Raw genomic sequence first — 57,671 nt, 5'->3', positions numbered from 1 at the left:
CACTTATGGGAGTGGGGCAGGTTTTGGGTGTGGACGAATCCATCTGCGCCGGGGCAATTGTTTCCGGGTGTTATTTCGGAGATAAATTGTCTCCTTTGTCGGATACCACCAATCTCGCTTCTTCCCTTACCGGTGTTCCGATACTGGATCATATTTTTCATATGGCAAAGACTACGATTCCCAGTTTTTTTGCCGCATTAGCTTTGTTCTATGGTGCGAACTTGTTTGTAGTTGTGGGAGGTACCACATCCCACACTACGGATCTGGGATTTTTAGGTTTCGGTTCAGAAGCAGATGGTTTTATCAATCCAAGTTTGATCCCCATCATGCTTGTATTCGGCGCTTCTCTCTTTCGGGTTCCACCCAGATATTCTCTGCTTCTTGGGATTTTTTCGGCCAACTGGATTTCATTTAGTCTAGGGCATAACATCGGATCGGTACTTACCTCGCTCAGTTTCGGGTTCGCATCCAAAACCGGAAACGAAAGCTTGGATATTTTATTAGGTGGGGGAGGAGTGATTGCTGTTTTTCCAACGGAATGTTTGATTCTTTCCGCTGTATGGTTTGGCGGAGCTTTGGAAGGTCTGGGGTATTTGCAGGAACTTTTGCATTATCTGAGAAATTGGATCAGGAAAAAAGCGGATGTTTTACTTGCGACCATGGGCACTTCTTTTCTTTTGAACCTTACAACTGCGGATCAATATCTTTCTCTTGTGATTCCCGCCCGTGCCTACCGGAATCTTGCGGATCATTATGAACTCCCTTCTAAGGATGTCTCTCGTGCTTTGGAAGATTCGGGAACCATATCTTCTCCTCTCATTCCCTGGAATAGTTGCGGTGCTTTTATGGCAACTTCTCTCAAAGTTTCCACTTTCAGTTATTTGCCGTTTGTCTGGTTCAACATCATTCATATAACGTTTGCTATTTTTACTGCATTTTGGAATAGAAAAAAAGAAAAATAGTTCGGCTTTCTGACTTATTTGTTCGGATTTTCGCCTAACGGATAGTTCCCTCGTTTCATTTCTTTCTTTAACAGCTAACATTTTTCGGTATAGTCTTACCTATGTTACCGAAGATATCCAACGAAGAAATGTTAGCTTGTATTCTGCAGGCAAGAAAAGACAAAAAACTTGAAAATTTGATGGTGAAGTTGCCGATTTGGATGGCTGATCGATTGGCTAAAAAGAGAAGAGTGACTGAAGATGAAAAATCTGAAATCCGACTTGTAGTGATTGAGACTATGGATAAAGTCTGGAGCCTTGCTGGCAAATACGATGAAACACAGGTATTGGGCTTTTTCGTTACTTATACATTCAATTTATTTCGTAATTTGCAAAGGAAGAATGGTGAGATTCAAACTCATAATAGATTATTGGAACTTTGGAGGGAAGAACAGCCCAGTTGTATGCATTCTGTGCATTTTTGGGAAACGAATCGGGACCGTTTGTATGTCCAGTTGGACTCTCTTCCTGTTTTGACCTGCCTTGTTGTATGTTTCCAGTATGATCTTCCTATTTTGAACCAACGCAAAACATATTTGGAATGGAGATTGGCAGAAATAGGCAGGGAGTTTTCCTATTTTCAAAGGATTTATGATAAGAAAAAAGAGGGTTGGCTTAGACAGCTTTGTCTGTTTGAAGAAAGGGTCTTAAGATACACTCGACTTCTCTACCAATACCCCGAATCAGACAGAAGAAAATGGTACATTCATAAAAAGAAAGAGTGGATGCGCCATAGAATGAGAGTAATGAATAAAAGTTTTTTCTCAGAAAGAGAAATTGCTCGCATACTGGGTATTACAAGGAAACTTGTCCAAGTACATCAGGCAAAAGGTATATTGTCGCTGCAATTGAAGGCTGGAGATTTATTGTACTGTGCATAAAAATTTGCTTTACAAAGCCGATTTTTAAAAGAATTTTATCGCGTATACCACCTTCCGAAGGGTTATGAAAATCAAAGTTACTAGTAAAAACGACGTGCACATCATTAAAATTGAGGGTGCCATCAAAGCCGGAAATGAATTTGAACTTTCTGAAAAGATCGAACAATATATAAAAAAAGGGCAGGTTCCTAAATTTATTATTGATTTGAAAAAGGTTCCTTTTATTAACTCTGCCGGCTTGGGAACATTTTTAAACATATATAAACATATCGATGGGCTCAATGGAAGACTTGTATTTGCCAATTTGAATTCTGATATTGAAAACTTAATGGAAATTACCAAACTTTCCAGTGTTTTTGAAATTTATAAAACTCTGGAAGAGGCGGAAGACTCTTTCGAATATTAATTCTTAGCGAGGCGATTCTTGGAGTGGGTTCCTTAATTCGGGAAACAATTATCAGGATCGCCGAAAAGAGGTGGTTTCGTCTCCTCTTCTTTTTATTCCTATTCTACAAACTGATATTCAATGTTTTTACGGCGGATTTTGTCGTTCCAAGAGTGGTTTCCCGATTCACAGAATCCACTCTCTCTTGCAATTTCAAAACCTTTTCCTTGTTTTTCGGGATAGAAGCGGAATCAATCGAATTAAAAACCAAAGGCCTGTTTGACGGAGAGGTTTTGTTTCGAACCAAACGTCTTGCCGTTCGTTATAATTTATTATCCTTACTTTTCTTAAAATTAAAAGTCTCCGAAATAGCGATCGAAAATGGAAATTTATTTCTGCATGAGAAAGAAGGGGTTTGGAATTTCAGCACTCTTGTAAAACCGTCCGCCGCAACAACGAAGCCTACCAGAAAAAAATCCGAACCTTTGGAAGAAATCAATACTTACTTACCGTTAGTTGCCGAAGCTCATGTCCATGTGGATTCCTTTCATGCAAAGATTCTGAAAGAATCCGAAAAAAGATTTTCGGGAGAGGTGTCGGATCTTTCCTTTCGATTGGATTTGGAATCCAACAGATTTATCTCCATTCCTTTGTCCGTTTCTCTTTTGGATCAGATTGATTCTTTTTATTTTTCTTTAAATCCGGATCGAGCTCTTCCTATCGAATGGGATTCGGAAGATTTGAAATGGAAACAAACCTTACCGGTGAGTGTTCTTCTGGATTGGAAACGTGCTTCCGATCATCCTGTATTTTTGTCTTCGATGCAAATCGGCTCCGATGATATTAACTTTGAATACAAAAATAAACCGATTCATCTGGGAGCCTCTCTTGGAAATAAGATAGAATATTTCCCTGAAAAAGATCAGGTTCAGATCGAAAGATTTATTTTAAAAGTAATGGGAGATACCTGGCTTTCCATCAAAGGAGAAGTAGGCGATACATTTCAAGACAAACGGTCCGTAAGTCTTACCATTGGGGAATCAAAGATCCAGCTAACATCACTGAATCGAACCATATCCCAATTGCAAGGTCTTGTTCCTGAAATGACTTTGGGCGGAGAACTGTCACTACAAGGAACCTTCGTGCAAGGATTGTGGAATTCTCTCAGCGTATTTTTAAATCTTCAGGCAAAGGATATTTATTTTTCCAAAGCGAATGCGAAGGCGCATAAAGTTCCGAAAGCGGATATAGGCCTACTCGCCAATCTGAATTTTGCCTCCGGAAAAGAAGCGTCCGCCCAGGATCCGATTCCTGTTCTAAAGGATCTGGATATTAAAAATTTCGATCTGATTTATAACGGCATTAAGTTAGTGTTAGGCGGAAGTATCAAAAGCAAAGAATCCGTTTCTTTGAAAGCGCATTTGGAAGATTTGAATTTATCAGATTTTTCGAATGCGATTGCAGGAAAAACAAAGGCGGATATTTCCGTAAATGCCAAAGACTTTGCAAATCTTCCCGTGCATTTGGATGTTGCGATCGACGGATTTCGTTATTCCTTGGATCGTTCCCGTTCTCCTTCTTCCCGATTGGCTTTGAACGGAGATGTGATTGCCCGGTTTTCCAAGCCGTTCGGAATCAGTTCCGTTGAGGTAAGTTCCATTTCATTGAACCAAAAAACTTTAACTTACGGAAAGGCAGTCGAATTGAATCTGACTGGGAACGTAGGCCTCGGGGAAGAGATTCACATTACCGCAAGTCCGCTCGGTTTGAATCTCAACATTCCGAATCTTCTATTGACTTTGCCTTTGGTTTTAAAGGAAAAGATAGCGCCATTGCAAAATATTCTGGGAGCCGATCCTTCCATCAAAACGAAGTTAGACGTGACTCTCGGCTCGAACGTTCAAAAGATAAAGGCGAATTTATTTGCGATATTGCCCGGTCTGGAAATCAAAGATCTGAACCTTGTTACGGATGTGGTGATTCAAAAAGGAAAAGAACAGAAGATTTCCATCAATCAGTTTCAAGTTTCCGCATTTCAAAAAACAATTACGATGAATCTAAAAGGCAGCCTGGAAGAGAGGGTGAATGTTCCGAATCCTCCTTTCGGTTCCTATTTTGCGAGCTTGGATGCGGATGTTAAATTGCATTCATCGGAAAAAAAATATATTTTGAAAGGCATTTCTTTTCAGGGAGATATGGCTTTGGACGCCAAAGTCAGGGACTACGACATTAACGGTAGTTTGGTGTCAAGATCGGCTAGCTTTACATATACGAACAATCTCTGTCCCGGTGTCAATTGTAAGGTGTTCCTTGCGGAAGATATCAATTCTGATATTCCCTTTCATCACAACCTGGCTTGGAAAAAACAAGATAGTCTCATCATCGGAGATAAATCCTTATTTATAAAAACATACGGGAGAACCCCTCCGTCGAATCTTTCCATTTCGCAAATTGTAGGAACCCATCCTTATGTAGCGGACGTTCCCTTTGTTTATATTAAAAACCAATCGGATTCCCCCGGGTTATCCGCCCGTATTGATTACAGGGAAAATTACGCAACAATCGAAGCTTTAAAGGCATACACATTGGATGGAGTGGTACTCGGCAAAAATATAATTTTAAATGTAGGTGCGGGAGAACCCAAGGATATGGAATTTCGGGGAAACATCCAGATTCGGGATATTGATTTAAAACAATTGATGCCTCCTAAAACCCGCGATAAGATTGACGATGGAAAACTGAAAGCGGATTTGAATCTTTCCGGCAGAGATCTGACGGAACCGGTTGCCAATCTTGATTTGTTCTTTTCCATTTTTCAAATCGGGAGTGATTTCGGAAAGAGTGCATTGAATGTGATTTCCACGCAGAACTTCCTGATGGATCGTATAACAGATAGTTATTCGGTCAATAAGATAGAAGTATCTCTTTCCAAGGGTTTGGTATATGCGGACGTATTTTTCAGAAGATCCTTACTTTCCCTTTTTGCAAACCTGGAAGACAGTAAAATCTCCCAACAACGAATGCCCCTTGCCAACTTTTTAAAACGAGCACAATCCGAAATCCAATCCTACCAATGAGGGACACCCAATGATTCGTATCTTACCGGTCTTTACTTTTGTTTTTTTAATTCAATGCCAGGCTTTGATCAATTTGAAGGTCCCTCCCATTACGATTACTAATGCGCAAACCGCTGCCGAAAAACAGATGGTAGGCGAAGATAGGGATTTGGAAAAGGACGGATGGTTGGTCTCGTCAATTCAATCTTCTTCGGGTGGGGCAAACGGAAACAAACAAATCAATACTTCCGGGAATCCCGACTCCGACTTACAAGGGAATTTATTACGCATTCAATATTTAACACCGGAAGTGAAACGTTATAAAATGCACTGGATGATAGGAGAGGGTATCGGTGGGATTTTAAAACTCAATCCGATTGCCAATACTTCTCCCTTTTATTCTCAATATGAAAACCCTGCCAAAAAAAAGAGAATCGAAGATGTCGTTTTACTCATCAATGAATCAAGGAAAACAATCATTGAAAAACAACTGGAAGCGGAAAAGAAAAAAGGTAAAAAAGAAGAAGAGTTATCTGCTTTCAGACTATCTTTGATTGATTCCTATCAAAAATCCGTTCTTGCAGGAGAGTTTTACGAGAGTAAGCCCGGAAAATGGGAGCGAATGTAAATGTATTTTCGCGTTCTTATCGTTTTATTCGTTTGTATTTTTTCCTTTGCTTGTTCTCTTTTTCAGAGATCTGTCAAGATAACACCTGTTAATTTTGATTATAAGGGGATTTCCAAAAACTATTTTTCTCCCTCTCAGTCAAAACCATTCCCGCTCACCGTACAAAGGGGAAATAATCTATATAACTCGACTACCGCCGATGGAAAGTATCTGTTTTATGCGACCGACCAGAATGGTAATTTTGATATTTGGTTCAGGGATCTGGAGAGTTCCGTTGTAGTTCCGGTCACAAATCATCCTTTTTCTGAATCCAAGCCGGCTATATCACCTGATGGACGTTATCTTGTTTTCGTATCGGAAGAATATGATCCGAACGGAGATCTGATTCTTTTAGAAATGAATTTGGAGGAATGGATTGAGGAATTATTGCAAGGAAACAGATTTCCAAGTGAAAGTTTTGTCAACCTTACCAATCCGAACGCGCGGAAAGATACGAATCAACAGAGAGTAGTGGATACGGACCCGATTTGGTCTCCTGACGGAAAATTGATTCTCTACGTGACGGATCGATTTTCGCCTAGTCTTCCCAACCTGGCATTGATTGATCCTAAAAAACCGGAGAAGCAGATCCAACTAACAAAAGAAGGCGGAGTGAACCCTTCCTGGTCCAAAGACGGCACTACGGTTTATTATTTATCCTATAGCGATGTTGCAAGCGGAGAGATTTATTCCTTAAATATCATTACTTCGGAAAGAAAAAGAATCACAATCGACGATTTTTTGGATTATTCTCCTACGGTGGATTCCAAAGGAAGTTTTCTATACTATTCCTCGATCCGAAAGGATACGAATGGGAACGGTGTTTTGGATGAACGTGATAATAATTTTTTGATTATGAAAAGTCTGAAGGACGGAACGGAAAGAGTTCTTTCTTCGGGAGAGTCTTCCTATTTCGACGTTAAATATTCTTCGTTTAACGGTGGTTCTATTTTATTTTCCGCTCCTTTTTATAACTCGATCAATGTTTATTTTTTGCCTGAGAATGGTGCTGTTCCCAAACAGAATTCCATCTCGGACCAATATCAATATGCGAAAGGTTTCTCCGAAAAACAATCCTTGGATTCTTACTTTTTGGCTTTGGATTCGGTTGAGCTATTTTTTTCAGACGACCCGCTCTATCCCATTTACCAAGCTAAAGTGAAATGGATCAAGTCCGAGGCCCTTCTTGGAGTAGGAAAGGCTAACCTTGCCCAACAAATTTTGCAATCCATGGCCGACCGAGGTCCGAATGAGAATACAGTTTATGAAAAAGGTTTGGGGCGATGGGAGTTGGGAAATCCTAAAAGCAGAAACTTGGAATTGGAAAACTATATCTCAAAAATTTCAAATCAGAGCAGCGCGCGGGATACCGTTCCGGGTCTTTTGCATTTGTTAGCTGATGATTACGAAAAGACCAAAGATTTTAAAAAAACTTTCGAGATTCTAAATCGAATTTATTCCAATTATCCTACTTACCATCAAATTTATGAAATCAAAAGAAGATTGGGCGGATATTCCTTTTATGCGGATTCGCAAACCTTGCCTGATGTGTATAAGGAAATTTTCGGGAGTTGGGAAAAAGAGAGAATTCGTTTTGAAAACGATCCCAAGGAAAAATTCTCGCCGGATGTTATCCGTGATCTTCGTTTTGTTTTTGAAGATATTCAGATTAAAATCGAAGACGGTAGAAACTACATAGAGTTAGGTGCTTGGGCAGACAAATTACTTTCTATTCCTGAAAATCAAAATATAAAACTATTCAACATTTATTTGCAGTACGTCAAATCAAAGACTTTGGCATCGGATCGTAAATACGCCGAGTCAAACGCAATTTTGGATTCGATCATTCCGATACCTGCAAACATTGATTTGGAGCCGCAAGGCCAGCCTTCGGTTTTCGAAATGGTTCCTTTTCAGTCCGTTTATAAAAATCCGGTTCTTTTACGGGCAAATCTTCAGAAATATTATAATGAAAAGGCAACAGGCAATACTTCCAATGCGCTTCGTAATATGAAGATCTATTTGGAGTTTTACGATCCGATTTTGGGAGTGGATCTTAAGGTGGAAGAGATTCAAAATGCCTTTTTTTATTTTGAAAACAAAGCTTTGGAATTCGAAAGATTGGGGAATCTTTTGCAGTCTTCTTTTCATTATTTTTTCAATAATCAGAATATGTTTCTCGTTAAAACTAGAAATTTGTATCTGGACTCGCTTTACAAAGAGTATGCGGTATATTACCAGAGAAAGATGGTCGATACGATCTTCGACTACGGTAAAAAATTACGTGAAGAGGAAGAAAGCGCTCTACTCAACCAGATCAATATTCTTGGCAAAGACAAACTGAATGTGATTGGAAATATTTCGGATATAACTTCCGTCGTAACCGACAATAAATACCTTCGTAGCGTAGTCAATATAAAGGACTTTGAAAAGATCGAAGTTCTTTCCAGTGAAGCGCTTCGTTGGACTGAACTTTATTATAAACAGTCGGTGCCTCGTGCAAGGCCTTACTTGGATCTGGCCACACTTTACGGGTATGCTTATTTTTTAATTAATAAATACGTTATCTTCGAATCCTATTACTATGCCACAGGTACAATGACGGATGCGAGAAAGAATGAGATATTGGAAAATTATAAAAAAGCGGAATGGGAATTGAAATGGATTATTTTTGCCGATCCTACATATTACGACGCCTATCAGTTGCTTGGTTGGCTTTATCAATATGTCGATTTGATTAAACTGCGAAAAGAAGATTCTACCGGCGAAACTGACGAGGAAAAATATCTTTCTCTTTATAGAAAGTATTTTCCTGAGAAAAATCTTGAAGCCAATGTCGAATTGTATACTCAGATTTCGGTCTTTTTGGGAGATTCCTATCCTGATTCCAAGGTTGTTTCCGACTTGAATCTGAATTTAGGAAACAATTATTTTTTACTGAACAATTATCCGAAAGCAAATGAAAGTTATACGAAGGTGGAAGACGCCGGTAAATTTTTACTTTCCAAAAATCAGTTTGAAGAATACAGACAGGAAGCTGTCTTTCGGTATAATTTCGGCCGTTCCCTGATATATCAAGGGCAGTATAAAAAGGCAATAGAACAGTTTGAAAAGTCGATTGATATCTATTTTAAAAAAGAATATTACCAGGCAGTTAACTCTGCTACTTCCGAAGACAACCAATTCAACAAAGATCGCCTAAAGAATGTTCGATCAAAGCTCGCTTTGTTGTTTTCTCTGAAGGGATTGTCTGAATTGGAAAGCCAGCGTTATGCGGATGCATCCATATCCTTTCAAACTGCGATTGCTTATAATAACGAAATTAATTTTGTAAACCCGATCAATCTTTACAATTATCTTGCGATTGCATTCCAGAAATCCAGTCGTTTCCGTGATTCTTATGCGATGTTGAATCTCGCGGAAAAAGAATACCAAAGGGAAAAAGAAGGTCTTTGGAAACGGGTTAAAAATTGGTCTCCTTGGAATCTTGTTTTACCCGACAGTGTCAGAGTGATCGGAGAAGGACGTTTTCCCGGTGATTTTCCAACTGATTTTAAATATCTTTTAACCTTGGGAATTCGGATTGAAAACCATATTGAGCAAAAAGAATTTTCCGTAGCCTTAAAGGAATTGGAAGCCAGAAATAATTTTATAAAGGATAGATCCATTCATAAAACGGTAATGGGTTCCAACATACTTGCAAAATCAAAACAAGTGGAAGCGCAAATACATTATGAAAATAAAGATCATGTTTTGTCCGTTGCTTCTTATCAATATCTTGCCGATTTGGTTTTGAAAAACGGAACGAAGGCGAGTAAAGAAAAAGCTTTCATCGGTTATACATATTCCGTCTTCTCCTTTGTTGAGGCAAATACGGAGAATCATAATCTGTCCCGGGAAGCCTTGAAAAATCTGATCTCATATCTTGGCAAATGGAAAGAATCCTCCTCTTTTGATTGCGAAAAACAAGAGTTATGTGACGAAAAATTCAGATCCGAAAATATAGAATACGATATCATGTTGGGCAGTGCTTATTTTTATCTTGCTGAACTTGATTCTTTGGATTCACAAACGGAAAATGCACAGGAGAACTACGCACTTGCCGCCGGATTATTGGAAAATCCCGGTTTTGTGGATCCTAAAAAAATCGGTTTGAATACCGATCCTTTGTCCAGAAAAGAAAGGGTTCGTAATTTACACAATCTTGCTACTATTTATTTTAAGTTAGGTGATATTTCATTGTCTGAACGCAAATGGAAGGAAGCTTATGAACTTGCTTATGAATTCCGTTTGGATGATGAGATCTTTTGGTTGAACGTTCTGAAATCGGAAATTTATACTTCCGATTCCGTTTCAAACCGCAAACAGGAATTTGTTTCAGGACTTAAGACTTCCATTTCCGAATTGAATTCTTCCTGGAAAAAAAGACCTGAGCTTCGTTTATTTGCAAAACGTTCCAGATTGGATCGGTTTGTAAAAGTTCTGACAAAGTATTATCTGCAGGCGAAAGAATACGCGAGCCTCCTTTCCATTTGGGAAGAAAGAAGAAATGTAGATTTATTCAGGGAAACCATAGGCGCTCAGTTTGAATTTGAAGATTCAAAATTGAATCTTGCCTATGCGGATTTGGTGAGCTGGGTAAAAAATTATAAGAAGTTGGTCACTTCATTGGAAGAGAAGGCGCAAAGTAGGGAAAATTTGGATTCTTTACTCGACGCTCAAAAATCAGAGGTTCAAAAATTTCAGTCTTTATTAGAAAAGGTGAATTTTGTCAGTCCGGAAAAAATTTCTTTCTTTGACCCATATCATAAAGGTTATGCGAAAGAGAGTTCCGATTGGATGGCAATCCTCGGTTATTCAGGTCAAAATCATTTGTTCGGATTTGTAAACGGAAAATTGGAATCGGAAATCTGTCCTAGTCCTCTTTCCAAAGAAACTTGTAAATGGGATCATATTACGGGAGATAAATTGCTTGTTCAGGTTTTGGGAAATGAATTTTCAAAATCGGATACGGCTCAAGTCTCGAAATGGGTTAAGGCAAATTCCCCAAAAACAACAGTTAGTTTTATATATGATAGAAATCATACTGCTCTTTTCTCGGAAAGGAATGAAAGAAATTGGAAATGGGTGACATTACTTACCGAAAAGACCGATAAAAAACATCCTTCCCAAGTTCGCCAGAATGTTCAAAATGAATTGGGACCACTGTTGTACGATACTGATATTCTGGTATCAGACAAGAAACGAACATTTAATGGAAGTTTGTTTTCCGATTCCCATTCCGAACTTCTGCCTTTGAGGGAAATTTTTTCCGCCTCCGGTTCTGAAATTTCAATGGCGGCGGTCCCTCTGGAAAACATAAAAAACGGAGATTGGCAAAGGTTCGGTTATTTATTCGAAGTTTTGCGTTCCAAAAGGATTCAAAACGTAGTAGGTTACTCGGGTTCTACTGCTGAAGACGAATTGTTGTCAGGAAATCCTTCTTTGTCCGTTCTGGGAAATTCGGAAAATATAATCATTCTGGGAAATTGGGATAAGCAGGTTTTTGATAAAGAGTTACTTTCTTCCAAAGCAAAAGAACTCATTCAGAAAGGATTTGCCCGGGAAAAAGAAAAAGATTTCAATGAAGCGTATAATTACTATTATACGGCGTCCACTTTGCTGGGGGATAACGATCCGAAATTGCCTGAGCTGGAATTGCGTTTGGCAAAACTTAAGGTGGAATTATTTCCTCAGGTAGAAAAGAAAAAATTTTTTGAGCCGCTTTGGAAACGTTATGACAATTCCGATTTTAGGAATAGAATCCGGTATGAATATCTGGTGAGCTGTCTTTCCGCAAAAACTACGGAAGACTGCGGGGATTCGTCAGCAGATTGGAAAGGTCCGGACGCCGATGTTTTTCTAAAAGCAATCGGTTTTTACGCCAAACTTAGGAAAGGATCGGTGAACGGGCTTGGTGAGTTTAACCAGGCGAGAATGGAAGTGGAAAAATCGGAAGATTCCTTCTTACAGGCGTTTCGCATAGGAAATTTATACTTACAAAATTACTTGATTTACGAAGCGGAAGGCGAATTACAGAAGTTAAACTTTTTTGCAAAAACGACAAAAGAGAAAAACGTAGTAAAGAATAGAGAACTTGAGATTTTATTTCACAGAGGATTTCTCTTTGGGGATCAGAAAATTTATCTGACCAATTTGACTTCCACTTCTGCCTACAGTTACGGATTCAGAAAAGACTGGAAAGGTTATGATGAAAAAATCAATTCCCGCGAATTCACTAAGTTCGGTTATGCGGACTCCATTTACGATCAATATCGCCGTAAACTCTACCAAAGTTGGAAAGATTTGCAAATCAAGGGGTATTTTGATCCGTTTGCTTTGACTCCCGAATTTTTAACTACGGGCGATTCCGTTTTAAGCAAACTTTCCCATCTGAACCGGACTCTTATGTTTTCTCTCATGAGCAGGTCCGTCGGCTTGCAAAAAAAGAACGAGGTCAATTCTCTGGTCGATTTGATTTTGCAGGAAGAAAAAGAAGAGGGGCGCATTATGAGAATGATCACCTTCCAATTGTTCTACGCAAAAAAACTCTATCTTCGGGGAGATGTGGAATCGGGAGATCGTTATCTTAAGGAATTCGAATCCGGATATGAAAAGATCGGTTTCGGAAATCAATTCTTAGATGAAGAGTATCTGGGTCTAAAATGGAAGGTCGGTCATATTTACGGAAAAACAATTCCCCTGAATGTGCTTAAAGCAGGCGAATTTATTCCATATTATACAAAGATTACCCAGTCTAATCCTTCCACTTATATCGGTTTTCTCAATGAGATCGCCAAACAGTTCAAAAACGAATATTATAGCATAAATCTTCGCGAAGAATGGGAGTTTTTGATTTTGCATATGTTGAAACAATCTCTTGCAAAGAATTCTTCCGAAGTTTTCTTCGATGTCGCTATGGCCAGGGACCAGTTGGCGGCGTATGATGATCGTTATCTGGGGAAAAAAACATTCGGAAAACAGATTCCCAAGTTTTCGGATTTAAGCGAAAGGCTTAAGAAAAAGATTCCCGAGCATCAGGATCTTTCCGCTTTGATTGATGTGGGAACAAAAACTTACTTGCTCGGCTTTGCCGGGAATAAATCCTCCGGTCGTGAGTTTTTTGCGGACAATCGGGATATAGGCAGAGATATCATGCGATATTTCCTGGAGTCCGAGACCGGTGGATTGGAAACATTACTACGAGATGCTGTTTCCGATAAATACAAAAATTCCTTCCGGCTTTCCAAAGGAAAAAGACATTACATCTATCTTACCGGTATTCATTCCAAGGTTCCCATTCAATTGCCGGATTTGGAATATTATTATTTGGGAAATATTCCGAAATTTCTTGATTCGCCTTCTATAAAAAAATCAGCCTTCACCGCAAATTCATTTAATCTTGGTTATGTTGATGATCCTCGGAACTTAAATGCAGAGGATAAGATTTTGGGAGATCTGACTGTTTGGGAAACGAATGCAAAAAAAGGAATGGATTCGTCTCTTTTGGATTTTACCGAAATTGATTGGAGTCCGGATCATTTTATCAGCCTTGGGGGATTGCCTATCGCATCGGAAGATGTTACAAAAAGAAAGGGGCAGATCTTTTACTCAAATAATAGAATGGGAACGATTTCTTTTTATTCCAATGATTATCCCGTGATGAGTTACCATTTGAGCAATCGGACGGACGGGTTATTCATTTTTCATTCGGGAACTCAAAAAGGACTTCATAATATCAAATTTGCGAAAAAATATTTTGAGAGATCCGAACTTCCGAAGCCGGCGCAGATACGTTTGGAAGAGGCAAAAGAAGAAGCCAGAGTCATGGCCCCGGAAGATCGTTATTGGACTGGGTTCAAACTTTTCACTTCTCAGCTGATTGAGGACTGATTTACGGATTTCCCGCTTCTAGATCCTTATCGCACTTAGCGACCGCCTAATATAAGTTCGATCTACTATCGGGAATGGAAAACTTCAGTATTCTAAAAATTTTTTTCTTTCTTCTGCGGAAAGCTGAAATAAGTCGCGCACCAGTTTATGAAATGTTTTGAAATCTCCGTTTGCTTTTCCGAATAATATTTCAAACGAACCTTCTCCGGAATGATAACGCAAAACACCTAAAAAGTCTTCATTATTCCATTCGCGTTTTCGAAACTCTGCAATTTTTTCTTCAGGTATGAATTTCAATCGCACGATTTCCATTTTGAATTCTTCTATGATCTTTTTCTTCTCAGCAAGTTTTTCTTCCTTTGGAATTTCTTTTTTGTAGAGTGAGTCCAGTTTTAAGGCATAGTTTTTTAGAATTTTCAAAGAAGATGTCCTGGCTTTTTTTTCCTGAAAAAATTCTTTAATGTGAGAACTATCCTTTCCTTCCTTTTCGGTGTAATACGCTTCTACTCCTTTTTCTTCCACAAAACTGGCGTAAGACTCATTTAGGTCGCTGTCTCCCGCCAAGTAGGCAGTCGCGTGTGCCATCTCATGAAATACCAAACCGACCAGCCGGTGGCTTTTCCATGTTAGCTGGGGGGACAATACCGGATCTGAGAACCAGCCCAAGGTAGAGTAACCTCCGATGACCCGGATTCTGGTATCATAACCTTCTTTTTTTAATTCATCGTTCAGTTCTTCCGCATAAGTTTTATCAAAGAATCCTTTGTAGGGAACTTTGCCTGCAATGGGAAACCACCATGTGTAGGATTCGAATGCAATGGGGGAAGAAGCACTCACATTCCAACCGATTTCATCCCGATCGAGCATTGTAAAATATTCGAATCCGCCTTTTTCATTTAACGCCAGTTTGGAGATTGCGAACTTTCTGGCATCCTGAATCAGTTTTAATTTTTCTTTGATTTTCGGTTCCAGGTGGGGAGATTTCAAAACGGATTCGATCTTTTCTCTTCCTAAAATGATTTTGGATTGTTCTTTGCCGAGATGAAATAAGTAGGGGATACATTGGATTTGGGTAAATAGAATTAAAAAAACGGCTCCCGAATGGATTTTCTTTTTCGTTAGACAAAGAAATTGAACTGGAGATTGTGGGAGGTAAGTTGGCATTGTATGGAAAGAAAATACCCCATTCCGCCTGTCGTCTACATTAACTTTGGGTTGGTATTTGTCTTACTCATTGCGATTTTCTTTCCGGAGATCCGTTCTTCCGTTTCTAAAGTTTTCGCAACTCCAAAGCCCATTTCCTCCGGGAAACAAAACCAGGCCATTCAACTTCAGTCGAGTTTTCGGAATGTGTACAGAGTGGCACAAGCCTTCGTAGTCTCCATTCGCACCAAAAAAACGGAGATGATTTTTCACCCTTATGCTTTCGGAGAAACTAGAGATGAAAGGATTTCCTCTTTGGGAAGCGGGTTTATCATCGATGAGAGGGGATTTGTGGTGACCAATTACCATGTGATCAAAAATGCGGAGATCATTGAAATCATCATGCCAGACGGTCGCATCTTTCCTGCACGTTATGTGGGAAGCCATGAAAGGGCTGACATTGCACTTCTAAAAATACCGAGTAATGACCGTTTTACGCCAGCATTTTTGGGTAATTCGGATGAGATAGAAGTAGGGGACTGGGCGATTGCAGTTGGTTCTCCTTACGGGTTGGAAAAAACTTTTACAGTCGGAGTGGTTTCCGCCAAGTCCAGAGAGGATCTGGATGAAACGGGGCAGACCCATATCCAAACCGATACGGCGATCAACCCCGGCTCAAGCGGTGGTCCTCTTCTTAATATTTATGGGGAAGTCGTGGGGATCAATCGGATGATTCGTTCTGCCTCCGGATCGAGTTCCGGGATCGGATTTGCCATCCCCATCAATTATGCCAAAAAGGTCCTGCGCCAAATCGAGCAGAATGTGGGCCAAAATATCCGTCCTGCCACTCTCGGAGTAATGGCAACCACACCTCTTCCCGACCATCGCAAATCTCTGGGAATTCCAAAAGATACGATCGGAGTACTTGTTTATGATATTGAGCCTACCTCGAGCGCCGAAAGAGCGGGGCTCCGCCGTTACGACTTTATCAAGGGCGCCAACGGGATGATGGTCCATAATATAAACGATTTGCGTGAACAGGTGGGTCTTGTGGGCCTTGGGGGAGTCTTACGGTTGAAGATATTGAGGGATACCCAAGAGTTGGAATTATCCGTGCCTCTTGTGGAGACTTCGTATCGCAAAGGTCCGTGATTTTTAAATACTATGAGAAGAAATATAGTCCATTCCGGAGCAGATGCACTCATTTACGAGATCAGACAAATCGTAGGCATCGCAAAGAACATACAAGAGTTAGGTGTTTCGATCACCTGGGAAAATATTGGCGATCCGATCGAGAAGGGTGAAGCCATTGTACCTTGGATGAAAGAAATCGTTCAAGGTCTCGTTCAGGAAAATAAGTCTTGGGCCTACACCGCCACGCAAGGGGACGAAGGAACAAGAAAATTCTTAGCGAACAAAGTGAACGAAAGAGGTGGGGCCAGGATTACCCACGATGATATTTTATTTTTTAACGGACTAGGTGATGCCGTAGCAAAGATCTTCGGATTTATGCGAAGGGAAGCGCGTATTCTCGGGCCATCGCCTGCATATTCCACTTTGTCTTCCGCCGAGGCTGCACACTCCGGGTATGAGCACCTAACATACAAACTGAATCCTGACAACGAGTGGATGCCTGACCTGGAAGACATTGAAAATAAAGTGAAATACAATGATTCCATTGCGGGGATACTACTTATCAATCCGGACAATCCCACAGGCGCAGTCTACCCGAAGGAAATGATGCACGAGATTGTAAAGATCTGTGAAAAATACGATATCATTCTGATCTGTGACGAAACATACGCACATGTAAATTATTCCGAAGGTGGTTCCATCCATCTTTCCGAAGTGATCGGTGATACGGTGTGCGGGCTTTCTCTTCGGTCCATTTCCAAAGAATTTCCCTGGCCGGGAGCACGCTGCGGTTGGCTTGAAATTTTCAATCGTAAGAACGATCCTGTCTTCGACAGATACATCAAATCTCTGTTAGATGCAAAGATGTTGGAAGTCTGTTCTACCACCCTTCCTCAGTTGTCCATTCCGAGGGTGTATTCCCACCCTGACTTTATCCCTCATTTAAAACGAAGGAATGAAAAGTTTAAAAAACGGGCGGAAAAAGCTACGAGAGCCTTTGACGGAATAGGAGGTGTGAAGGTAGTACAACCCAAGGGCGCGTTTTACCTGACGGTTCTTTTCGACGAAGGAGCATTGAAAGACAATATGTCCTTGCCAATAACAAACGTTAAAGTGAAAGAATATGTGGAACCTCTTCTTTCCAAAGCCGCTTTGGACCGAAGGTTTGTGTTACATTTGCTTGCATCGGCCGGAATCTGTGTGGTTCCTTTGAGTTCTTTCTGTTGTTCTCTGAACGGATTCAGGGTCACCTTACTGGAAGAAGACGATTCTAAGTTCGATTGGATTTACAAAACACTCGCCGAATCAATTAGCCAATATCTAAGGTCTTGATGGCTTCGGATTCCAGATATCGGATCGGATTATTTGATTCGGGCCTCGGAGGACTTTCCGTTTTAGAGTCGCTTTGGAAAGAGTTGGGCAATATCGATTTTGTATATTATTCCGATTTGCAAAATAGCCCTTACGGTTCGCTGTCCAAAGAAAAGGTAATTGAGTTGTCTGAAAATGCATTTCGGTATTTGCAAGGTAAGGATTGTAAGGCGGTGCTATTTGCGTGCAACACCGCTACATCCGCTGCCGCCGGTTTTCTTCGCGATACACATAAGATTCCTATTTTCGGAATGGAGCCTGCAGTCAAACCTGCTTCTCTTTCCCATCCGAACAAGCCGGTTGCAATTTTTGCTACGGAATTGACATTGAAAGAGGAAAAATTCAAAAACCTGTTGGATACTTTACCAAAACGAAACAACTACATTGCAGTACCTTGCGAAGGACTTGCCAAGTTGATCGATGAATGTTTATTAGATGAAGCTTGGGATCTTTTAAATGGAAAGATTCTATCTGTAATAAAAGAGACGGACGTTTTTGTTTTGGGATGCACTCATTATGTTTTTTTAAAGGAACGTATTTTGAAACATTATCCCGATGTATCCGTCTATGAGGGAAATTCGGGAACTGCCATTCATATCAAAAATGTTCTCGGGTTGAACTCCCGGGGACAAAATCATTTGGAGATTTTTCTGAATACTTCCAATGAAAAATATATCCACACAACAAATTTGATCGTAAATAAATTCGCGGAAAATTCTAAAATTGTACTGATTGATCTAAAAGGAAGTGAAAGACATGTCTGATGCAAGTCCCATATCATATAAAGATTCCGGTGTTGATACCGAAAAAGGACAAGAGTTTGTCCAAAGAATCAAACAAAACGTAGCTTCCACACATAATAAGAACGTTCTAGGCGGGCTTGGTGGATTTGCCGCATGTTATGATGTTAGTTTTTTAAAAAATTACAATCAACCGATTTTACTCTCCGGCACGGATGGGGTGGGAACCAAACTGGAAATCGCAAGACAGCTCGACAAACACAACACAGTTGGTATTGATTTGGTAGCAATGTGTGTGAATGATATATTGGTAAACGGAGGAAAACCCCTCTTTTTTCAAGACTATATTGCATGTGGAAAACTGAATGTACAAAAAATGGAACAGATCGTTTCGGGCATTGTGGAAGGATGTAAACTCGCGGACTGCTCTCTTGTCGGAGGGGAAACTGCGGAACATCCGGGGCTTATGGATGCGGAAGAATACGATTTGGCCGGATTTGTAGTAGGTGCTGTGGAAAAATCCAAAATGATAGATGGAGGATCCATTAAAAAAGGAGATTCCATCATAGGGTTGCCTTCCAGCGGACCACATAGCAACGGTTTTTCGCTCATTAGAAAATTGCTTTTGCCAAATGGTAAATTACCTACAAATTCTTCCGAATTGGAATTTATCGAAAAACATGTTTTTATTCCCACAAAAATTTATGTAAAATTGATTTTGGAGCTAATTGAAAAAGTTTCCATCAAAGGAATGGTTCATATCACCGGAGGGGGATTTTATGAAAACATCCCAAGGGTCTTACCTAAAGGACTCGGAGCGCAAATCACAAAAACCAACTTACCTTCTTCCTATGTATTTGAAAAACTGAAAACAGATCATAAGCTGAAAGAAGAAGATATGTTTGCCACTTTCAATATGGGAGTGGGCTATATTTTGGTTGTCGATCCGAAAGAGGAATCAAATTTACTTTCCCAGCTACGAACTTTGGGAGAATCCGGCGTGAAGATTGGCGAAGTGGATGAGAGTGCCAAGATTCATTTTAAATAGGAAATTGGACTAAAAACTTTGTTCTTGTTTCCTTTGATTCAAAGGAAACTTGTCCATGATGGTGTTTTACAATTTCCTTAATCAAATAAAGCCCTAGTCCGACACCGTCTCCGGCTTCTTTCGTTGAAAAGAAGGGTTGAAATATTTTTGACCTGTTCTCTTCGCTTATGCCCGAACCGGTATCTTCTATTGAAACTTCGATAAAATTTCCTTTGACTCCGGTTCTAAGAGTGAGAGTTCCCTGGTAATTCATCGCTTGGAGACTATTCAAAATAAAATTGGACCACATCTGAATCAAGTCGGAAGGATTGCAATGGATATGTCCATCAAACTCAAATTTGGTGACTAAGGTTACAGTCTTTGTAAAATGATCTTTGTAAAGATTGAGAGCGGAATAAATCGTATCTTCCAGTTTGTAAGGTGTTAACGCGCTATCGGATTGAATCCCTGCAAAATTCTTTAAGGCGTATGTAATTCTAGCAAGTCGTTTGGTTGCGGAAAAAATATGATTCATTGATCCGTTGATCACCAAAATTCTTCTCAATTGGCTGTAAGTTTCCGGGCTATCGCAACTGGAAATCAAATCTAGATCATCGTTACCAACGTCTACTACTCCCGCATCCGTTAAAAGTTCCGCATAAGCTTCCGCAAGTTTGATTCCTTTTGTTTCCAGCTTTGTCTTCAGTTCTTTCCGCAGTTTCCGATTCGTAATCCCTGTCGTTAAACCAATATTAATGTCAGATAATTTCGTCAGTTCTAAAATATTGTCTTCTATGACTTGCCTGTTTTTTGAACTGTAGTCATCTTCCCATTCTCTATGTAACGTTTCGGTCGATGCTTTTATGGCTCCTATCGGGTTATTGATTTCATGGGATAACCCGGCGATCAGTTGTCCGAGGGACGCTAGTTTTTCTGAGTGAATCAGTTTTTCCTGTGTTTTACTGAGGTTCTCCAAGGCCTTATTCAAATCCGAATTTTTGTTTTGCAACTCAAGAGTTCTTTCCAGAATCTTATTTTCCAAGGATTTATTGAGTTCATTCAGTTCAATTTCGGCTTTTCGTTTTAAAGTCTGATCGATACCGATCCAAATGATTTTGATGATTTCGCCTGTTCTGTTTTTGATCGTACCAAGTCTCCATTCCAAAAATCTGATTTGATTGTCTTTGGAAATACAACGAAGAGTGATACTTTCCGTGATATATTGAAAATCCGAAATGTCTTCGATCAAATCCTGTAATGCCTTTCTGTCTGTGGCAAGCAGCATGATATCATAAATAAACTTTCCTATCGCTTCATACCGATTAATCCCCATTAGATGCTCTGCCGAGGAATTGAAATTTTCGATCAATCCTTGTTTGGAAGTGATAATCAGCAAGCTCGCCGCATTTTCGAATACGGTCAAGTTCAGGTTTTTTTCCAGAGCAAGGGATTTCTCAGCGTTCTTTGTTTCGGTAACATTCAACGCAACTCCGTCGATGGAAATCGGGTGCCCACTTTCATCGGAGACGATCGTAGTATAATGTTCAGTCCAAAGTATTTTTCCGTTTTTATGAACCCATCTTAGCAAAATAGGGGAGGTTCCTTCAACGAAAAGCGCGAACTTTTCTTTGTCCCTATGAAAAATGATCTTTTCCAGGATTTCCTTGTCTTCGTAAAATTCCTGGATACTATACCCAGTCAAATTGGACGCCTGATAATTCACATAATCAAAGTGAGGTGACGGATCAAGCCGAATGCTATAAAGTATTGCGGGAGTTTGATTGTTTAAAATCAGAAGACGGAGATTGATTTCTTTTATTTTCTTTTGAACCGCCTCCAATTCTTCGTTAGACTCAATTAACTTTTTTTGATGGATTAGCTGAAAAATAATAATGATTCCCACTCCTAGCGCAAATACGAGAGTTCCGTTGATCAAATATCCCCAAGGTTTTAAGTAGTCTATGCCAAGTGTGATCGGGTAATTCAATCTGTGAATTGCAATGATCCACGCAATGTAGGCGATAACCTTTTTTAGATTAGGTGAAAATTCCCTATGAAAAAAGAAACCTAGCCCAAGCAGGAAAAATCCGGCGGATGTGACGATTACATTCGGTATTGCCAGATAAGGCAATCCGATTTGGAGGAAATATAATATCAGGATGGAAGCGGTTCCCGATACGAATAAAAGATATAGATAGCTGGTTTTGATTTTTTTCTTAGCTAATTTAAAATAACTATGAATCAAAAAACAACCGGAGGACAGACTTAGAATCTCCGCCATGGGAAATAGGATCGGAGTTCTCCATATTTCATCGAAAAGAAGACAAAAGAATCTCAGTTCTAAAATAAAAAAAGCAACGGAGATGGATCTCAATCCGAAAGAAAAATCCTTTTTCGTCGAGATATAAAATAATGCAGATGTTATGATAAGGTTGAATAAAACGGCCCAGACTAAAACGAAAGTTTGGTTATCCATAATGATTCAACTAAAAAAATCTATGTAAGTTTTTGAATCAATTTGATCAAAGACTCATTGGCAAACGGTTTGATCAACCAACCTATGGCTCCCGCTTCCTGCCCTTTCTTTTTCATCTCTTCACTTGATTCCGTTGTTAACATTACTATTTTCATGTTTTTTCCGTTCTTTGATTCCAGAGTTTTTTTTGTGAGTTCGATGCCCGTCATCCCCGGCATATTCACATCGAAGATTCCGATATCGAAAGTTTCGTTTTCTATTTTTGCCAAAGCATCGGTTCCGTTTGATGCAGAGGTCACTTCATGTCCTTCCGTTGTCAAAACCAGATTCAAAATTTTTAATACGACCGGTGCATCGTCCACTGTTAGTATTTTTGCCATAAAATAACTCCTGCTTTATCTCTTTAAAGGAAAACGTAAGGTAAGACAAACTTCACTTGCTTTATTTTCGCGTATATTATTTTCAATAGTATAGATTTCAATATTGGCGTTGTGTTGTTCCATGATTTTTCGAATCAAAGACAAACCCAATCCGAATCGAAATTGTTCATATTTTGCATAATTGTCATCTACAACGGAAGAAATCCGATAAAACGGTTCGAAAACCAATTGTTCGTGTTTTCCCGTAACACCCACGGAATGATCGGGATTCTCATAAGCGGGATTCAATATTTTTAATTCCAGGAAGTTTTCCTTTAGAAAAAATATAATATAGATGGTATCGTTTTCTTTGGAATACTTCATCGCATTGATGAGCAATTCCCTTATTACATTCTTCATCTTTTCCGTGTTACATCTTAATGTCGAATTGGAGAGACCGCTCGGTAGCCCGCTGACTGAGATTTTCTGGTTTTTTAAATTCAAAGCTTCATTCAAATCCGAAACTTCTCCGTTTGTTATCTCGAATAGAATCTGCGAAGGGAGAAAGTCTTCAACGTCTTCCGAATCGTCTATGATCGTTTGGGATATGGTCATACTATCGATCATTCCTCTTGCTGCTTCATAGTTTTCCTGGATGAGGTCGAATAAGTTTTTATTAAAATTATAGGTGGATGTGGATTCGTCGAATTTTGATCTACTTAAAAGGACACTCACTATACTCATTAAAGTTCCGATTCCGCTTCCCTGAAACAAACTAATATTCATTTGGTGGATAAGATGTCCTGCAATATTGTCTGATTCTTTTCCAGTAAGCGACTTCTTCCAGTCGAATATTTCTATCATTTTTCGAAAGAGGACGTTTTCTCCTTCTTTTACAGTCTCTGCTTTCTGTTTTAAAATGAAAAAATCGACAGCTCTTTCTGCTGCGATTTTGAATTTTCCTTTTTCGACGGGTTTAGGTATAAAATCGTAAGCACGATGTTGATTTAAATATTGGGAAACATGGTTCCACATAGATTCGTTCGCAGTCAGTAAAATCAACAAATCGGGATAATTTTGTTTTAGTTTTTCGAAAAACGTATCACCGTCCGAAGGAATACTTGTTGCTTCGATGATTGAAATGGAAAAACGACCTTCTCTCAAAGATGCCCGAAAGGAGTTTTCGTCTACTACATGTTCTGCGGTATAGTTCAGCTCTTCAATATATTTTAAAATAACTTCAGCAGAAGAACGGGAGGGATCGAATATTAATATATGAGGAATCATAATTGCGCCAAAGCTTTGATTTTTTCTCCGATTTGATCCAGGGGCAATTGGTGACCGACCGCACCGATTTCAAAGGCGACCCTGGGCATTCCGTAAACGACACATGTTTCTTTGTTTTGACCGATGGTTAAACATCCGCTATTTTTAAGTTTCAAAAGTCCTTTTGCTCCGTCTCCGCCCATTCCCGTCAATATGGCACCTACGGATTGATCTGAGATTTTTAAAGCTTCCACCGATTCAAATAAAACATCCACCGACGGTCTGTGCCCATTATATTTTTCCGTTTTTGTCAGTTTTGTAAAATAATCTTTTCCATTTTTTTGAATCGTTAGATGGAAATCTCCCGGAGCTATCAATATAGTTCCTGCTTGGATGTTCTCGTTATTTTGTGCTTCCCGAACTTCAAGTCCTAGTTCCGACTTTAATCTTTTCGCAAATAAATAAGTGAAATTTTCAGGCATATGCTGAACTACAAGAGTAGCAGGCATATGTTCGTTAAATGAAGAAAGAACCGTACGTAAAGCGTTTGTTCCGCCTGTGGAAGATCCGATTAGAATGAATTTTTTTTTGTAAGTCGAAGCCGGTTCCTGTTGGATCTTGGCTTTCGGGATGGAAGTATTGCGAAGAAGATTTGACTCTGCATTGAATCCGACTGTTGATTTTAGTTTTTCCAACAAATCAGTTTTTGTTTCCTCCAGGCTTTCGGGTGTGCCCGAGGGTTTTGATAAAAAATCAAATGCTCCGGCCTCGAGTGCTTCGAGTGTTGTGCCTGCTCCTTCCGTCGTGAGTGAGCTAAACATGATTACTGGTAGAGGATATTGAGGAAGAAGTTTCTTTAAAAATTCAATTCCATCCATTCCCGGCATATGAACATCCAAAGTCATGACATCCGGATTGGTTTCCAGAATCCGATCCCTCGCCTCAAACGGGTTAGATGCTTCTGCAACAACTTTCCATTCAGGATCGGATTCGATCCACTTGCGTATCATGGAACGAACTGATTTTTGATCGTCTACAATCAGTACTTTACGAACTGTCATCTTGTCCCTCGAAGGTCTTGGGAAAAATAATTGGAAATCAATTTTCTAACATCCAATATCAATCCGGCTTGCCCGTTTCCGAGCACCGTACATCCCGCCAGCCCGGAAATATTTTTAAATATCGAAGATATCGGTTTGATTACTATGGACTGGTTGCCTATGATTTCATCGAAAGGAATTCCTATTCTTTTATCTTCCGACTCCACTACCAGCACATACGTATTCTTGAAACTTTCCGTATTTCCTAAAGAAGAGTCGTTCCCAAATAACAGATCTAAGTCGGCAATGGGGATCATGACGTCACGGTATGAGAACATATGATTGTTTTTGTAAAGTTCGCTGAACTGTGCATTGGATAGATAAAAAGTTTCTTTCACATCAATGCACGGAAGTATGAAAAAACCGTCTCCCTTTCTGACAACCATACCTTCTATTATAGCAAGTGTAAGTGGGACTCGAATCAGAAATGTAGTTCCTTCGCCCAGACTGGAATGAACGTCCACAAACCCTTTTAAGGCGTTCACATTTTTTCTGACCACATCCAAGCCGACTCCCCGCCCGGAAAGATCAGTCACTTCCGAAGCGGTGGAAAATCCCGGGTGAAACAAAAAATCCCATACGTCCTTATCAGTAAGTTCATTTGCACCTTCCCGCAAAAGTCCGAGTCCTTTTGCCTTACTGATTATTTTTTCTTTATTTAATCCCTTTCCGTCATCAGATGCGGAAATCCAAACTTCTTTCCCTGATTGGATTGCTTCTAATTCAATTGTTCCCACCGGATTTTTTCCCGCTTCCTTTCTTTCTTCTGTTGTTTCCAATCCGTGGTCGATTGCATTTCTTAAGATATGAACCAGAGGATCGTATATTTCTTCTACGATGGATTTGTCGATTTCAGTGTCCTCTCCGATGATTCTTAAGTTTACTTGTTTGCCTGTTTTCTTTGCAGTGTCGCGAACCAGTCTCTCCATTCTTGAAAATACCCCTGCAATAGGAACCATTCGCAAACTCAATGTTACTTCCTGGAGATTGCGAACGAGTTTTTTCAAATGAAGCGAGGCTTTGTTGAAATTTTCAAAGGATAAATGTTTTAGATCCGGGTGGCTTGTAACCATTGGCTCGGCAATCACGATTTCTCCCACCAAATCCAGCAAACTGTCCAGTTTATCCGTATCGATTCGCAAATCTTTTTTACCAACTTTTGCCAGTTTGGTGGTAATATTTTTTTCAACTTCCTTCTCTTTCTCTTTTTTAAAAGGAATAAAGATCTCGAACTCCGGTTCCGGTTCTTTCTTTTTTACTTCGGAAAATATTTCGAATTCTTTTTCTTTAATTGTGGTTAGTTGAAAATCAGCGTCTTTGTTCTTTCGGATAAGCTCGTTTTTGAGATTTAATTTTTGCAAATAATCCCAATGCTGTTGGTTGTGCAAGTCACCATCGGAAGGTTCGGATTCTTCCGTATCGAATAGTTCTTTTAGAATATCGTGGGCTTCTATAAAAAGTTCAAGGGATTCCTTGTCTTGGGCTTCGGGATGAATCCTGAGATAATCAAGTAGATTTTCCGCAGCATGTGCGATCTTTACAACTCCTGTGAGTCCGAAAAATCCGGAACTGCCTTTGATCGTATGAAAATAACGAAACAGAGTATCCAAAGATTCCCTGTCGATGTTCCCCGAGGCATCGGTGAGTTTTTCAAATCGAAGAAGCTCGGTTTCTATGCCGGTTAAAAGTTCCCTAGCCTCGGCAAGAAACTCTATGACTTCATTGCGATCTCTTTCCATCTAAGTTCCGAGAGCCCCGGTTTGTTTGGCTGCGTGTGACTCTTCATCTGACAAAAGTTTGGTTAAGTCTACCAAGATTTTAACATCGTCTTCCACCCTTCCTGTCGCGATGATAAATCTGCTCGCTTCCGAATCACCTATCTTTGGCGCAGGATCAATATGATCTTTGGGAATACGGATCACTTCGTTTACTCTGTCCACAATGAGTGCAATGATCAGATCTTCCAACTGGACGACAAGAGCACAAGTCCTATCATGATAGTCCATTGACTCCATTTGAAAACGCAATCGTACATCTAAAGCGGGAATCACTTTCCCTCTTAAATTGATCACTCCTTTTAGAAAACTTGCGGTTCCCGGAATTGTGGTGATGGGAGGTAAGGCCACTATCTCTACCAGGTAACGGACTTCAAAGGCATAATCCCGATTGTCCAATGAAAAGGTCAGATATAGACCCTCCATCGTGTCTTCGTTCGATTCCTCTTCCCAAGTTCTTGTAAAAATTTTAGAGTTCACAAAAACGCCTCTCTACAGTACAATCTGTCCGCGGTCGATACGGGCCAATGCGGTGGAAGTATGAGCTTTCAACTTGAATCCGAGTATGACTGAACGCATGATTTCCACCTGACGTTTTAAAGTTTCACTGGATGCTGCAACTTCTTCCGCAGATGCAGCAGTCGTTGATGTAACGGTAGTAACCTGATCCACTCCTTGCGTGATTTGCATCATTGCCAATTTTTGTTCATTGATCGATATGGATAGATCGGTTGTTAGTTGATTGACGTTTTGAGCGCTTTCTGAAATTTTTGCGAGAACCTCTGCCGTTTTGTCGGTTGCAAGGCCGCCTAATTTTACTTTTTTCAAGGAAGTTTCAATCAGTGTTGTGGTTTCATCTGCTGCATTTGCACTTTTCTGTGCCAAATTCCTAACTTCATCCGCGACTACGGCAAAACCTTTTCCATGTTGTCCGGCGCGAGCTGCTTCTACGGCCGCATTGAGTGCAAGTATATTTGTTTGAAATGCAATGTCGTTTATTACTTTATTGATTTTGGAGATTTGTTCAAAAGAGGAGCTGATCTCCTGCATGGCAACGACCAATTCCGCCATCTTTGCATTTCCTTCTCCTGCCTGTGTGTTTGTGATCTGAGAAAGCTGGGTCATACGTTCCGCATTTTCCGCATTGGATATAAAACTATTTCCGATTTCAGTGAGCGTTGCTGAAATTTCTTCCACAGCGCTCGCTTGTTCGCTTGCAGCACCGGATAAAGCGGTGCTTGCATCTGTTAGTTGCTGAGCGCCTGAGTCGACTTCTTGCGAAGAAAAGTGGAGTTTTTCTATGATTTCGGAAAGATTGGATACCATAAGTCTCAAACTTTTTCCTAAAACATCCTTTTCCGATCTCAAGGAAACATCCATTGTCAGGTCACTCATGGAAATATTTTCCAAAATCCCCGCTCTTTCCTTGATGAATTCAACCAACTCGGAAAAGGCGTGCGCTAGAACTTTGATTTCGCTATTTTTCGATTGGTTTGAAATTTGAGAATCAGTGAGAAGCAATTTGTCCGAAAGTTGGACCGCCAGATCACCACTTGATACTTGTTTTGCGATAGATACGATTTCTTTCATCGGATTTGCGATCGCTGCCGATAGTAGAAATGAAATTAAGATGACTGTTACTATGGCTAGTCCCAGAACGGAAAAGAATAGAAATATGGAATCTTTGTAATCGGCTTCCGATTCTTTGTATTCTCTTTCCGCGATGATCAATTGAACACGGATTAAATCGTTTATATGATTTGTATAAGGTTCGAATTTGGGATACATTTCTTCCGACGTGAATTTGGCCAGTTCGGACTGGCTTTCCGTACGAAGGATGTATTCTAATTTGCGAATTCCTTCCTTAAGCAAAGGTAATTCCGATTCCATTTTTGCGATGATTACTTTTTCTTCGGGTACTAGGTAGGTAAGCATGTATTCGCCCCATACCTTTGTCGCTTTCTCTTCCGATGTCGCGATGGATTGTAAACCGTCTGCAAATTTCATCCTTCCGCTTCGCACTTTATGTGCAACATCCACAATGCCGATCAAATAGGAATCGGAAATATCCTTGAGTTGACTGATGGGAACCACTCGATCCGCATAAACTGTTTGTAATGAATGCAAAACATTTTGGGTAGTCCAAAGAGACATACTGCCAATTAGAATCATTAAAATCAATGTAGTAAAGAAACCAAGCAACATCCTGGTACGGATTTTAAGATTGCTAAACCATTTCATACGGATAAGTACCTCACAAAGCTGGAAAGATTGTCTTTATCGTTTTTAATTTGTCAAGAAATTAGAAAGGAAATCAGATTTTTTGATTGGGATATGAACTAAAATTCAAAAAGTATGCGTATAACCAAAGCTAAAGTAGAATAACATCTGAGGGATTTTTTGGAGAGTGTATTTTTCCCTGGCCCATATCTTTGCTACGGAATCGACTGCAGCATTTCCGGAAGAAAAAGATTCGATTGAATTCAGGACAAAACTATTGGCCGGACCGTACATTTTGGACGGATCGGGAACTAATCCGTCGGATGCCGTTCTGTTCCAGGTCGCTCTGTTGGGATCTCCCCCTGCATATCCGAAAGCATTGTTCGTATCCCAGATATAAAGATCCGGGCGATAGACATTTCCTCCCCGGACGAAAAAATCTCCGAAAAAGAAAGTAAGTGTACTCGTTATATCTTGGATTCCGTTTTTATTGTCGATCGCATTATTCCCCATCGCATAACCTACGTTTACGGAAGGATGGATTCTGAAAAATTCATCTTTTCTGAATTCTCTTGCAACGCTGAAAGATATATAATTCCTGCCGGACATATACCCTCCGTTTTCCGTGGAATACTGTGTGAAAAAGGAAAGAGTCGGCTCATAATCTTTCAAAAAAGGGAATTTCCAAACTATAAAGTATTCATGCCACGAAAGTCTTGTGATCGCATTCGAATTGTTTGCATTGAATGTATTCGGTGAATAAGGAAGCCCTGTTCCTCCGGAAACATATGCGTTGGGAGTTTGTATTGGCGCCGCCATGGCAAATGCGGGGGATTTGTGAAATGTGTTATAAAACCAGATCCCTCCCGAAAAACTCCCCAATTTCGTCGGATCAAAGTGGTAGGCAAATACTACGAACAATCCGTCGGAACGTCTCATCCCGTTCGGCTCCTGTTTCTGGTTCACATCTCTGCCGGGAACTCTGCTTCCGCATTGGGTAAGATCTCCGTTTGCGTTAGTTAGCTGGTTTTGCATCGTCTGTGCGCAAGAATCCTGGTTGTAAGGGTCCCAGTATTTGGATTCTTCGCTAATATAAGAAGGGCCGACCCCTCCCGATGTGGATTGGAATAATCTTTTATCCGAATCCTTGTCCCCGCGGTCCGTTAATTGGAAATTTCCGAATAACTGGATTTGGAATGTTTTTTCAGGAGAGAATATATTGACGGTAGGTTGTAATGCGGGTGCGTAAGTGAAAGACGAGTAGGACTCTCCGTTTCTTCTTCGCAAATTTTCTCCCGCAAGAGAAATCCCCCGCCAAAGGAAGTCGGAAACGATTTCGGCAGAAGCTTCAACTGATACTTTTTTAGGTTCTTTTTCCTTTTCTGTTTCACCAAATATCGGATAGGTGGATACAACGAATACTAGAACCAAACCGGGGAAAAAGGACTGTCTCATCGGAGATGCAATTCTAAATAGATGCGGAATTTCGGCAAGCAATCAATTATTTTGAGCTTAGAATTTTGTCAAAAAATTTCCTGGATTGTTTGCCTTCGTCTCTTAATATTCCATTTCTGAAAATAATGGACTTTGCATTCGGTTCGATCAGATGAATTTCATACGGTTTGCCTTGCAATACCAGATGAACATAGGAAGCAAATGCTTCTGCGTACGAATCGTCCGCATTGGTTGCTGCATATAAGGTCACAAAGGGCAAGTCGTGAAGTTCTTTATAAAGATTTAATCCTTCGGGGATCAGATTGATTTTTTCTTTACTGTAGAATTTTATTTTTTTTCTTTCGATAAAATCATCTTCGTCAAATTCCGAGATCGATTCTCCGATCCAAATTCCTTTGAAAAAAGGTAAATTTCTATAGTCTCTCTTTGTTTCACTATAATCGGGAGCATGGGATTCTACCGTGGCAAGTATATGTCCGAATTCATGCAGCAATATAAATTCAAGTGCCGCTGCTTCCGTATCGGTTTCTTCGTTTTCCAAAATCACCCGGATCTGTTTTCCTTCCGGTTCCGTAAAAACCGATTTTTCTTTGAACGTGGCCCAGTCGTTTGCCTTTTGATTTAAAAAATCGGTATCTAAAAAAACAATCCCTCCGATAGGCTCCTTGTTGTATCGTATAATTCCTGTTACTCCTGTAGTCCCTAAATTTTTTACAAAGTAAATTCCATACAAGTACCGATCCAAGAGAACTGAAACTTTTTCAGGGAGGCTTTGGTATACTAAAGCGAGTCTTGCCGCAAATAATTCTTCCTTGTCGGATCTTTCCGGGACTTCTTTGTATCCGTCGATTTCATTCAAGTTGACCAAGGTTTGTTTGTGGACTTTGTCTAAAGTTCTGACCCTGCCTGGCCAAGTTTCCGCCAAAGGAAAATAGAGGGAATTCCGTTGCAACCCCGGGTCATTCAAACTCCAGTCCGCATAAGGATTGAGACCAAAGTTGGGAGGATGGGGCTTACATTGAAAACCAGCCAGGCATATTGAGAAGAGAACGGATTTAAAAATATTTTTCATTTGTATCGATTCACCAAGAATACCGAAAATTCTAACATATGGCAAGGTTGGTTTCCTTCAGTTTTTTTCTTTTTTTGCCGGTACTTTCCCAATCGAATCCTTGGAATCGGCTGCCGACTACCAGGGTGCTATCCCGCAAAGACGTGAGTCATATCGTGCTGGAAGCGAGGACGGATCATTTCCGGGTGACTCTTCTTGTCGCAGAGAGATTTCCTTACAACTACAAAGCGGTTTCCCATCCGTTTTTCTTTCGACTGGAAGATGAGAAAAAAGCTCTCGAACTTGCGAATACATTGGACAATTACCTTGACTCTGGAAAGGCTTTCACCATAACCCTAATCGGTTCGGAAATTCGTAGCCTGCTGTGGGGAGAACCATAATTGTCTCAGACTTTTTTTCGTTATTTTCACGATTTATTCAAACAGCCGAATCATTCCGATACGCAAGTTTTTCAGCTAGTAGAACTCAAATATGATCGGGTTTATATTTTATACGCATTTCTAATTCATTTCAGTACTTATTTTTTGCTCATCCTTCCTCCGTTTTTTTCGTTTATCGGAGATATGTTTCCCTATCTTTTCGGGATCACAATCGCAAGACTTGTTTTACTTTCGCAAAATTATACGAAAACAACCAAACTAGGATTTATTATTTTTTTCAGCGGATTTGTTTCCGACGGATTATTGTATGCGGCTGTTTGTTCAGCATTAATTCGTGCTCCGAGTCTTGAAAATTTTTATCTGTCTAACGCCTATTTGATGGCAATGAGTGTTCCCGTTCTGCTTTATAGTTTGCGACTGGGCCGTTTGAGTTGTATTTACGGGGCAGTTTATTTTGTATTTTTTCATTTGGTATATATTTATTTTATACCGACAAACATAACCTACTCGACTTCTCTTCTTTCGCGCATCTTTCCGATTTTTATTTTTATAGGATCCGGACTTGTGGGAAGTGTTTTTATTTTAAACAAAAGAAAGAACATTTCCGACTTATACAAGTTATCTGAAGAAAGAAGATACATGCAGCAGGAGTTGGAACTTGCAAAAAAAGTACAAGACGCACTCTTTCCCAAAGATCTGAAAATTCCCGGTATCAAATACAAATACTATAGAAAAAATCCAAACCTGATCGGTGGAGACTTTTTCGATTTTGTACAACTCCGGGAAGGGAACGTGGGAGTGTTTCTTACCGATGTTGCTGGGCATGGAATTTCTTCCGCGATGGTCGCCTCCATTATGAAGGTTTTGGTTTCTACGATTCCTTATCGTTTCAAACTTTCGCCGGGGAAATTATTGGAATATCTGGATGAAAGGTTAGCCAAGGATTTGAACAAATACCATGCCTCTGCGGTGTATCTGTTCTTTGATTTTATAGAAAAAAGATTAAACATAGGAAATGCGGGGCATCCTTATCTGATTCACGCACCTAAGGCCGCTCTTTTTTCCGAGATTGAAACGGACGGTGCCATCTTGGGATTCAATATCCGTTCTCCCATTGTTCAGGAAAAATTACTGAACTTTGCATCGGGAGACAGGTTTGTGATTTATACGGACGGTTTGATTGAGTCCGTGACTTCACGTGGCGAAGAATTAGGTGCGGATGGTTTTTTGCAAATCCTCAACAAAAACCGGGCTTTGACAGAGTTGTATGAACTGGAAAATGCGATTTTACAAGAATTGAAATTAGAATTTGGAATTGAAGCTTTTGCCGACGATACTATGTTTTTATTATTAGAAGTAGATTAAACAAACGGAGATCCATTTTGCCTTTTTTAGAAATACAAAAAAAAACCGATTACGCTTTGGTAACGATCAAACGACCCGAAGCATTGAATGCATTGAATGCGGAACTGATCACTGAAATCGGTGAAGCGGTTAAGACTCTTGAATCCGATCCTTCCATTCGTGCTTTTATTCTTACCGGTGAAGGCAAAGCCTTCGTTGCGGGCGCTGACATTGCCAAGATGAAAGAATACGGAGAAAAAGAAGGTAATCAATTTTCCGACTTGGGCCAATCCGTATTCAGAAAATTGGAACTTTCTCCACTTGTATCGGTTGCAGCCATTAACGGATTTTCTTTGGGCGGTGGACTTGAACTTGCTCTCGCATGTGATATTCGTTATGCGGTTCCCGGCGCAAAGCTAGGACTCCCCGAAGTATCTCTCGGACTCATTCCCGGATTCGGCGGCTCCCAAAGATTGCCCAGACTTATCGGAGTGGGACGGGCAAGCGAACTCATTTTCAGCGGAGATATGATTACCGCGGACGAAGGGTATCGTTTGGGAATTATCAATAAAATTATCGCTCCCGAGGATTTGATTGCAGAATCGGAGAAATTAATTTCTACTATTCTTACCCGGGGTCCTCTTGCGATCAAAGCTGCGAAGTCTGCAATCCGCCAGGGATTGGAAGCAACGCTTGACAAGGGAATGGACTGGGAAAAACAATTGTTCGGTGGTCTTTTTGCAAATACCGAATCCAAAGAAGGACTCGGGGCATTCCTCGAGAAAAGAAAACCGAATTTCGGAGGTTAAATGATGAAAGCTCGGATAACATTTATTTTTATTCTATGGTTTGTGGTGAATTGCGGGCCGACGGAATCCGCCCCGGTTCAGACGGATGTTATCTTTGCCTCGATCGGAAGCCGTTCTCTGAAATTGGAAGTGGCAAACAATCCGAGCGCAAGGGCGGTGGGGCTTATGCACAGAAAGGAAATAGGAGAGGATGAAGGGATGTTATTTGTTTTCCCCAAGGCGGAATACCTTTCCTTTTGGATGAAAAATACCATGATCCCCCTGACCGTCGGTTATTTCGGAGAAGATTTTAGGCTTTTGGAAACCCATGATATGAAGCCCAACCAAACCACAGAGGTTTACAATTCTTTAAATCCTGCCAAATACGCCTTGGAAGTGAACCAAGGTTGGTTTGCCAAAAACAAAATCGGAAAAGATGCCATTCTGATTTTGGAAAAGAAAATTTCCGCGAGGGATTAATCCCTTTCTTTTTACTTGAAAGCGGTCAGGGAGGGGTTAGACTTCTCCTCCATGATCGTAGAAAATAACCGCCTCATCACATTACTTTCCGAAGAACAGAAAGCAGACTTAATTTCTTTAGAAAAACAATTTGCCCACCACCTGGAATATACGATCGGCAAAAACAAATACACACTCGGAAATACTGATATATACAAAGCATTAGGCCATACGGTAAGAGATTTTTTAATCGATCGTTTGAATGTAACTAACGAACGTTATCTGAATGAAGACCCCAAAAAAATATATTATTTTTCGCTCGAATTTCTTATGGGTCGTACTTTGATGAATGCGCTTATCAATTTGGGACTGTACGACATCATCAAACAGATGATAGGTAGCTTCGGATTTGATTTGGAATCCATTTTGGAATTTGAAATGGACGCCGGACTCGGAAACGGAGGTTTGGGAAGGCTCGCCGCTTGTTTTTTGGATTCGATGGCGACTTTGAATATCCCCGGTTTCGGTTACGGGATCAGATACGATTACGGGATTTTCAACCAAATTATTGTTAACGGATCCCAGCTGGAAATGCCGGATCATTGGGACGCGGACGGAGTTCCATATGAAGTGGTTCGTCCCGATATCACTTTTTCCGTAGGATTTTACGGCCATACGGAAACTCATATCACTGGAAAAGGCAAATTGCAATACCGATGGATCCCTGGTGAAACTGTTCTTGCCAGCGCTCATGATTGCCCTGTGCCAGGGTTTAACACGAGTACGGTGAATTACCTTCGCCTTTGGACAGCCAAGTCTTCCGAAGAATTCAATTTGGATTATTTTAACCACGGCGATTATATGAAAGCTGTTCAGGACAAATCCATTTCGGAAAATATTTCCAAAGTACTCTATCCCAATGATACTACAGAACAGGGAAAAATGCTTCGTCTCAAACAACAGTATTTTATGGTTTGCGCTTCTCTTCAGGATATCATCGCACAATACAAACAAGCAAATGTTAGTTTGGATCGTTTGTCTGATAAAATTGCAATCCAGTTGAACGATACTCATCCCAGTATCGGAATTTCGGAATTGATGCGGATCTTAATGGACCAGGAAGACTGGGATTGGGATGATGCCTGGGATCTGACTACAAAAATATTTTCTTATACCAACCATACCGTTTTGCCGGAGGCATTGGAAACCTGGAAGGTGAGTCTTATCGAAACCCTTCTTCCCAGACATATGCAGATCATTTATGAGATCAATCAAAGATTTTTGGAAGATGTGCGTAAATCGGGGAAACTGAACGAGACTGAGATCGAAGAGGTCAGTATCATTGAGGAAGGAAATGAGAAGCGGATTCGGATGGCGAATCTGGCAGTGGTCGGTGCGAACAAAGTGAACGGTGTTGCCGCATTGCATTCCGACCTGATCATCAAAACAATTTTTAAATCTTTCTATAAAATTTTCCCGGACAAGTTCAATAACAAAACAAACGGTATCACACCCAGACGCTGGTTAATCCAGTCTAATCCCAGTTTGACGGCTTTGATCGCCAAAAAAATCGGACCGTCATTTGCTACCGATCTTGAAAAATTAAGAGATTTGGAAAATCACATAGGAGATGCTGAGTTTCGAAATGACTGGGCAAAAGTGAAACAGGTGAACAAAGAAAACCTCGCCAAACTCATCAAAGGAGATACCGGGATCGTAATCGATCCCGACTCCATGATTGATGTACAGGTGAAACGATTTCACGAATACAAAAGACAACTTCTGAATATTTTGCGGGTCATCGCTCTTTACAGGCGGATCAAGGAAAATCCGAATATCACAATCACTCCCCGTACGGTGATTTTCGGAGGAAAGGCGGCGCCGGGATATTATATGGCGAAACTCATCATCAAATTGATCAATAATGTGGCTTCTATTGTAAATCACGATAAGGATGTTGCTGATCGCCTAAAGGTTATTTTTTTGCCGAATTACCGTGTTTCCTTGGCGGAAAAAATCATTCCCGGAACCAATCTTTCGGAACAGATTTCAACTGCGGGAACGGAAGCATCCGGCACAAGCAACATGAAGTTTATGTTAAACGGAGCACTTACCATCGGAACTTTGGACGGTGCCAATGTGGAAATGTTGGAAGAAGTGGGAAGAGAAAACATTTATATCTTCGGATTGAAAACGGAAGAAGTTTTTGCCACCAAACAATCCGGATACGATCCCAGGGATTGGATCGAAAAAAATGAAGAGATGGGCCGTATCCTTAGAATGATTCGAGAAAATTTTTTCTCTCAGAACGAATTAGGTATCTTTATGCCGATTCACGATAGTCTATTTTATACGGATACCTATCTTTTGATGGCTGATTTTAAAGCGTATGATGAAATGCAAAAAAAAGTAGCCGAGGATTTTCGAAACGCGGAAGAATGGACCAAAAAGGCGATCCTCAACGTTGCACGCGCCGGCAAGTTTTCGTCAGATAGAACCATTCGGGAATACGCAAAAGATATTTGGAAGGTTCCACTTTTGTCTACAGTTCCTCCGCAAACCAGCTACCAATTGGGTTAAAAAGAGGGTCGACAGCTTATGAAACCGGTTCAATATCGCTTAGGGTTACCATAATGAGTAAAGGTTATATCATTTGTGTCGATGATGAAGTATCGGTATTAGAAACTTTGGCAGAACAACTTGCTTCTCGTTTTGGGCATTCCCATTCGATTGAAACGGCAAGCAGTGCGGAAGAAGCACTCTCTTTGATTGATGAAATTCAGTCGGGAAACGACATCGTGGAACTCATTGTTTCCGATCAGGTGATGCCAGGGATGAAAGGGGACAAGTTTTTAGAGCAGGTGCATCAAAAACTTCCCGATGCCATCAAGATTCTTCTTACCGGTCAAGCTGGTTTGGATTCTGCGATCTATGCCATCAATCACGGGGGACTCAGTCGGTATGTGGAAAAACCATGGAACATCGAGGAATTGTCCAGGGACATACAAGACCTTCTCGAAAAATTCAGACAAAATCTGGAAAACCAGCATCTTATCCAAGCTCTCAACCGCCGCATTATGGAATTGGAAGGGACAAACAATTAATGCAATTGTACTTCTTTTAATCACGGTTTCCTTTTCATGGCTTTCCGCAAAACCTGGCAAAAAAAAGTCGGTTAAAAAAGAGTCCGGGAAAGAAGTTCAATCGGCTAACAAAACCACTTCGAGTCAGACCATTTCGGAACCGATTGTTTCGAAACAGGCTTCCAAAGAACAACCGGTCTCGAAAAAAGAAGAAATCATTCCGGTAAAGACTGATGTCAAATCTAGTAAAACAGATGGGAACGATTCGAAAAAATCGGCCTTGGATATAAAACCTTCCGTCACTGAAACACCTGCTACAACTGCGACGACTAACGTTTCAACAACTTCTTCTGCGACTATTCCTGCCAACCCGGCTAAGAAGGAACTCACCAAAGAACAACTGGATAAAAAAAAGGATGTACTTTCGAAGGTATTGAAATACGGAACCTCCCAGGAAAGAAAACAGGCGTTATTCGAACTTTTGAAATTTCCGAAAGAACACTCCAAAGAATTGCATATTCAATTGGCCGAAATGTTGAAAGTGGAAAAGGATTTGGGTATGAAGGTGGTAATGCTTCGCACCGTTTCTGAGCTTGGTCTTTCGGAAAACAAAGCCACAATCATCTCTCTGTTTGAAGATCCGAATGAAGACGTATCCAAACAGGCTGTCTCCACTGCCAAAAAATTGAAGTTAACCGAAGCTGTTTCTCCTCTGATAGAAAAATTGAAAAAAGAAGACTTTGCTAAAAATTCAAACGCTACCACTCTTTATATCAACGCTCTTGCCGAGCTTCCCGGCGGGAAAGATGCATCAGGATTTTTGGAAACCAAGTTCAAGGAAAAATTCAATCATCCCGATATGAGGGCGCAGATCGCACTTTATTTCGGAACTGTCGGAAATACGAACGCGGATTCGATACTGCAGGAAGCGGCATTTGACGAATCCCAACCGATCACTCTCCGTTGTTATGCGATCAACTCTCTGGGAAAATTGAAATCCGCATCCGCCAAACCGAAATTATTCGAATTATTGGACTCTCTCAAAAAAACAGCAGGAAAACTGGATGCCAAAAAAGCACAATCGTTGAAGATTTATACGATCGGTGCATTGGTTGTAATGGGAGATAAGGAAATCTTCCAGGAATTGAATGAATTCGCCCGGGATGATGATGCGATGGTTCGCCTTCGTGCGATCGAACATATGGGAAATATGAAAGACCCTGCTGCTTTGGAATTATTGGAATACAAAAAAGACCGGGACCCGAGCCCGAAAGTACAGAAAGCGGCAAAAAAAGCGATCGATCAAATTCAGGGAAAAGAAATCAAAGAAGAGCTTGCGCCCGATCCCAATGAAGCCCAGGAAAAAGATCCTTTGAATGAGAAATAGATGAATCGGATTTTCGGATTTATACTTTTAATTGTATTTGTTTTCCCTCTTTCTACTGAAGAGGGAAAATATTCCGGTTCTATTTCACTTTCCGAAAAAAGAATCCTTCAGGCAAAAGAAGAATGGGTAAAAACAAGTCGGTTTCCCGCAGAATGGAAGTTATACTATAAAGGAAAAGAAGGGGATTTTGTCGTCTTTTACGATTGGAACGGACACGAAATTCATTATCAATACAGAAGGAATAAATTCGATTTAGACGGAGAAGAGTTCGTAAAGGACCTTTTTCCCGGAAACCCTTACCGTGTAACGGGAGTTTGGATGGGTTATTATTATTTCGGATTTGATGCGCGGGGAAAAAGAAAAGCATTTCACGAGAAGAAAATTCTTCCCGCGAATAAAGAGGAATTTGCGGACATTCATACGATTCCTATTTTCAAACTTACAAAGTATGAGGAAATTTTTTCGGACGAACTGTTGTATTGACCAGGTAAAGTTAAACATGTTAAGAAAAAGTTTTGTTCTATTATTCCTTGCTTTTCTGCTTTTGGAATGTGCCGCCGCCAAGCCAAAGCCTCAGATTGACAAACCCAAATCAAACATTGCTCCCAGTCATTTTGTTTTGCACGGTTTTAAGATAGGCCAGAATATTAAAAATATTAAAAACGAATTGGGAGAGCCTACCAAGATTCATAAATTTCCTAACGGCTATATTGCTTATATTTATCAGATGAATCAATACAATCTGGTATTCGAGGCAAATCATATCCGTCAGGATATCGTTTGGGCGATTCAAATTTCCGGTTCAGGTGTTCCTGCCGAATACCATTTGAATGGAATCCAATTGGGTCAGGACATAACAGAATGTATGCGGTACTTCGGTGCGCCGGATATAAGACGAAATGCGACTGATGAGATTACCAAAGCGGAAATTCCCGATACATTATATCTGTCTTATAATCAAAAATCGAATTTTAGCTTGGAGTTTGTGAAAAACAAATTATCCAGTATCAAAATAGAATACAAACAATCCGACTCGGAAATATTGGAAGACTATCCCGATTACAATTTGTTCCTAGAGTCGGCCCGGGGGAAAGATTATTTCTCCTTAGCGGATTTGACTTTTTACGATCCTTTGTTTGTTCTTTCCAAAAAAGAATACCCGGTTGAAAAATCGTTCTATAGCTTTTACAAACAGAAAGAAATCGATTTCTTATTGGATGAAATCGGAGCTTTGAACGATTCCCATCTATTGGATTCTCAATTGAGGGTTCAGGGAAGTGTCTCCGGTTATGTTTATAAATTCAAAAAAGACAATAAAAACTACGAATTTTTTTATGTAAGGTCGTTTGAGGGCTGGGTCATCTACGAACTGATCGTTTATTAAAACCTTAATAAAAATTGAAGGTTTGCATAATAAATATAGGTAACTGTCTCTGTTTTTTGGGATAGACTTAGGTTTAAAGAGAACTCCGGTCCGACCAGTTTTAATTTCCAAAGTTCGTTTCTTTCCATTAGATTTACATTATAATCCGCCGCATAACTCCAGTTTTCGAACCAGGAGCGCATCTCCATTTTTTTGTCTCTGTAGATCCCGCTGATTTCCAATAAATATCCTTGTTGCAAAGGAAAAGAAAGTTTTGTTTCCAATTGCTGTTTCCCCGCTCTGACCTCCCCTCCGATGCTGATTGTATTTTTGTCTTTTCTGAATTCATAAAATAATCCTCTTCCGGCCGCATGGAATTTGTTGAATCCTTCTTCCGTATAGTCTCTATACCGAAATACAACGGCTCCCCAATCTCCGAATAACAAGGGAACGTGTCCACCAAAGCCTGATTCATAACGAAGTCCTTCTTTGGACTGCAATCCCTCCAAAACAAAAAATTTTTTCCATCGCAGTCGTCCGAATTGCAAGTCCTGTCTAACTCCTGTTTGGTCCACCATGTTTTGCATCGGCAGGGAAAGTGCTCCGTTATAATCCCGATAGAGAGTGCCGTCCGCTCCCAAGTCCCAGGATTTTTTTTCAGAACGTGCGTATAAAAATCCGTAAAATTGATCCGTCCTGCCCATTGCTTCTCCCTGAAGGCTGCTGTCCCAACCCAATAGATTTTTATAAGAATCATTGATATAGATACTTCCTATTCGGGAGTAGGGTGCCCAAGTCAATGAATAAGATTGATTAGGTGAAGCGTAATATACCCCGGGTTCAAGAGAAACGGTTTGGGAATGGTAAAGACCGAATTTATGACCTGTTTCCTTTTTCTTGGAATTGATTCCTAAAAAATAAGAATTGAGTATGGGTTGGGTGAGAGGAGAACCGGCTCTGTCAAATGCGGAATAAAAATCAGGATCTTTTGCAAAATAGAAATGAGGTATGGGCTTGTATCTGTTTCCCAAATGCGTTTGAAGATAGGAAAACTGATAGCTGACACTTCCCGAAAAATTTTCATCCCTTTTTTCCAGGATGATTTTATGATCTTCTCCTTTTTTACCCAAATAAAATCCTGAATGATTCTTTTCCGACTTCGGTAGAAAACGAGTGTCCAGATTTTGATAACTCCCTCCAATGAAAAAATAGTCCTTCTCGGGCGGAGGCATTTCGGAAGCTCCCGTGTTTTTCCAGTTCTCTTTCGATTGTTTTTTGTTATGCGGCCTTCCGCCGCTCTGCTCCACATACAATAAAATATTATGTTTTTTTAATATTATATGTATTCTGCCTTGTTCTTTCTTTTGTCTTTTTTGAATCCATTTTCGGAACTCTTCTTTTCCTTTTTGGAATTCGGAAGCCAATTGTATGGATTCCCGTAAGGAGAATCCTTCTTTCATCCAGGTTTGGGTGGTCAAAACAGGTTCTTTTGTTTCAGGAAATAAATTTTTTCCGAAAAAAAATAGATAAAAAAGTGCTAAGATACTGGCAGTTCTCCTGAATTTTCCCCATTTCACACAGAATAAGGAGAAATAAATTGATAAACGGCCCTAAAAAGTCTTGATTTGTAGATAAAAAGGCGACAAAATCTATTTTTTTTTAAGAAAAAGAATCACTAGAAGGTATTTTGTCCCAGGTATTTGGTAAATTAGATGCAGAAACCGATAAAAAATGCAAAAAAACATTGACTTAGCTTCTCATCCGTTAAGTAGTGTAAACAAGCGTATAGTATATTATTGGTAGTTTTTTTAAGTTTTATGTCGTCTAAGATACAGACGCGGAGGAAAACAATATGATCGTTAGATCCATTCATCAACCCGCTTATAACCGCAAAGAAGGTGGACTTCCAGGAAAAGGACCTAAAAAAGGGTTCGCAAACAATTCTGGTGGAAAATCTTTCGAAGAATATCTGCTAGAAGCTTTCCAAGGGGAAGTGGTTCAGAAAGGAGAGTGGGTATCCCCTAAACTCTCTGATCTAGGCCAAAAGAACCTCCGCAAGCTTTGATTTGACCTTGGCCTCTAATAATGCCAAGGTTTCTATTCCTTCCTAGGCTCTAAAGAGCCAAGGGGGCAGTTTCTTATACTTTTCCAGCGATCCAAAACACAAACCCCGCGCAAGGCCCCCGCGTGAAACGCCAGAACGCGGAAAAGAATTTCCTTCTCCCTGATCTCTATTTTCCCTTTATCTAAAAATCTTCCTTACTTGGATTAGTTTCCTTTCCCATTCCAGAACCGGGCCCCCGTTTTCCGAAAATAGTAGTATGGAGAAAATCTTTATCCTTTGGGCACTGGTAAGACGGGACTACGCTTTGCAATATGCGGGTTCCTTTTTGGGGATTTCTTGGATGTTTCTCCAAAACTTGGTTTTGATTTCCATGTATTCCGTCGTGTTCTTGGTTTTGAATTTAAAGACGCCGAACACCCAGGACGATTTTACTGCTTACTTGCTTACAGGTCTTCTTTTTTGGATTCCTTTGCAGGAGTTTTTGGTTAGGGGCACAGGGATTCTTACGGACAATCGTTCCTTACTCAAAAGATCGTCTCTTGGAATTGATTTGTTTATTTGGATTCCGTTTGTACAATATGTGATTCATCTTTCCGTAACATCCCTTCCTGTTTATATTCTGTTGTTCTTTTATGGCAAGATAACCATCTTAGGCGCATTTGGCGGTTGGATCTGCCTTGTATTTGTGGGATTTTATCTGTTGCTTTTGCTCCACTATTTGTCCAGATTGAACGTGTTATTGAAGGATATTTCGCCTTTGATTCGTTTGGTGAGTCAGATACTGTTCTGGGGCATTCCCGTTTTATACTATCCTACTGGTTTTTTGCATCATATCAACGCTCTCAATCCTCTCACCATTCCTTTGGATATATTCAGAACCGTAGTGCTCGTCGGCTATTCTCCCCAGTTTGATTGGTATGGTATCTTTCCTTTTATTTTTTCTTTCTTTTTGGTTTATCTTTTGGCCAAAAGAAAATTCCATTCCATTGTTTTGGATCATCTTTAAAAATGGGCTTCATTCGGATCTCGGAACTTTCCAAGGAGTATTTGGGTTTTTCTTCTCCGAAGAACCGAATCTTGGCCGGGCTTAGTTTCGGTTATCTGGGAATCGACACAAAGTTTCAGGCATTAAAAGGTATCCATTTATCAGCAAATCCGGGGGATGCGATCGGAATTATCGGTAGGAACGGTGCCGGAAAATCTACTTTACTGAAAATACTATCTGGTGTTATACGGGCTGAAAGTGGAAATATGGAAGTCAGCGGTTCTATCCGGGCATTACTGGAGCTCAGTGTAGGTTTCAACCCCGAACTTTCCGGAGAAGAAAATGTATATTATAACGGACTTGTTTGGGGATATAAACCGAATGAGATCCAGGAGATAATGAATTCCGTTTTTGAATTTGCGGGCCTCAGCGAATTCAGAAAAGTTCCTTTGAAAAATTACAGTTCCGGGATGGGGATGCGGCTCGGGTTCAGTCTTGCTACTGCAAAACGTCCCGATATTCTGATTGTAGACGAAGCCTTGGCTGTCGGGGACGCAAGTTTCCAACAAAAGTGTATTAGGCGGTTCAGGGATTTCCTGAGTCTAGGTTCGATTGTGATTTTGGTAAGCCATGATCTGAGTTTGGTCTCTCATTTCTGCAATCGGGTATTGCTTTTGGAAAGAGGCAAACTTCTGTTTGACGGAGAGCCGAAAAAAGCGGTCGAAAACTATATGTTACTACTCGCCGATCCCGAAAATCCCGATTTTTTAAAAAAGGATTCTCATTCGTTCGGGGATTATCTGGAAAATTTGGAAATATATTTTTCCAAGGAGAATAACAGATCTCCCGATCTTTTGTTTGTGGGATCGGAAATTTCCCTCTGCATCGAATTTGCAACCAAGCAAAAGTTAGACGATTTGACCGTCGGATTTCATATAGATGATGAAAAGGGAGTCCGGGTGTTTGGAACCAATACTTTCCATTTAGGCAAAAATCCGGGGAACATAGGCTCCGGTCAGAAAAAAAAGATCAGTTTTGATTTTCCAGTTAATTTTGCAGAAGGCAAATATTCTCTGGGAGTTTCTCTGCACAGGGGCGAGAATCATATAGAAGGAAGTTATTTCTGGGGTGAATCCCTTCATACATTCGAAGTGGAACGGGTAGGTGTTCCCAAATCGGTGGGACTTGCTTATCTGCCGGTTCAAGTGAAATTCGACTAAAGTTCTTCGCCCAATTCAGGCAAATCTGCTTCGAAAAACAGTTTCCTAACCCTCAGGTTTCAAAATTCTGGAGACAATATGAAAGTTTGTGTAGTTGGAACGGGCTATGTTGGCCTGGTTGCAGGAACCTGTTTTGCGGAATACGGAAATGATGTCATCTGTGTAGACAAAGATGAGAAAAAAATTCAAGACTTAGAAAAAGGGATCATACCTATTTACGAACCCGGTCTCTCCGAACTTGTAGCAAGAAATTTTGCGGAAGGGAGATTGAAATTCACCACTTCTCTCAAAGACGGAGTACAAACTTCCGAATTTGTTTTTATCGCAGTGGGAACTCCTACGTCTGACAATGGTTCGGCGGATCTCCGTTTTGTATTCGGGGTCGCGGAAGAAGTCGGCAAGGCAATGAACGGATATAAAATCATTGTGGATAAATCCACGGTTCCCGTGGGAACCGCCGACCAAGTGAAAGCCATCGTTGCAAAAAATACAACTCATCCGTTCGACGTGGTTTCCAATCCTGAATTTTTAAAAGAAGGCGCGGCGATAGATGATTTTATGCGTCCTGAAAGAGTTGTGATCGGTGCCGATTCCGCCATCGCTTCCAAAAAAATGAGCGAACTCTATTCTCCGTTTGTATTGAACGGAAATCCGATTTTAGTGATGGGAGTTCGTTCCGCAGAGTTGACTAAATACGCGTGCAATGCATTCCTTGCTACAAAGATTTCCTTCGTAAATGAAATTGCTAACCTTTGTGATGCGGTCGGTGCCAATTTCGAAGATGTGAGAAAAGGTATGGGAACAGACTCCCGTATCGGAAGACAGTTTTTGTATGCGGGTATCGGTTACGGCGGATCCTGTTTTCCAAAAGATGTAAGAGCTCTCCTTCGCACTGCGGAAGAATACAAATCTTCCATGCACATCATCCAATCCGTGGAAGACGTAAATGAAAAACAAAAAACACGCCTTACTGATAAAATCTTCGAACATTTTAAAACAACCGATATGAAAGGTAAAACTTTCGGAATCTGGGGACTTTCTTTCAAGCCCGGAACGGATGATATGCGGGAAGCTCCTTCGATTCCTTTGATTTTCGAACTTCACAAAAACGGAGCGAAAATTCAGGTGTTCGATCCTGCGGCAAAAGAAACATCCAAGTATTACTTTGACGGTAAAGTCGAATACAAGAACGATCCTTATTCCGCATTACAAGGTGCAGATGCGATGCTGCTTCTAACGGAGTGGAGGGAATTTAGAGAGCCGGATTTCGGCAAAATCAAATCCCTTCTTTCTTCGCCTTTGATTTTTGACGGTAGAAACCAATACAAACCGAATCAAATGAAGGAACTGGGATTTAACTATTATTCCATAGGAAATCGTTAGAATCCTTTTCTGATCGACTCTAAGGTTTCGTCTACGGTTTCTGCATCTTTAGGATCTGTTAGGCGGGGCCTTAGCCCTGTAAGTATTTTTTTTGCGAGTTTCCTTTCTCCTACTTCTTTCAAACACAAACCGTAATACAATTCCGAATCCAGAGAATGATTTGATTTTGGAAATTCTTTCAAAAAAGATTTCCAGGATTTTATGGCTTCGTTCCAGTTTTTTTCCCGAGTGTAGATCAAACCTAAATTGAAGTGAGAATCCTCTTGTAGCTTTTTATTGTTCTCGGATTTTGAATCTAAAATCTTTGTGAAATGAATTTTTGCAAGTTCGTGTTTTTCCGTTTGATAGTAAAAACTGCCCAACCGGAAATGCAGATCATTATCATCCGGATTTTTCTTTAATTCATTTTTAAGATTGGATTCGATATCAGGATTTGCTAAAACTTTTTTGGAAACATGCAACACTGTTTCTTTTGAAGAAAGTCCCGTCAGTTTTGTATGGAAATTGGCATCTTTGTCTATGTATAAAATGGTGGGGTAACCTTCGATTCCGTACTTCTGTATAAGGTTTGGAAATTCTTCTCCGTTTAACCGAATCGTTACGAAGCTTTCCAAGACTTTGGAGACTTGTTCGTCCGGGAAAATTTCCTTTTCCAAAACCTTGCAATACGCACACCAATCCGCATATAAATCGATGAGTATTGGCTTATTCTGCGATTTTGCTTTGGAAAGACCTTTTCCTATGGACGTCTCCCAGATTGTTTCCGAATGGAGAGGCAAAACAAATAGAAATAATAAAATGGAAGCTTGGCGAAGATGGACAAACATTGTTTTTTTAGTTTAGACGGGGCGTGAATTCTTCTCAATCGGTAATTTTCGCTTTTTCGAAATTTGGAGTAAAGATTCCCTGGTAGGAAAGACAATCATTATGGAATTTTTAAGAAAATTAGAAGAAGTATTACAAAAGCGCAAAAACGACCTTCCTGAAAAATCTTATACAGCCGAGTTATTTCGGGACGGAATTGATCGCATCTTAAAAAAAATCGGGGAAGAAGCAGGTGAAGTGATCATCGCTGCAAAGAATACAAATGAAAAGGAACTGATCCACGAAGTGGCGGACTTGATTTTTCATATCGAAGTACTTCTTGTTGAAAAAGGACTCAGTCTTGACGTTATCGCTAAAGAATTAGAGAAACGACACAGCTGAAAGCGGGCTTCGTTGGGAACGTTTTTTTTCATTCTACTTCGAAGTCTATTGTGGATTTTCAGCCCTCTTTCTCTCTTATACCAATTTTTATTTTATCTCGATCGTAGCAGAACGGAATCCTTAAAACTAGGCGAGGTTCTGGTCGTCAGCGTCGGCAATCTCACTGTAGGGGGAACAGGCAAAACTCCCTTCGTTCAGTATTTAATCGGTTACATTCAAAAGCATCACAAAGATTATGCGATCACCATACTTTCCCGTGGGTATGGCGCTACTTTAAGCAAACAAGGCGCTAAAGTGGAACTTCATTCCATTCCCGGAGAAGTAGGCGATGAACCAAAGTTACACAAAGAAAGTTTTCCGGACGTACAAGTCATTATAGGCAGAGATAGATTCGGAAGTTTTCAAAAACACAATTCGGTTCTCGGAAAAAAACATATAGTCATTTTGGATGACGGTTTCCAACACCATAAAATTCAAAGAGATCTCGATATTGTTCTTATGGACGCAAACCGTCCCTTGGGAAACGGATGGACGATTCCTCTGGGAACTTTACGGGAAAGGGACACTTCTTTAAAACGAGCGGATTTGCTTCTATTTACAAAAATTACCGACGAAACTGCAAATCTAGTAAAGAAGTTAGGTGACACTTATTCGAAGAAATTTCCCCGACTTTCCGTTTTTTATTCCAGGTTCCTGGGAAGTTTGATTTTCGGTTCCAATCTTAAAAAAAAATACAGATTGGTGACAGGAGTGGGGAACCCTCAATTTGTTTTGAAGACTGCGAAAGAATGTTTAAAGACAAAAGACATTGAACTCCATGTTTTCCCGGATCATCATCATTATAAAGAAGATGAGTTGCTTTCTATTTTGTCCGAGCTTCCGAAAAATACCGGTTTGGTGACAACGGAAAAGGATTGGGTGAAGTGGAAAGAGTTTCCCAAATTCTTATCCGAATTGGAAAACTTAAAGATCTATCCTGTTTTGATCGGTTTGGAGATAAGGATAGAAGGAACGGATGCGTTCAATCTTCGATTGGAGTCCCTCGTTTCCAATTACGAATCAAAAACCTTTCCGGTTTGAAATCTTCAAACAGTTCCTGCTCGATAGGAAGATCTTCTCCCAACGATTCCCGGACGACAATTTCCGCGCCGAATAGGGAATGATTGAGTCCTCTGGAACCGAGTCCTCCTAAGATGGAAACATCTTTGTAATAACTGATTACCGGAGGTTTGCGGATATGAGACTCTCCCTTTTTGTAAGGGTTGTCTATTTTGAATTGTTCCGAATTAGGAAGTCTTCCAAGAAGAGGTCTTCTGTCTTGGGTTTGGGATCTGCAACTAACTCTTGTTCTGAGAACTTCGGGTGATTTTTCCAAACCTTCCCAGTAGGTTTTTAAAACGGGCAAACTTCTTTTTGCGGATTCCAGTAATTCTATTGTTTCATAGATACGGGTAGTTTCTTCGTATTTAAACTCATCGAAACTTGCTCCGAGCACGGAGCCGAATCCGATATCTTCCGTTAAGTAGTGTCCGAAGAGAATCGAGCTTGTGATCTCGGAAAGTAATTCCGATTTGGGTAAAAGTACAATTTGACCGCGAACTTTTTTGATAGGAAGCCATTTTGTTTTCGGCATTTCCAGGACTTCATTGGCCAGACATAAAAAGAGTTTGTCTGTTTGGTAGGCTCGCTTGTCCGTATTGACTTGCAGGGGGGACTTGTCTTCCCATTCCAAAAAGTTTTCATATGTATGAATTGTTAGGTGAGGAGATGACAATTTACAAAGTAGGGAAACATAGAGAGGAGGGGAAATCGTTTTTCCTTTTGGAAAATAGAGTGCTTCTTTTCCGGGAAGAAAGGAAATATCGTTTTTGATAAATGTTTCTTCTTTTCCCAATCCGTGAGAATCCAAAGAGTGAAAGTATCTGTCTTTGTCCGATTCGGAATCCGTTAAAAAACAAATTCCGTTTTTATAGAAACCGGATCTCTCGGAAGTTGCAATGTTTTCTATTTTTTCCCATTCCTCATTTAAAAAACGGAATGCGGATAATGAGAAGATACTTTCGGATGTTTTATGTTTGGTGAGAAGCGGATAAATTAAACCGCTTGGATTTCCACTGGCTCCTTCGGAAAGATTTTGTTTTTTTTCCAATAGGAGAGTTTTGATTTTTCTTTTGGAAAGGGCATAAGCTACCGAGGCACCGGCGACACCTCCTCCGATGATCACCGCTTCGTAGGTTTGGGGTTTGTCAGATTCCACCAACTAACATTTCCCGTTTGCGACCGAAGCCTGTTTGTTTTTTTACCTGAAATCCGACTGACTCCAGATTGCGTCGGACAAAACCTGCTGCGGTAAACGTAGCGAAGCTCGTCCCTTCTCTGGACAGGTTTCTTATCTTTTGGAATACTTCCGCGGTCCACATCTCCGGATTTTTTGCAGGAGAGAACCCGTCCAAATACCAGGCATCAATTGTTTCTTTCCAATCGCCTAATGTTGCAAGTACGTCGGAGAAATAAACATGTAGATCAAACCGTGTTTTATGAGAAGGGTGCGATACGCTCCAAGTCCAAATGTTAGAACCGGAAGTATCCTTGTCATTTTTCAAAACTTTTTCATAGCTATCCAGTAAATCTATTTCCCAGGTAGGAATTTCCGGAAAATGATTTTTCATAATCTTTAAAGTGGAGGATTCAAGTGGGAATTTTTCCAAACTGTAAAAAGACACATTCGGAGGGCACGTTTCTTTCTTCCAGTTTTCCAAACTGATGAAGTAATTGAGCCCTGTTCCAAACCCGAGTTCTCCAATCGTAAAACTAGAGTTATCCGTTGAGTTCGTTTCTTTCCACTTTTTCTGAATCCGATTTCCTTCAAAAAAAACATAGGCGGACTCTTCCGTTCCGCCTTGTTTGGAAAAATATACGTCTCCGAATCGTTCGGAGATCGGAACTTCATTTTCGAAAAATACTTCTGTCAACGGCCGAAATTTCCCGATTGGAAATCTGTAAATGCTTGCATGATTTCTTCTTTGGTATTCATCACAAAAGGCCCGTACTGTGCAATCGGCTCTCCGATCGGTTGGCCGATCACAAGAATTCCGTCGGCGGTTTGTTTTTCCGGATTTTTAATGGTGATTTCTTCTCCATTGCCGAAGATCCCCAAATAACCGTTGGGAAGTTTTGTATCTCCGATTTCCACATCACCTTCCGATACATGGATGAAACCGTTCCAATCTATAGCGACCGGGATCTGCAAACTACCGTTAGGCTTTAGGAACCAATGAATGTAGAGGATCGGCGTTTTTGACTGGGCTGGTCCTTTTATTCCTGAGATTTCTCCGGACAGAATGTCCGCATGTCCGCCTTCCTGCTCCAGCCTCGCCCAGTCTTTTCTGGAAACATCAAAATAACCTGGTTCAATCATTTTCAACTGGGAAGGAAGGTTGAGCCAAAGCTGATAGCCGCGTAACATTCCATTTTCTTGTTTGGGCATTTCACTATGAACAATCCCGCGTCCTGCGGTCATCCATTGCACTCCGCCTTTTTCCAAAACTCCTTTGTTGCCTTTGGAGTCATTATGCTCCATCACTCCATCCAGAAGATAGGTGACTGTTTCAAATCCCCGATGAGGGTGGTTTGGAAACCCCGCCAAATAATCGTCAGGACTATCGCTTTTAAATGTATCTAACATAAGAAAGGGGTCAAGGTTGGGAAGTTCTTCCGTCCCAAGCATCCTGCGTAATTTGACTCCCGCTCCATCGGTTGCTTCAATACCACTTGTTTTGTATAAAATTTTTCTTTGACCCATAGTATGGATTAGACGAACAAAGTATCGGTTATGGCTAGTCTTAAATTTGAAATCTGCTGTCGGAAAAACCGGGGCAATTCATTTTTCAGCGCCAAAACCTATTTCGGTTTTTGCCGGCTTTCATTGGGTTTTTTGTAAAATCCGGTATAAAAGGAATTAGAAGCCGGAACAATTTCTTTTAAGAACTGTCATATAGTTTATGTTAATTCATAAAACCGATTTCTATGAATAAATAAATTGACTTCGGTTTTGGTAGGAACTAGATTTTATCTCAAGACGTTCTTTCTTTGAGGGTTGTCCAACCCGGGATATAGTAATTTATGATTTATAATATTTTAATATACATATTTGTTTTCCTGGTTGTTATCGGTTTTATCATTTACCTGATCGGGAGATTTCTTCCTGTGGCTCATACTGTGAGCCTCTCTCGGGTATTTCCTTCTTCTCCGGAAATCATTTACAGAAAGATCAAAAGTTTCCAAGATTATCCTTTGTGGCGTCCCGATCTCAAACTGATTCAACCGGTGGATTCTATTTCTTGGAAGGAAACTGACTCTCATAAAAATGTTATGACCTATTCTTTCGTCCGTGATGAAAAGAACCGTCTTATTGAATCCAAAATTATGGATGAGGACAAACCTTTCGGCGGTTCCTGGACGTTTGAACTAAAAATCGTTCCCGATGGAACGGAACTTACGATTACGGAAAACGGAAGAGTATTTTCTCCTGTTTTCCGGTTTGTTTCCAAATATATTTTCGGTCACACCGCAACAATAAAAGCTTACATTAGTTATATGGAAAAGGAATTGAAAAGGTCGGGCAAGAAAAAATGACAGCCGGTTATTCGGGAAAGACTTTGGGGGACAAACTGGGAATTAAGGAAGGCATGAATATTTTTTTTCATTCTTTGCCGAATGATGTGGAATCCGATCTTTCCGCTTATTTGTCCGAAGTGAAGGTTTCCAAAACATTAAAGGGACCTCTTGACTATTTGCATCTTTTCACCAAAGAGAAAAAAGAGTTGGAGAAAAGATTCCCCGAACTGGTTTCCCATTTGGCCGAGAAGGGAATGATTTGGATTTCCTGGCCCAAAGGTTCTTCGAAAGTTCTCACGGATATCAACGAAAATACAGTAAGAGAGATCGGTTTGTCTTTGGGGGTTGTGGATGTAAAGGTATGCGCAGTATCCGAAGTATGGTCCGGCTTGAAATTTTTAAGAAGAAAAAAATAAACATTATAAAATGATTGAATTGAAAACGGACCTGTGTAGTCTCCTTTCGAATGAATTGACCTAGAAGGCAGGTTTCCCATGTTTCTTTTTCCGACTCCTCCACCTTACGATGCCTTGGAATGGGCTAAAAAATCCTTCAACCAAAGAGCAAAGCTCGCCTGCCAGGCATGGGCTGTGCAAGGGTATGGTTCGCCTTTGGGTGCGTACATTGTGTATGCATTGAAACTTGTTTTTTATATTTGGGCCTGGGGCTTCTTCTGTTCTTTCACTCCCGGTCTTGGAGCCTGGGACTCCATCTCATGGTGGTGGAATCCCATTGCATTCCAAAAGGCGATCGTATGGAGTTTGTGTTTCGAAGTATTGGGGTTAGGCTGCGGAAGCGGGCCTCTTACAGGAAGATACTTTCCGCCGATCGGTGGTTTTTTATATTTTCTTTACCCCGGAACCACCAAACTTCCATTATTTGATGGAGCTCCGATCATAGGAAACAGAACCCGGAGTATTTTGGAAGTAGGTCTGTATTTGGCTCTCCTGGTATTTTTATATCTGGCTTTGGTTCATCCGAATCCCGGATTGAACGAATATCTTCCTATCATAGTCATATTACCGATATTAGGCGTTTTGGACAAGACGGTATTTCTCGCAGCACGGGCTGAACACTATTGGGTGACTGTAGTAGTGTTTGCTTTTGCCGGAAATTGGATTGCCGGTGCCATGGCCGTGCAAATTGCACTTTGGTTTTTTGCCGGCTTCTCCAAACTCAACCACCATTTCCCTTATGTTGTATGTGTGATGGCGAGTAATAGTCCGTTCACTCCTTTCAGCTGGTATAGGAAAGCAATGTACCGCAATTATCCGGAGGATTTGAATCCTTCCTCGATTGCCATTCTCAAAGCAAGAATGGGGATTGCCTTGGAGATGGGAACTCCGATTGTACTTTTGTTAGGTTGTATTCTCGGTTCGTATGATGTGGTTGTATTCGGCTTGGTATTGATGGTTTTACTTCATAGTTATATCACAAGCAATGTACCTATGGGTGTTCCTATCGAATGGAATTTTCTTGTAGTTTATGCGGGTTTTTTTCTGTTTGGTATGAATTCCCATGTGATTCCTTTTGCGGTAGATTCCTATCCTATTCTGGCGTTTATCATCCTTACTAGTTTTGTTCTTCCGCTTTTGGGAAATATAAAACCGGAATGGGTTTCGTTTTTGCTCGCTATGCGGTATTATGCGGGGAACTGGGCATGCGGTGCTTGGCTCTTCAAAGGAGATAGCGCAAACAAACTGGATCAGTTGAAAAAAACATCCGCCGGGATTTATAAACAATTGGATCGTTTCTATCCAAGAAATGCCTCCGTCGGACTTTTAAGCAAGGTTATGGCATTTCGATTGATGCACTTGCATGGAAGGGCATTCCAACAACTGGTTCCCAAGGCGGTAGATCGCTCCGAAGATTACGAATGGATGGAAGGCGAACTCGTGGCGGGGCTTGTGTTAGGTTGGAATTTCGGAGAAGGTCATCTTCACAACGAACAACTATTACGTTTGGTTCAGGCGCAATGCAATTTTGAAGAAGGAGAGCTTCGATGTATCTTTTTGGAGGCACAGCCAATCGGAAAATCCACACAAGAGTATCGGATTTATGACGCTAAAAAAGGACTGCTGTCTTCGGGAACGGTAGATGTTCGGGAGCTAAGGAAACTTCAGGCTTGGCCGGCTCATTGAGATTGTTTTCATCATGAACTTTGCCAAAGACCGGTATGATGTTTGTATCGTAGGTTCCGGCCCCAACGGTTTGGCTGCCGCTTCCGTTTTTGCCAATGCGGGTTATTCCGTATTGATTTTGGAAGTAAAAGATAGGTTAGGTGGTGGAATGAGAACGGGTGAGTTGACCCTTCCGGGTTTTCGGCATGATATTTGTTCCGGAGCTCATCCCATGGGGATTTTATCTCCGTATTTGAAAACACTTCCTTTGGAGAAACATGGCCTGCATTGGATCGAACCCACGGCATCCGTAGCACACCCATTAGATGGCGAGCCTGCGGTAATGCTTTATCCTTCCTTGAAAGAAACAGCGGAAGGTTTGGGAAAGGATGAGAATTCGTATATAAAACTCATTCGGCCATTTTTGAATCATCCGGAAGGTTTGCTTGCGGACGCGCTGGCCCCTCTGGGGATTCCAAAACATCCGCTATCTCTTTTACGATTCGGACTTTTGGGGATCCGTTCCGCAAAAGGACTTGCTATGAGTCGTTTTGAAGGAGAGCGGGCAAAGGCTTTGTTTGCGGGACTTGCTGCTCATTCCATTCTTCCTTTGGACAGTTTTCTTACTGCCGCCTTAGGACTGTTATTTGCTATTACGGGGCATATGAAATCTTGGCCTGTGGTGAAGGGAGGTTCCGAAGGAATCGCCACATCATTAGTCGCCTATTTGAAAACCTTGGGAGTCGAATTCAAAACTGATTTTTATGTAGGCAGTTTACGCCAACTACCCAAAACCAAGGTCATAATGTTTGACACGGATCCGGTTCAATTGGCAAATATTGCGGGTTCGGTATTGCCCGGCGGATATACGAAACGATTGAAGTCGTATCGGTACGGACCTGGAGTATTTAAACTGGATTGGGCGTTAGACGGTCCTATCCCTTGGAAAGACCGGAATTGTTTATTGGCATCTACTGTTCATTTGGGTGGAACCTTGGAGGAAATCGTTTTTGGTGAAGCGTCTGTTTGGCGGGGAATACATCCTGAAAAACCATATGTACTTCTCGTTCAGCAAAGTCAGTTTGATCCCACCCGCGCACCTCAAGGGAAACATACCGGTTATGCCTATTGCCATGTTCCTTTCGGTTCAACCCTTGATTTGACAAATACGATTGAAGATCAAGTTGAACGGTTTGCCCCCGGGTTTAAGGATCGGATTTTATTCCGCCATAAAATGAATACAAAAGATTTTGAAACGTATAATTATAATTATGCGGGAGGTGCGATTACAGGAGGCGTTGCCGACATTCCTCAGGCATTTCTTCGTCCGGTTGCAAGATGGAATCCTTACAGTACGCCGAATCCGCATATTTTTATCTGTTCTGCATCCACTCCTCCCGGAGGAGGCGTTCATGGGATGTGCGGCTATCATGCAGCGAATTCGGTTTTAAGGAAACTGGAACGATTAAAAGATATGGATCGATTTTAGATTCCGGAGGAAATGTCTTTGATGAAAGACAAGATTGACAAAACAAAATTTAAATTCAAATATTCGCTGAGAGTTCGTTATTCGGAAGTTGATTCCCAAGGGATTGTATTCAATGCAAATTATCTGAATTATATTGATGTCCTGATTACGGAATATTTCCGATCCAAAGGAATTTCATACCATCATTTTGTAGAAAAGTATTCTAACGACTTTCATGTCATCCGATCTCTTCTTGATTACAAATCATCTGCAAAATTCGATGATGAATTGGATTTGTACATCGGAGGAGAATACAAAGGACCGAAGATCTTTTGGAGTATAGGTATTTATAAAGAAGACCGATTGATTTGTTCCGGGGAATTGACTTATATTTCCATGAATACCGTGAATCGAAAGATAATGAATGTTAAGCTTGAGATTGCGGAAATTTTAAAGCTTTCCGAAAAACAGGCAGAATAGGAAGCATAAATTCGCAATTTCACTTGTCACTGAGGGATTGGATGTTTCTCTGGCGGGGTCATGCAAAAAATCGGAACTCCTTTTTCTTCTTCCTCTACAAAACTTGTTTTACTCGGCTCGGGGGAACTCGGTAAAGAAGTCGCTATCGAAGCACAGCGATTCGGAATCCATGTCATAGCGATTGATCGATATCCCAACGCCCCCGCAATGCAAGTCGCGCATGAATTCAGAGTCATTGATATGTTGGATCCGATCGTTTTGGAGTCCACACTTCGTGAGATCAAACCGGATTTTATCGTTCCTGAAATTGAAGCCATTCATACCAAAACATTGGAAAAATTGGAGGTCGACGGTTTTAAAATTGTTCCCAGTGCCAAGGCAGTGAATCTAACTATGAATCGGGAAGGGATTCGGAATTTTGCAAGTGTCGAACTCGGATTAAAAACATCTAACTATCGTTTTGCGGATAATCCGTCTGAATTTCAAAACTTTATTAAGGAAATCGGATTGCCTTGTGTGGTAAAGCCTATCATGAGTTCTTCCGGAAAGGGACAAAGCCTCATCCGGGAAGAGAAAGACATTCCGGATGCCTGGGAATACGGCCAAACCGGCGGAAGATCGGGAAAAGGGCGAATGATCATAGAAGAGTTCATTTCCTTCGATTTTGAAATCACTTTACTCACCATACGTCATATAGGCGGAACCGATTTTCTAGAACCGATCGGGCATAAACAAGTTCACGGAGATTACGTGGAATCCTGGATGCCTCAATGTATGTCCGATTTGGCACTAATGTCTGCTAAGCGGATTGCGGAAAAAGTAACAACCGGTTTGGGCGGTTATGGGATTTTCGGAGTGGAGTTATTTATCAAAGGAGATGAAGTTTATTTCAGTGAAGTTTCTCCGAGGCCGCATGATACCGGTCTTGTCACTTTGATCAGCCAAAATTATTCCGAGTTCTCACTTCATGTCCGTGCCTTGCTCGGTTTACCTATCCCTGAATTGGAATATTATACTCCTGCGGCTTCAGCGGCCATTTTATTCGAAGGAAATATTTCTTCTCCCGGTTTTAAAGGAATGGAGAAAGCATTATCAGTAAAGAATGCCGACATTCGATTGTTCGGAAAGCCGGAGATTCAAGGAAAACGTAGAATGGGTGTGGCTCTTGCCAAAGGAGAAACGATTGAAAAAGCTCGCGCGAATGCTAGGCAAATTCGTGATTTTATCGGGTTGGATATTTGAAATTTAAAACGCTGGTTTTGATGAAATAGAATATATATCCAACATCGGATAGGCTGCCAATAAGATTCGCAGTGTCAACTTTCGTCGGTATTTAATATCTTTCTTCGAATCAACAACAGAAGTATTAACGAAAAACAAGCGAACGCGATAAACCCAGGGAACAAAACGGTTGTTAATGAATAGTGCTCTAATGCGAAGATTGAAATAATATTTCTAACTAGAAAAAGAAGAAAGAACGATATTTTTTCTTCAAAAGGAAAATAGTAACTCTTCTTAATAGTGGGTCCGAACCCGAGCAAGTCGGTAATGGTTAATATTAAAATGGCAATCAAAGGATCCGATGTCAAATACCAAAAAGGTATGGAAGAAATTGCTAATATAAAAAAAAGCCAATCCATCTTGGTAATTGAGTTATCCGACTTGTTGATAAAAGCAATCACAGCAACGTAAATTGTAATTAATCCCGAAATTCCAATAGGCCAAGCTCCCGCGCCTCCATTATCTTTTAATTGTGCTAAAAAAGCTATGAATGTAGTCATCCCCCAAATGATCCAAGAAAAAACATGGGGTTTTATCTTTCCTTTCAAAATGGAACGGATATAGGGGAAGAAGGCAAATACCGTCAAACCTATTGCGATTAAACTAAAAATGTATTTATGCATTGAAATTGATAGATTTTCGATTAAATATTAGAGTAGGTAGTATACTTTATCTTTTGATCGGATTATTACAATCTTTAAGAATGCACGCTTTTGAACATTCATTATTGTTTCGTTTATCCCGCATGTTTTGTGTGTTATCCGACGTTCGTATACCCTCCACCGATATTGTGGACACCTGCTTAGGCAGCCAACTCCAGTTCGAACATAACAAGAGTTTTGTAATCGATAGCCGAATGTAACCTTTTTCTATTATAAAGATTTCAATATAATAGAAAATATCTGATCTGGCTTCATCAAGATTTTTGAATCTTCGATGATTTGTAAATTCTCTTTTTAAAGTAGAGAAGAAACTTTCTGCC

The 57,671-nt window shown here is 40.6% G+C and carries 47 protein-coding genes and 1 pseudogene (1 of these 48 running past the window's edge); 32 read left to right on the top strand and 16 right to left on the bottom strand.

The window, feature by feature from the left end; genetic code table 11:
* From EHS11_RS08760 to EHS11_RS08735, 6 genes are all read left to right on the top strand, one after another.
* Window positions 1-962: the 3' portion of a Na+/H+ antiporter NhaC family protein gene (locus EHS11_RS08760; RefSeq protein WP_210413662.1), read on the top strand. It extends 418 nt beyond the left edge of the window; 962 of the gene's 1,380 nt are visible here — the last part of the coding sequence; its start codon lies off the left edge, out of view; it ends in the stop codon at window positions 960-962.
* A 101-nt stretch (window positions 963-1,063) separates the two neighbouring features.
* Window positions 1,064-1,882 (top strand): RNA polymerase subunit sigma-70, encoded by an 819-nt coding sequence (locus tag EHS11_RS08755; RefSeq protein ID WP_135764018.1) that lies wholly within the window; start codon window positions 1,064-1,066, stop codon window positions 1,880-1,882.
* Between the two features lie 64 nt (window positions 1,883-1,946).
* Complete coding sequence (locus tag EHS11_RS08750) at window positions 1,947-2,288, top strand: STAS domain-containing protein (RefSeq protein ID WP_002989181.1); 342 nt, start codon at window positions 1,947-1,949, stop codon at window positions 2,286-2,288.
* A 23-nt stretch (window positions 2,289-2,311) separates the two neighbouring features.
* Complete coding sequence (locus tag EHS11_RS08745; RefSeq protein WP_135764017.1) at window positions 2,312-5,344, top strand: LIC_11026 family protein; 3,033 nt, start codon at window positions 2,312-2,314, stop codon at window positions 5,342-5,344.
* Window positions 5,345-5,354: 10 nt separating this feature from the next.
* Complete coding sequence (locus tag EHS11_RS08740) at window positions 5,355-5,951, top strand: DUF1318 domain-containing protein (protein WP_135764016.1); 597 nt, start codon at window positions 5,355-5,357, stop codon at window positions 5,949-5,951.
* Window positions 5,952-13,922: a biopolymer transporter TolR gene (locus EHS11_RS08735; RefSeq protein ID WP_246047714.1), complete on the top strand. Its 7,971-nt coding sequence runs from the start codon at window positions 5,952-5,954 to the stop codon at window positions 13,920-13,922. It abuts the gene before it with no gap.
* An 84-nt stretch (window positions 13,923-14,006) separates the two neighbouring features.
* On the opposite strand, the gene EHS11_RS08730 is transcribed toward EHS11_RS08735, so the two are convergent.
* Window positions 14,007-15,086, bottom strand: coding sequence for an aminopeptidase (locus tag EHS11_RS08730; RefSeq protein ID WP_135764015.1), 1,080 nt, complete (start codon window positions 15,084-15,086; stop codon window positions 14,007-14,009).
* A gap of 3 nt (window positions 15,087-15,089) precedes the next feature.
* Between EHS11_RS08730 and EHS11_RS08725 the strand changes: the two genes are divergently transcribed.
* Genes EHS11_RS08725 through purM form a run of 4 tightly spaced genes read left to right on the top strand, consistent with a single transcriptional unit; the run spans window position 15,090 to window position 19,358 of the window.
* Window positions 15,090-16,217, top strand: a complete 1,128-nt coding sequence (locus EHS11_RS08725; RefSeq protein ID WP_135764014.1) for a S1C family serine protease — start codon at window positions 15,090-15,092, stop codon at window positions 16,215-16,217.
* A 12-nt stretch (window positions 16,218-16,229) separates the two neighbouring features.
* The gene (locus tag EHS11_RS08720; protein WP_135764013.1) at window positions 16,230-17,531 is read left to right on the top strand and encodes a pyridoxal phosphate-dependent aminotransferase; all 1,302 of its coding nucleotides are present in this window, start codon (window positions 16,230-16,232) and stop codon (window positions 17,529-17,531) included.
* Window positions 17,531-18,334 carry a glutamate racemase gene (gene murI / locus EHS11_RS08715; protein ID WP_135764012.1) on the top strand — a complete coding sequence of 268 codons (804 nt, stop codon included), beginning with the start codon at window positions 17,531-17,533 and terminating at the stop codon, window positions 18,332-18,334. Before EHS11_RS08720 ends, murI begins: the two co-directional genes overlap by 1 nt.
* Window positions 18,327-19,358 (top strand): phosphoribosylformylglycinamidine cyclo-ligase, encoded by a 1,032-nt coding sequence (gene purM, locus EHS11_RS08710; RefSeq protein WP_135764011.1) that lies wholly within the window; start codon window positions 18,327-18,329, stop codon window positions 19,356-19,358. The genes murI and purM overlap by 8 nt, the downstream gene beginning before the upstream one ends.
* Here the strand turns inward: purM and EHS11_RS08705 are convergent.
* The 9 genes from EHS11_RS08705 to EHS11_RS08665 form a co-directional block, all read right to left on the bottom strand.
* Window positions 19,351-21,813, bottom strand: coding sequence for a PAS domain-containing sensor histidine kinase (locus EHS11_RS08705; RefSeq protein WP_135764010.1), 2,463 nt, complete (start codon window positions 21,811-21,813; stop codon window positions 19,351-19,353). The genes purM and EHS11_RS08705 overlap by 8 nt on opposite strands.
* A 20-nt stretch (window positions 21,814-21,833) precedes the next feature.
* Window positions 21,834-22,193, bottom strand: coding sequence for a response regulator (locus EHS11_RS08700; RefSeq protein WP_135764009.1), 360 nt, complete (start codon window positions 22,191-22,193; stop codon window positions 21,834-21,836).
* Window positions 22,194-22,208: 15 nt separating this feature from the next.
* Entirely contained in the window at window positions 22,209-23,459 is a 1,251-nt protein-coding gene (locus EHS11_RS08695) for a hybrid sensor histidine kinase/response regulator (RefSeq protein WP_135764008.1), read from the bottom strand.
* A complete protein-coding gene (locus EHS11_RS08690) occupies window positions 23,456-24,499 on the bottom strand; it encodes a protein-glutamate methylesterase/protein-glutamine glutaminase (protein ID WP_135764007.1) in 1,044 nt (347 codons plus the stop codon). The genes EHS11_RS08695 and EHS11_RS08690 overlap by 4 nt, the downstream gene beginning before the upstream one ends.
* The gene (locus EHS11_RS08685) at window positions 24,496-26,277 is read right to left on the bottom strand and encodes a chemotaxis protein CheA (protein WP_135764006.1); all 1,782 of its coding nucleotides are present in this window, start codon (window positions 26,275-26,277) and stop codon (window positions 24,496-24,498) included. The genes EHS11_RS08690 and EHS11_RS08685 overlap by 4 nt, the downstream gene beginning before the upstream one ends.
* On the bottom strand, window positions 26,278-26,739 hold the full coding sequence (locus EHS11_RS08680) for a chemotaxis protein CheW (RefSeq protein WP_135764249.1): 462 nt from the start codon (window positions 26,737-26,739) through the stop codon (window positions 26,278-26,280).
* A gap of 66 nt (window positions 26,740-26,805) precedes the next feature.
* Window positions 26,806-28,554, bottom strand: coding sequence for a methyl-accepting chemotaxis protein (locus EHS11_RS08675; RefSeq protein WP_135764005.1), 1,749 nt, complete (start codon window positions 28,552-28,554; stop codon window positions 26,806-26,808).
* Between the two features lie 105 nt (window positions 28,555-28,659).
* Window positions 28,660-29,988 (bottom strand): hypothetical protein, encoded by a 1,329-nt coding sequence (locus EHS11_RS08670; protein WP_135764004.1) that lies wholly within the window; start codon window positions 29,986-29,988, stop codon window positions 28,660-28,662.
* Window positions 29,989-30,034: 46 nt separating this feature from the next.
* The gene (locus tag EHS11_RS08665; RefSeq protein ID WP_135764003.1) at window positions 30,035-31,060 is read right to left on the bottom strand and encodes a hypothetical protein; all 1,026 of its coding nucleotides are present in this window, start codon (window positions 31,058-31,060) and stop codon (window positions 30,035-30,037) included.
* A 38-nt stretch (window positions 31,061-31,098) separates the two neighbouring features.
* On the opposite strand from EHS11_RS08665, the gene EHS11_RS08660 reads away from it, so the two are divergent.
* The 9 genes from EHS11_RS08660 (at window position 31,099) to EHS11_RS08620 (ending at window position 39,885) form a co-directional block, all read left to right on the top strand.
* A complete protein-coding gene (locus EHS11_RS08660) occupies window positions 31,099-31,440 on the top strand; it encodes a hypothetical protein (RefSeq protein ID WP_135764002.1) in 342 nt (113 codons plus the stop codon).
* Window positions 31,441-32,805, top strand: a complete 1,365-nt coding sequence (locus EHS11_RS08655; RefSeq protein ID WP_135764001.1) for a PP2C family protein-serine/threonine phosphatase — start codon at window positions 31,441-31,443, stop codon at window positions 32,803-32,805. It abuts the gene before it with no gap.
* 17 nt (window positions 32,806-32,822) lie between these two features.
* Window positions 32,823-33,593, top strand: a complete 771-nt coding sequence (locus EHS11_RS08650; RefSeq protein ID WP_135764000.1) for an enoyl-CoA hydratase/isomerase family protein — start codon at window positions 32,823-32,825, stop codon at window positions 33,591-33,593.
* A 3-nt stretch (window positions 33,594-33,596) separates the two neighbouring features.
* Entirely contained in the window at window positions 33,597-34,052 is a 456-nt protein-coding gene (locus EHS11_RS08645; protein ID WP_210413661.1) for a DUF192 domain-containing protein, read from the top strand.
* Window positions 34,053-34,103: 51 nt separating this feature from the next.
* On the top strand, window positions 34,104-36,611 hold the full coding sequence (locus tag EHS11_RS08640) for a glycogen/starch/alpha-glucan phosphorylase (protein ID WP_135763998.1): 2,508 nt from the start codon (window positions 34,104-34,106) through the stop codon (window positions 36,609-36,611).
* A 53-nt stretch (window positions 36,612-36,664) separates the two neighbouring features.
* Window positions 36,665-37,135 carry a response regulator gene (locus EHS11_RS08635; protein WP_135763997.1) on the top strand — a complete coding sequence of 157 codons (471 nt, stop codon included), beginning with the start codon at window positions 36,665-36,667 and terminating at the stop codon, window positions 37,133-37,135.
* A gap of 511 nt (window positions 37,136-37,646) precedes the next feature.
* The gene (locus EHS11_RS20380) at window positions 37,647-38,501 is read left to right on the top strand and encodes a HEAT repeat domain-containing protein (RefSeq protein ID WP_342775440.1); all 855 of its coding nucleotides are present in this window, start codon (window positions 37,647-37,649) and stop codon (window positions 38,499-38,501) included.
* A complete protein-coding gene (locus tag EHS11_RS08625) occupies window positions 38,502-38,984 on the top strand; it encodes an LIC_11959 family protein (protein ID WP_135763996.1) in 483 nt (160 codons plus the stop codon).
* Between the two features lie 16 nt (window positions 38,985-39,000).
* Window positions 39,001-39,885 (top strand): DUF4309 domain-containing protein, encoded by an 885-nt coding sequence (locus EHS11_RS08620; protein ID WP_167884389.1) that lies wholly within the window; start codon window positions 39,001-39,003, stop codon window positions 39,883-39,885.
* Here the strand turns inward: EHS11_RS08620 and EHS11_RS08615 are convergent.
* On the bottom strand, window positions 39,882-41,441 hold the full coding sequence (locus EHS11_RS08615; RefSeq protein ID WP_167884388.1) for a hypothetical protein: 1,560 nt from the start codon (window positions 41,439-41,441) through the stop codon (window positions 39,882-39,884). The genes EHS11_RS08620 and EHS11_RS08615 overlap by 4 nt on opposite strands.
* A 275-nt stretch (window positions 41,442-41,716) precedes the next feature.
* On the opposite strand from EHS11_RS08615, the gene EHS11_RS08610 reads away from it, so the two are divergent.
* The 4 genes from EHS11_RS08610 (at window position 41,717) to EHS11_RS08595 (ending at window position 45,517) form a co-directional block, all read left to right on the top strand.
* Window positions 41,717-41,929: an LIC12298 family protein gene (locus EHS11_RS08610; protein WP_135763993.1), complete on the top strand. Its 213-nt coding sequence runs from the start codon at window positions 41,717-41,719 to the stop codon at window positions 41,927-41,929.
* A gap of 256 nt (window positions 41,930-42,185) precedes the next feature.
* Window positions 42,186-42,935 (top strand): ABC transporter permease, encoded by a 750-nt coding sequence (locus EHS11_RS08605; RefSeq protein WP_135763992.1) that lies wholly within the window; start codon window positions 42,186-42,188, stop codon window positions 42,933-42,935.
* A gap of 2 nt (window positions 42,936-42,937) precedes the next feature.
* A complete protein-coding gene (locus tag EHS11_RS08600) occupies window positions 42,938-44,134 on the top strand; it encodes an ABC transporter ATP-binding protein (RefSeq protein WP_135763991.1) in 1,197 nt (398 codons plus the stop codon).
* Between the two features lie 78 nt (window positions 44,135-44,212).
* The gene (locus tag EHS11_RS08595; protein ID WP_135763990.1) at window positions 44,213-45,517 is read left to right on the top strand and encodes a UDP-glucose dehydrogenase family protein; all 1,305 of its coding nucleotides are present in this window, start codon (window positions 44,213-44,215) and stop codon (window positions 45,515-45,517) included.
* Here EHS11_RS08595 and EHS11_RS08590 read toward each other — a convergent pair.
* On the bottom strand, window positions 45,514-46,344 hold the full coding sequence (locus tag EHS11_RS08590; protein WP_135763989.1) for a thioredoxin fold domain-containing protein: 831 nt from the start codon (window positions 46,342-46,344) through the stop codon (window positions 45,514-45,516). The two genes, EHS11_RS08595 and EHS11_RS08590, sit on opposite strands and share 4 nt — an antisense overlap.
* Window positions 46,345-46,444: 100 nt before the next feature.
* Between EHS11_RS08590 and hisE the strand changes: the two genes are divergently transcribed.
* Window positions 46,445-46,723, top strand: coding sequence for a phosphoribosyl-ATP diphosphatase (hisE, locus tag EHS11_RS08585; RefSeq protein WP_109020330.1), 279 nt, complete (start codon window positions 46,445-46,447; stop codon window positions 46,721-46,723).
* A 48-nt stretch (window positions 46,724-46,771) separates the two neighbouring features.
* The gene (gene lpxK, locus EHS11_RS08580; RefSeq protein WP_135763988.1) at window positions 46,772-47,803 is read left to right on the top strand and encodes a tetraacyldisaccharide 4'-kinase; all 1,032 of its coding nucleotides are present in this window, start codon (window positions 46,772-46,774) and stop codon (window positions 47,801-47,803) included.
* Here lpxK and mnmC1 read toward each other — a convergent pair.
* The 3 genes from mnmC1 to EHS11_RS08565 are packed head-to-tail and all read right to left on the bottom strand — an operon-like array spanning window position 47,745 to window position 50,525.
* On the bottom strand, window positions 47,745-48,980 hold the full coding sequence (gene mnmC1 / locus EHS11_RS08575) for an FAD-dependent 5-carboxymethylaminomethyl-2-thiouridine(34) oxidoreductase MnmC1 (RefSeq protein ID WP_167884387.1): 1,236 nt from the start codon (window positions 48,978-48,980) through the stop codon (window positions 47,745-47,747). The genes lpxK and mnmC1 overlap by 59 nt on opposite strands.
* Entirely contained in the window at window positions 48,970-49,695 is a 726-nt protein-coding gene (gene mnmC2 / locus EHS11_RS08570) for a tRNA (5-methylaminomethyl-2-thiouridine)(34)-methyltransferase MnmC2 (RefSeq protein ID WP_246047712.1), read from the bottom strand. Before mnmC2 ends, mnmC1 begins: the two co-directional genes overlap by 11 nt.
* Window positions 49,692-50,525, bottom strand: coding sequence for a pirin family protein (locus EHS11_RS08565; protein ID WP_135763985.1), 834 nt, complete (start codon window positions 50,523-50,525; stop codon window positions 49,692-49,694). Before EHS11_RS08565 ends, mnmC2 begins: the two co-directional genes overlap by 4 nt.
* A gap of 320 nt (window positions 50,526-50,845) precedes the next feature.
* Here EHS11_RS08565 and EHS11_RS08560 point away from each other — a divergent pair, with 320 nt between their 5' ends.
* The 7 genes from EHS11_RS08560 to EHS11_RS20310 all read left to right on the top strand — a co-directional run bounded on the left by EHS11_RS08560 (window position 50,846) and on the right by EHS11_RS20310 (window position 57,100).
* Window positions 50,846-51,358 (top strand): LIC10604 family protein, encoded by a 513-nt coding sequence (locus tag EHS11_RS08560; RefSeq protein ID WP_135763984.1) that lies wholly within the window; start codon window positions 50,846-50,848, stop codon window positions 51,356-51,358.
* Entirely contained in the window at window positions 51,355-51,756 is a 402-nt protein-coding gene (locus tag EHS11_RS08555; RefSeq protein WP_135763983.1) for a DUF3052 family protein, read from the top strand. The genes EHS11_RS08560 and EHS11_RS08555 overlap by 4 nt, the downstream gene beginning before the upstream one ends.
* Before the next feature lie 78 nt (window positions 51,757-51,834).
* Entirely contained in the window at window positions 51,835-53,481 is a 1,647-nt protein-coding gene (locus tag EHS11_RS08550; RefSeq protein ID WP_135763982.1) for a DUF3556 domain-containing protein, read from the top strand.
* A 13-nt stretch (window positions 53,482-53,494) separates the two neighbouring features.
* A complete protein-coding gene (locus EHS11_RS08545; RefSeq protein WP_135763981.1) occupies window positions 53,495-54,949 on the top strand; it encodes a phytoene desaturase family protein in 1,455 nt (484 codons plus the stop codon).
* A gap of 21 nt (window positions 54,950-54,970) precedes the next feature.
* A complete protein-coding gene (locus tag EHS11_RS08540) occupies window positions 54,971-55,408 on the top strand; it encodes an acyl-CoA thioesterase (protein WP_135763980.1) in 438 nt (145 codons plus the stop codon).
* A 60-nt stretch (window positions 55,409-55,468) separates the two neighbouring features.
* The gene (gene purT / locus EHS11_RS08535) at window positions 55,469-56,650 is read left to right on the top strand and encodes a formate-dependent phosphoribosylglycinamide formyltransferase (protein WP_135763979.1); all 1,182 of its coding nucleotides are present in this window, start codon (window positions 55,469-55,471) and stop codon (window positions 56,648-56,650) included.
* A 321-nt stretch (window positions 56,651-56,971) separates the two neighbouring features.
* Complete coding sequence (locus tag EHS11_RS20310; RefSeq protein ID WP_281282564.1) at window positions 56,972-57,100, top strand: hypothetical protein; 129 nt, start codon at window positions 56,972-56,974, stop codon at window positions 57,098-57,100.
* A gap of 465 nt (window positions 57,101-57,565) precedes the next feature.
* Here the strand turns inward: EHS11_RS20310 and EHS11_RS20110 are convergent.
* Window positions 57,566-57,671, bottom strand: a pseudogene (locus tag EHS11_RS20110) (IS3 family transposase); the annotation flags it as partial.

The sequence above is a fragment of the Leptospira ilyithenensis genome, assembly GCF_004771005.1.
Taxonomy (GTDB): Bacteria; Spirochaetota; Leptospiria; order Leptospirales; family Leptospiraceae; genus Leptospira_A; species Leptospira_A ilyithenensis.
This window is presented reverse-complemented; position numbering and strand designations above follow the sequence as displayed.

Bases quoted from the DNA above. Each gene is read 5' to 3' on its own strand.
- murI (WP_135764012.1), top strand. From the start codon at position 17,531: ATGGCTTCGGATTCCAGATATCGGATCGGATTATTTGATTCGGGCCTC.
- EHS11_RS08730 (WP_135764015.1), bottom strand. From the start codon at position 15,086: ATGCCAACTTACCTCCCACAATCTCCAGTTCAATTTCTTTGTCTAACG.
- EHS11_RS08660 (WP_135764002.1), top strand. From the start codon at position 31,099: ATGGCAAGGTTGGTTTCCTTCAGTTTTTTTCTTTTTTTGCCGGTACTT.
- EHS11_RS08545 (WP_135763981.1), top strand. From the start codon at position 53,495: ATGAACTTTGCCAAAGACCGGTATGATGTTTGTATCGTAGGTTCCGGC.
- EHS11_RS20380 (WP_342775440.1), top strand. From the start codon at position 37,647: ATGTTGAAAGTGGAAAAGGATTTGGGTATGAAGGTGGTAATGCTTCGC.
- EHS11_RS08670 (WP_135764004.1), bottom strand. From the start codon at position 29,988: ATGAGACAGTCCTTTTTCCCCGGTTTGGTTCTAGTATTCGTTGTATCC.
- EHS11_RS08750 (WP_002989181.1), top strand. From the start codon at position 1,947: ATGAAAATCAAAGTTACTAGTAAAAACGACGTGCACATCATTAAAATT.
- EHS11_RS08740 (WP_135764016.1), top strand. From the start codon at position 5,355: ATGATTCGTATCTTACCGGTCTTTACTTTTGTTTTTTTAATTCAATGC.
- EHS11_RS08705 (WP_135764010.1), bottom strand. From the start codon at position 21,813: ATGGATAACCAAACTTTCGTTTTAGTCTGGGCCGTTTTATTCAACCTT.
- EHS11_RS08675 (WP_135764005.1), bottom strand. From the start codon at position 28,554: ATGAAATGGTTTAGCAATCTTAAAATCCGTACCAGGATGTTGCTTGGT.
- EHS11_RS08695 (WP_135764008.1), bottom strand. From the start codon at position 23,459: ATGATTCCTCATATATTAATATTCGATCCCTCCCGTTCTTCTGCTGAA.
- EHS11_RS08605 (WP_135763992.1), top strand. From the start codon at position 42,186: ATGGAGAAAATCTTTATCCTTTGGGCACTGGTAAGACGGGACTACGCT.
- EHS11_RS08665 (WP_135764003.1), bottom strand. From the start codon at position 31,060: ATGAAAAATATTTTTAAATCCGTTCTCTTCTCAATATGCCTGGCTGGT.
- EHS11_RS08690 (WP_135764007.1), bottom strand. From the start codon at position 24,499: ATGACAGTTCGTAAAGTACTGATTGTAGACGATCAAAAATCAGTTCGT.
- EHS11_RS08645 (WP_210413661.1), top strand. From the start codon at position 33,597: ATGAAAGCTCGGATAACATTTATTTTTATTCTATGGTTTGTGGTGAAT.
- EHS11_RS08565 (WP_135763985.1), bottom strand. From the start codon at position 50,525: ATGGGTCAAAGAAAAATTTTATACAAAACAAGTGGTATTGAAGCAACC.
- EHS11_RS08685 (WP_135764006.1), bottom strand. From the start codon at position 26,277: ATGGAAAGAGATCGCAATGAAGTCATAGAGTTTCTTGCCGAGGCTAGG.
- EHS11_RS08725 (WP_135764014.1), top strand. From the start codon at position 15,090: ATGGAAAGAAAATACCCCATTCCGCCTGTCGTCTACATTAACTTTGGG.
- EHS11_RS08625 (WP_135763996.1), top strand. From the start codon at position 38,502: ATGAATCGGATTTTCGGATTTATACTTTTAATTGTATTTGTTTTCCCT.
- EHS11_RS08560 (WP_135763984.1), top strand. From the start codon at position 50,846: ATGATTTATAATATTTTAATATACATATTTGTTTTCCTGGTTGTTATC.
- EHS11_RS08720 (WP_135764013.1), top strand. From the start codon at position 16,230: ATGAGAAGAAATATAGTCCATTCCGGAGCAGATGCACTCATTTACGAG.
- EHS11_RS08635 (WP_135763997.1), top strand. From the start codon at position 36,665: ATGAGTAAAGGTTATATCATTTGTGTCGATGATGAAGTATCGGTATTA.
- EHS11_RS08700 (WP_135764009.1), bottom strand. From the start codon at position 22,193: ATGGCAAAAATACTAACAGTGGACGATGCACCGGTCGTATTAAAAATT.
- purM (WP_135764011.1), top strand. From the start codon at position 18,327: ATGTCTGATGCAAGTCCCATATCATATAAAGATTCCGGTGTTGATACC.
- EHS11_RS08550 (WP_135763982.1), top strand. From the start codon at position 51,835: ATGTTTCTTTTTCCGACTCCTCCACCTTACGATGCCTTGGAATGGGCT.
- EHS11_RS08540 (WP_135763980.1), top strand. From the start codon at position 54,971: ATGAAAGACAAGATTGACAAAACAAAATTTAAATTCAAATATTCGCTG.
- EHS11_RS08600 (WP_135763991.1), top strand. From the start codon at position 42,938: ATGGGCTTCATTCGGATCTCGGAACTTTCCAAGGAGTATTTGGGTTTT.
- EHS11_RS08735 (WP_246047714.1), top strand. From the start codon at position 5,952: ATGTATTTTCGCGTTCTTATCGTTTTATTCGTTTGTATTTTTTCCTTT.
- EHS11_RS08680 (WP_135764249.1), bottom strand. From the start codon at position 26,739: ATGGAGGGTCTATATCTGACCTTTTCATTGGACAATCGGGATTATGCC.
- EHS11_RS20310 (WP_281282564.1), top strand. From the start codon at position 56,972: ATGGCAATCAAAGGATCCGATGTCAAATACCAAAAAGGTATGGAAGAA.
- EHS11_RS08755 (WP_135764018.1), top strand. From the start codon at position 1,064: ATGTTACCGAAGATATCCAACGAAGAAATGTTAGCTTGTATTCTGCAG.
- EHS11_RS08640 (WP_135763998.1), top strand. From the start codon at position 34,104: ATGATCGTAGAAAATAACCGCCTCATCACATTACTTTCCGAAGAACAG.
- EHS11_RS08595 (WP_135763990.1), top strand. From the start codon at position 44,213: ATGAAAGTTTGTGTAGTTGGAACGGGCTATGTTGGCCTGGTTGCAGGA.
- EHS11_RS08555 (WP_135763983.1), top strand. From the start codon at position 51,355: ATGACAGCCGGTTATTCGGGAAAGACTTTGGGGGACAAACTGGGAATT.
- EHS11_RS08620 (WP_167884389.1), top strand. From the start codon at position 39,001: ATGTTAAGAAAAAGTTTTGTTCTATTATTCCTTGCTTTTCTGCTTTTG.
- hisE (WP_109020330.1), top strand. From the start codon at position 46,445: ATGGAATTTTTAAGAAAATTAGAAGAAGTATTACAAAAGCGCAAAAAC.
- EHS11_RS08590 (WP_135763989.1), bottom strand. From the start codon at position 46,344: ATGTTTGTCCATCTTCGCCAAGCTTCCATTTTATTATTTCTATTTGTT.
- purT (WP_135763979.1), top strand. From the start codon at position 55,469: ATGCAAAAAATCGGAACTCCTTTTTCTTCTTCCTCTACAAAACTTGTT.
- EHS11_RS08610 (WP_135763993.1), top strand. From the start codon at position 41,717: ATGATCGTTAGATCCATTCATCAACCCGCTTATAACCGCAAAGAAGGT.